Source organism: Roseibium sp., from assembly GCF_965216085.1.
Lineage (GTDB): Bacteria > Pseudomonadota > Alphaproteobacteria > Rhizobiales > Stappiaceae > Roseibium.
Map to the genome: position 1 here is coordinate 1,722,712 of NZ_OZ244138.1, position 57,486 is coordinate 1,780,197.

Genomic DNA, 57,486 nt, shown 5'->3' on the forward strand with positions numbered 1-57,486 from the left:
TTCGCCGCCGCGCACGGAAATGGTCTCCGTAAGCGAGCCAGCGGTCTCGTCCAATTTGGAGGCGATTTCGCCGCCGCGCAGGGACAGATCAACCACGATGCTTTCACCGGTGCCGCGCAGGATCTCTGCGACTTCGGTGGAGCGGCTGGACAGGGTTTCGACGATTTCGGCACCGCGGATCGAAATGGTGTCGGTAACGGCCTGACCTTTTTCGGAAATACTCTCGACAACCTTGCTGCCAGTTTCCGCCAGAGCCTCGTCCAGATGGGTCACCCGTGTGTCGACAGTTGTGACCAGTTCCTCGGTCCGAGATGTGATCGTGTCAATCAAACGGCCAGAGGTGAGGGACAGGTTCGCGTTGATCTCTTCGCCGCGCGCCGTAATGACGTCACCGACCTGTGTGCCGGTGGTCTCCAGAGCGTTGCGGAACTCTTCGGCCTTACCGCTCAGGGTTTCCACGACCTCAGAGCTGGAGGATGCAAGCGTTTCGTTGATCTCCAGGCCTTGTTTGGACAGGGTCTCAACAAACGTGTTCGCAGTTTCGGAGAAGCGTTCGTTCACTTCGTTGCCGCGATAGGAGAGGGTCTCCCACATGGTCGTACCAGTCTGCGACAGGTTTTCGACCAACTCGGTGCCGGTGGTGGACAGACGGGCAACATAATCTTCGGCACGAACCGTCAAAGATTCCACCATCTCATTGCCGGAGGCATTGAGTGTCGCGCCCAGAGAGTCAATGCGGGCATCAACTGTGCTGGTCAGTTCTTCAACGCGCTCGTTGACCGCGTCGATCATGCGTTGGGTTGCCTGGTCGACGTTGGACCCCAATTCACCAGACGTATCAGACAGTTGCGACGCGAAGTTCTCATGGGCGCCCGCAATGGTTTCGCGCACGCGCTCGGCGTTCATGACAATGGCTTCGCGCTGAGTGACCAGCTCTTCGATCAGCGACCGGATCTTCAGTTCGTTGTCATTGTAAGAGCGTTCCAGCGAGGAGACCTCGTTGTGCACAAGGACTTCCAGCTCGCTGGCACGGGCAATCGCCCGCTCGATGCCGTCGCCCATGGCTGCGACTTCTCTGCGGATGGCCTGACCGACGCTCAAAATGGATTCCTTGGCCATGTCTTCCGGTTCGGCAAGGCGCAAGGCGACTTCCGTCATGCCGCGGGCGACAATACGCATTTCCTGCGCGCGCCAAATCATCATGGCCATGACAAAGAAGAAGATAATCGGAACGACGATCCCGATGGCTGCGAGGATCATGTCCGGAGACTGGAGCAGTGATTGCGCGTCAGTGACAGCAACGAGCTTCTCGCCGAAGGTCGACATAAAGAGGCTCGTGCCGAGAGCTGCCCAAACTGCTGCCAGGGCAAAGGCCCCCCAAAATGGCGCTGTCGAGGGCCGGCGCTGAAGCGCGTAAATCAAGTTGCCGATGTTCCGGCGGTCGTCATTGGCCGCAGGCGGGCGTCCTCCGCGGCTCCGGCGCCGAGAACCGCGCTGATTGTCGCGGTCAGATTGACTTTCGTCCGACTTTTTGGAAGCACGCCGGGACGGGGCCGCTTCGGCTTGAGTATCAGGCTCCTCATCAGGGGGAGTTGCTTCCGGACCGCCGAAATCAAGTTTCAGCGCTTCTTCAACTGCAGACAGTGCTGCTTCCGCCGGATCTTTCGCCTTCGTCGGATTTGCCATGTTTGGGTCGCCTCACATCCGTACTCATTACACACCGGTGATCTCAGTCAGCCGTCGCTGCCATGAGGGTCATCCGAATGCGTTGATCCTAACCGTAATTTTTAACAGGTTTCCGGTTCGGATCTGTTGTTAGAGGAGGGCCGCCGCTGACCGGCTGCAACCAAAATGGTAAACAGCACACTCCCCATCTTGCCGCATTAGTTCCTGTAATGGCACACTCTCTCCTAACGAACAAGAAACAGCAATGGCCTGAATCACTTAGGAGAGGGGTCTGATGCCGAAAATGAAGGAAGTGAACGCTGCGGAAGGTGCCCCGAAGGGGATAAAAAGATTTGAACTTGATGCGGGCAAATTAACCCCTGCACAAAAGCGGTGGTTGAAACGTGGAGTGAGTCAGCCTGGCGGAAAATTACCTCTGTTTGATGATCAAGGGCGTCAGTTCCCGGTTCGTACAATCCGTTCCTGTATCGATGCGGGGTGGGCAGAGCCTTGGTTTTCCAACCCAATCAAGCCTGATTGGCTGGTTTGTAAGCTCACGCCTGACGCACTCGAAATATTGACCGCAAGTCAAAAAAACGAAGAACGTTAATGCGAATCATTCTATTAAAATTTTAGCGATTCAGGAAAGCTGCCGATTTGCAAGCCTTTTTTTAGTGTAATCAAGCGGCGGGAGTTAAAGCCCATTAACCAAAAAAGCAATTTTTTGGGGACATGGGCGCAAACACGGTCTGTTGGGGTCTGATTTAACCGTGCGTTTGGGTCTTCGCGTCACACTCAGGGGCAGATAAAGCTTGCGGCAGGGTGCCGTCAGGCAGGTAACGAGTATTTCGGAGCACCCTCATGGCCCCTTCTTCGATGGCGCGCGTTGCAGGCCGCGCCAGTCCCGAAGCACCGATTGATCTGGTGCAACTGGCCACAAATACGCTTGGCAACAGGGATCTGGAGGTTCAGGTCCTGCATCTGTTCAAGTCCCAGTCACGGTTGACCCTTGAAAGGCTTGAGAGCGAGACTGACACAGCTGCGCGCATGGATCTGGTGCACACTTTAAAAGGATCTGCGCGGGCAATTGGTGCGCAGCGCGTCGCCACGGCATGCGAGAGCCTGGAAGGGAACATGAAAACCGTCGCAGATGCGCCGACAGAACGTTTGGTGGCGGCTGTGGACGAAGCCAACGGATATATCTGCGATCTACTGGAAGGCTAACGGTCTTCCAAGCGGCTTACACAAGCGCAAATACGGCATGGTCCTTGACCTTTTGTCGGGAACCTTTATGTCGGGTCGACGAGAGACCTATTTCTATTCTTGGACGCGACTATGCCAAAAATCACCTTTGTCACCGCCGATGGGGCCCGCACCGATGTGGACGCTGCGGAAGGTTCCACGGTTATGGAAAATGCCATCAAGAACATGGTGCAAGGCATTGAGGCCGAATGCGGCGGTGCCTGTGCCTGTGCTACCTGCCATGTTTATGTCGACGACGCCTGGTCGGGCAAAACCGGTTCTGCCGAACCGATGGAAGAAGACATGCTCGACTTCGCCTATGAAGTGAAGCCGACGTCGCGGCTGTCTTGTCAGATCAAGGTGACGGCCGAAATGGACGGTCTGGTTGTTCATGTTCCTGAGCGTCAGGCCTAAGACGGTCAACCTATTGAGATAAAAAGCCCGCCGGGATGCTCCGGCGGGCTTTTTTTGTCAGGCTATTCTGCCGGTTGGGCAACAGGCCGCTTGAACCACCAGTCGACTTCTCGCCCATCATCCGGATTTGATGGGATCAAAGTTGCGAGGAACAAGCTGACGGCTGCCATAGCCGCACCAGCCAGGAAGACTGCTGCCGGGGATATCAGCCAGATCAAGCCGAACAGAACCGGGATGAACACTGCGGCTATGTGGTTGATTGTAAAGGCAACACCAGCTGTCGGCGCAATGTCTGCTGGATCGGCGATCTTCTGGAAGTAGGTCTTGATTGCGATCGCGATCGCAAAAAACGCGTGATCGATGACGTAGAGCGTCGCTGCCAGCGTGGCATTGGTGACAAATGCATATGTGACAAAGACACCGATCAAGCCGACATATTCCAGGATCAAAGCCTTGCGTTCACCGAAATGCACGATCAGCTTACCGATTTTCGGCGCCAGCAGCATGTTGAAGACGCCGTTGATCAGGAAAAGCCCGGCAACCTCGTGCACATCGTACCCAAAGCGTTCGACCATCAGAAAACCAGCGAAGACCGTGAAAATCTGACGCCGCGCTCCGGCCATGAAGGTGAGGGCGTAATAAAGCCAGTAGCGCTTCTTCAGGATGATTTTCTTGTGCTGGGGCACGCCTTCCTTGAAATGCGGATACGCCATGATCAGGAAAGCCAGAACGACCAGCGTCAGTCCGCCCGCAATCGCAAAGACAACTGTGAAAGACAGGTCGAACATCTTCCAGGCGATGAAAATCAGGCCGTAGGCAATCAGCTGGGCAAAGGAACCGACCGCAAGGATCTTGCCCATACTGGCTGCAGCCGTTGCCTTTGGTAGCCATTGCAACGACAAAGATTGAGCCATGGTTTCATAATAATGGAACCCGATCGACATGATCAGCGTGGTAATGTAGAAGCCGAGCGCTGTTGGAAAGTAGCCTGTAATGGCAACGCCGATGCCGAGCAAAAGCAGCGACAGGTAGGCCAGTGTCTGCTCCCGCATGACAAGCAGGAGATAGACAGCCAAAAAACTCAAGAACCCCGGAATCTCTCGGATCGATTGCTGGATGCCGATTTCGCGTCCGGTAAAATCCAGTTCCTGGACGGCAAAATTGTTCATCAGGTTCCACCACGCAGCAAAAGACAGCTGCATGGCGCCGGCCATGATCATCAAGAGGACAGCGGGGGATCGCCAGCCGGTCTGGCCGTCCGTGTTTATGCTTTGTGTAAAGTAGGTCATTCCATTCAGCCAAAGAGTGAATACTGGCAGCGCTGCGGATTGTGTCTACAGCGATAAAGCTCTTGCGTGTTAGCGCTGTTTTGTCATGATATGTTTCCGTTTCGCCAAATCCATGTAGCAGTTCAAGAGGCAAGGCATGTCAATCCATCCGGAGCTTTCCGCGTTTCCTGATCATGAGGTGAAGGCGAAAATCATCGGTTATGCCAACAGCCAAAGAGCAGGACCGGGCCATAATGGCTGGCACTCTCACGATTCAGCCCAGCTCTTTCACGTCGTAAAAGGCTCAATCGCGATTGATACCGAAATTGGAACGTTTTTCGCCCCGCCGGAGCGGGCGGTCTGGCTGCCTCCCCGGATTGCGCATGAAACCCGGTATCTGACTGATACGGACATCCGGTTCGTCTATGTCAATTACGACTACGCCCAGGATTTGCCGAAGACTGCGCAGGTCATTCAAGTGACAACCTTGTTGCGTGCCTTGATTCTGGAGTTCATGTCCTACCCGCGCGCGGAAACCGCTGATGGACCTGCCGGGCGGATCGCGGACGTCATTTTGGATCAACTGAAAATGCTGCCGGCAGCGCCCCTTCAATTGCCAATGCCGCAAGATCCAAAACTGAGAGAGTTGTGCGATGGGTTGGTGCGCTGTCCCGCACATGTCCCGGCGCTCGCTGAGGCAGCCGCTAAGAGCGCCATGTCCGTGAGATCCTTTGAGCGGCGGATAAAGGCAGAGACCGGCATGAACTACCGGACCTGGTGCCGGCAGGTGAAATTGTTCCGGGCCCTGGAACTGCTGGCAGCTGGGCGTAGCGTTTCTGATGTCTCGCATAAACTTGGATATGAAGGGCCGAGCGCTTTTGTCGCCACCTTCCGAAAGGCTTTTGGGGTGACACCGGGGCGGTATTTTGGACAACCAGAAGGCTAATTGACATTTCTCATGGCATAAAAACGGTCAGAACGTCATGACTCTTCTCACAATTGAATAAAGGAGGCGTGCCATGTTTCAGAAAATCCTAGTTCCGATAGATCCTGCCGAACCGAAATTCGCCGATGACGCATTGGCCAAAGCCTCGCAACTTGCCCGTGACTATGGTGCCAAAATCCATTTGCTCGCTGTTTGTCCGGAGGTTCAGAGCTTTGTTGCCAGCCAGTTACCAGAGGGCTTTCAAGAGCGCGAAATGAAGGAAACGGCTGGCATCTTGCAAGAAGTTGGCGATGCCCTGGATGTGCCGGCTGGTGCCTTGGATGTCACTGTTCGGGTTGGTTCCGTCTATCATGAAGTGATCGAGGAAGCTGAAAAAGCATCGTGTGATTTGGTTCTGATGACCTCGCACAAACCGGGTCTGTCGACCTACTTCATCGGTTCCAACGCCGCTCATATCGTTCGTCATGCGCCATGTTCGGTCATGGTGCTTCGGGGCGAATAATCCGACACAGTAACAAGCAAACCTGCGGCGGATATCCGTCGCAGGATGGTGTCTAAGGCGTTCGACTCCTTGTCCAAACTGACTATGTAACTTGTGTATTTTATTGATTATTGAAACTTTCTGTTAAGCTAGTTTTTCTTTTGTCGCCTGGCGCAAAGAGATTTTATATCTATCTGAAATTGCTGCATATTTTTTCGATAAATAAGTGTTTTTGCTGAACACGACCGTGTCCTGGTTCGCCGTATTCAAGTTGTAGGAAAGATATCCTCACTTCCCTAAGGTCGTATTTACTTTCCTTGCGGAAACTTGGGCTGTGACCAAGGAGTTTCGAATGCGATCGTCTTTTAATTTCAGATCATCCGTGATGGCGAAAATTCTTACGATCGTCTCTTTTTGCATATTTTTTGTGGTGGCCGCGTCAGGTGTCGGGATCTACCAGATCAGGCAGATTGGTCAGGAAATCCAGTTTGTGGCCGAAGCCGAAGTGCCACTGACCGAAGCCCTTGGTCATGTGACAACACACAGACTGGAACAGTCGCTTCTTATGGAGCGCATGATGCGCTTGCGGGCGAATGGCAGTTACAGCACCAAAAAAACCATCGCCGAGGCAGAGGCCCGCTTTTCAGTCCTATCAGTGGAAATCAACGAAGAGTTCGGCGAGGCCATGGAAATTGCGCGTGGAGCTCTGCTCCTGGCAAAAACGGATGTACAGGTCACCGAATTCACTAAAGTGATCAATATATTGAGCAAGATTGCGGAGGAAAACATCCGCTACGGGGTGACATCCCAGGAAGCGCTTGACCATGCACGGCTTGGGCAAATCGAAAAAGCTGAAGCTGTTCTTGCCAATGTCGAAGAGGCTCATACTGCGTTCGACCGGGAATTGGAAAGTCTTCTTTTCCGGGTTCAGGCCCTTGCCAAAGAGGCCGCCGATGCGGCGCTTGCGCATGAAAGGCAGGCTCTTCAGTTGACCATTTCCATTTCCCTAGGATCCGCTGTTTTGTCCTTCTTGTTTGCCATGGTAATCGGCCGGCGGACGATTGCGGCACCGCTGTTGGAAGTCGTCAATGCGCTCTACAGCCTGTCCCGGGGGGATTATGAGGCAAATCTATCCAGCAAACGGCGAGACGAGATTGGTGATATTGGCCGGGCTTTCAATGCCTTCAAGGAGCAGATGCTGCAGATGCAGAAGCAGGAGCAGCAGGAGATACAGCGCCAGCAGGCATTGAACCAGGAAATCAAACTGCTTTCCGAACTGAATGAATGGTTACAATCGTCGAACTCGCTTGACGAACTTTTTCATATGGTCAGCAAATTCATGACCAAACTGCTCCCAGACTGCCGCGGCTCTATCTACGTCTATTCCAATTCAAGGGATGTGCTGGACGGTGCGTGCTCATGGAATGGCGCGAAATTGGAAGATCACATCCGGCCGGACACATGCTGGGGTCTTCGGCGCGGCCGGACCTATGTTCACGGCGACAACGTCATCAATTTCACTTGTGATCACGTCGATCCGCAGGAAAAAGGGGCTTATGTGTGCCTGCCAATCCTGGCGCATGGTGAAACTGTTGGGTTAATGCATCTAACACCTGCTGAAGAACTTGAAAGCACCACCTTCGCCAAGAGGCGGAAACTGGCCCAAATGGCTGCCGAGCAAATCAGTCTTGCGATTGCCAACACAAGAATGCGCGATGAGCTGCACAATCAGTCTATCCGGGATTCGCTCACTGGTCTTTATAACCGCCGCCACTTCACAGACAGCCTGCGCAAGCATCTGGAAGCGTCCAAGTACAAAGGCCACCCGGTTTCACTGGTGTCAGTCGACGTGGATCATTTCAAAAAGTTCAATGACAATCATGGTCATGACGCCGGTGATATGGTGTTGCGGGCTGTTGGATCGGCTCTTGAAGAGGCGTGTGATGGCGATCAGCTGCCGTGCCGTTTGGGTGGCGAAGAATTCATGATCTTGCTGCCGGAGGCTTCAGAAGAATTTGCGGCCGATTTTGCTGAAACCCTTCGGTCAAAAGTCGAAGCTATTACAGTACGCTATGGCGAAAGGAATCTTCCACGGATCACGATTTCGCTTGGGGTTGCCGCACATCCTAAACATGGAACTATGCCGCAGGAGCTGATCAAGTCTGCGGACGATGCTCTCTATGCATCAAAAGCCGGGGGAAGAAATCGAGTGACCCTTGCCAGCATCTCAGACGAGGAGGAGGCCGATACCGAAGCTGATTTGAGCGCCTATATTGCCGATGCCGCAGCCGATACAACTTCGTATGATACTGACTCCGACCAAGACACACCAACCGGTCGCAGAAAACTGGCGGCCAATTCTTAAGTCTTTGCCGATAAAGGGCGGCCTGATGAAGGGATGCCTGCCAGGAAGAAATAAAGTCTGTCGACATGTCAATCAGCCGTGCGAGTTAAGAGCACTGCAACAGCGATATACCGGAAGGGGTAGAGTTGCGGATCTTTCTTTAGAAGTTCCTCAGCTTTGGCGAAGATCCGCTCGACCAAGAGATCCTTTCCACCGTCATCTGGAAGTGCTGACCTCAACACAGCTTCCGTGAAGGCGCGGAAGAAATTCACGTAACCCTTGGCGTAGCGGTCGATATCCTGATCCGCCTCAAATTGCGTGTTGAATGACACCGGGATTTCGTAGGACGTCGCTTTGTTCAATTCAAAAAGCCCGGCAGCGCCCAAAACCGGATCGGTGACCGGACCTGTCAGCTCATCCAGCGAGCGCAAATAGACCGGTTGGTAATAAGCTTCATAGACGTCTCGCGAGATTGTCCCATCTTCGACGAACGCCAGCACCGCATCATTTAGGAGGTCGTAGATCCCATCGCAGGTTCGGGCCGTTTCGTTGCCGCCGAACACTTGAAGCAGCAGTTTTCCGCCGGGTACGAGCTCTTTTGCCCGCGCTTTTAAAAAAGTGGCGATATCTGCTCTTGCAAGATTAGAGAAAGCAGTCCGGTCCTCCTCTGAGACAAAACCGCTGGCGCGGACAGCGCTGGGTCCGTTTGGGAGAATGTATCCTGGGAGTTGCGCCACCGGTTTTCGAGACAGGAATCCGATGGCATTGAAACTCGTCGCTAGATGAAGGCTTTGTGCCGGAAACAGCTGATCAAACATAGAGCCGCCGGCAATGGACGAATAAACGTCCGGACTTCCAAATACGGATTGTCCGTCTGGCCGAAGGGTGCGCAGCAGACTGGAGAAATCGTTGGTCGGCAGGTCCGAGTGAATGGTTTGGATCGGCCGGTTTGTCAACGGGCGTAGCGCAGCGATGGCTGTTGCGAGGGCAGCAATGGAGTTGCGGCCCTCAGAACACCCAAAATCCACCAACGTAACCGGACCTGACCCGTCCAACGGAAGACTAGCCGCAGCTTCCTCCAATAGAGGAAGCACTGCAGCGATCGCATCCCATTGGGGTGTCGAGTTTTCATTATAAAACCCGCCACCAGTCATGCCGGTCGTCGTTGCGTGAGCGACGGGTGTTTGGGAAGGGGGCGACCTGTTTTCAGACGTGCTCATTTTCGCCTTCCCTTGACTATTAGCGGGCCAGTTCCTTCATGGCGTCGCTCAAGCCTTCCACCGTCATCGGGAACATGCGGTTTTCCATCAGTTCCTGCATCATCTGGATGGACGGCGTGTAACGCCAATGTTCTTGGCGCACCGGATTGAGCCAGACCGCACTGTTGTAAAGCCCAGTGATCCTTTGCATCCACGCAGAACCAGCCTCTTCGTTCCAGTGTTCCACAGAGCCACCCGGATAGGCGATTTCATAGGGGCTCATGGAGGCATCACCGACGAAGATGATCTTATAATCGGACGGGTATTTGTGCAGCACATCCATGGTCGGCAGGCGCTCGGTGTGGCGGCGCTTGTTTTCCTTCCAGACCGTCTCATAGAGGCAGTTGTGGAAGTAAAAATGCTCCATTACCTTGAATTCCGAACGGGCGGCGGAGAAGAGCTCCTCGCAGACGCGGATGTGGTCATCCATCGAACCGCCGATGTCGAAGAACAGCAGCACCTTGACCGCATTGTGCCGTTCCGGGCGCATCTTGATGTCCAAGAGACCTTTGTGGGCGGTTGCCTTGATGGTGTGATCAAGATCGAGTTCTTCAGCCGCGCCCGTGCGGGCGAAATTCCGCAACCGCTTCAGGGCGACCTGAATATTACGGGTACCCAGCAGCTGGGTGTCATCAAGGTCTTTGAATTCGCGCTTGTCCCAGACCTTGACCGCCCGCCGGTGCCGGCTTTCCTTTTGGCCAATCCGCACGCCTTCCGGATTGTAGCCATAGGCACCGAACGGGGAGGTGCCGGCGGTACCAATCCAGCGGTTGCCACCCTGGTGCCGCTTTTCCTGTTCTTTCAGGCGCTCCTTGAGCGTCTCCATCAGCTTTTCAAAGCCGCCAAGGGCCTCGATCTGCGCCTTTTCCTCTTCACTCAGATGTTTTTCAGCGAGTTTCCTGAGCCATTCTTCCGGCAAGTCGGTGACCGGCACATCGCTCATCAGCTCCAGGCCCTTGAAGACGGTGCCGAAGACCCGGTCGAACTTGTCGAGATTGCTCTCGTCTTTCACCAGGGAGAGCCGGGCGAGATAATAGAAATCTTCGACGCTGCGCTCCGCCAAGTCCTTATCCAGCGCCTCCATCAGCGTCAGATATTCGCGCAAGGACACCGGAATGCCGGCCGATTTCAATTCGGAAAAAAAGGTGATGAACATCGCGGCAGATTAGCGGCGGGAAAAGCGAGTGTCGAGAGCAAGTCTGTTTTGAAGATGAAACAAAAACGGACCGGGCAGGGCCGATCCGTTTTCTGTCATTTTGACGCCCTTTGTAGCTTGCTTAGCTGCCGTTGCAGGAGCGGCCGCCTTTGATGTCGGGATGCAGGGTTTTTCCTAGGATATGGTTGTCACGGCCGATGACGTGATGGCCCATGCCGACGATCAGCGGGTCGGGGTGGCCAACGACATGTTTGTCTTTGCCCGGATAGGGCAGAGACGACAGAAAATGTTCCATGCAGTTTAGGCGGGCGCGTTTTTTATCGTCCGACTTGATGATGGTCCAAGGCGCATCGGCGGTGTCGGTGTAAAAGAACATCGCTTCCTTCGCTTCGGTGTAGTCGTCCCATTTGTTGAGAGACGCCTTATCGATCGGCGACAGCTTCCATTGTTTCAAAGGATCAGTTTCGCGCTGCTTGAAGCGGCGCCGTTGTTCTTCTTGGGTCACGGAGAACCAGTATTTGAACATCAAAACACCGTCACGCACGAGCATGCGTTCAACATCCGGGCATTGGCGCATGAATTCCAGATATTGATTGGGTGAACAAAACCCCATGACCCGCTCAACGCCGGCGCGGTTGTACCAGGAGCGGTCGAAGAACACCATTTCACCGCCAGACGGCAGGTTCTCGATGTACCGCTGGAAATACCATTGCTTGCTTTCGCGCTCGGTCGGTTTTTGCAAGGCCACAATACGAGATGCGCGCGGGTTCAAATGCTCGTTGAAGCGTTTGATGGTGCCACCTTTGCCGGCTGCGTCGCGGCCTTCAAAGATCAAGATGATGCGTTGATCGGTGTCCTGAACCCATTGTTGGGCTTTTAGGAGTTCAGCTTGCAGCGCGGCTTTCCGCTTTTCATAAGGCGCGCGCTTCATCTTGTTGGCGTAGGGGTACTCGCCGGTTTCAAAAAACTGATTGATCGCAGCCGGGTCGTGGCGCATTTGGCCAAGCTCATGAAGACGGTTTGCGCCGGACGCTTCTTTAACCGCTTGAGGTTTTGCCGCTGCCGGTTTTCGGGAGCGTTTGACAGCTGTCTTTTTGACCCGGTCGGTGTTGGCATTCTTCGTTTGGGCGGGGGAAATAAGTGTCTCTGCTGCCATGATCTGTCCTCTCGTCGTTGAGAAAAGGACTAAGCCAGCAAAGGAAATATAGTGTTTATTTGCTTCGATATTTAAGTTCTTGGATTATTGTTTTATTTATTTGGTTAAGTGAATATTTCGTATAATCAATACTACTTACGGGGTTTCCTGTAATTATCGATTGAGGCGGCAATTTAACCGTGAGGGGAGGCTAGGTTACTCGTTTTCCGTTCTTCTGATTGCTGTCGATTTCCTCAGAAGAAATCAGCTCTCCCATGAATTCAGAAACGGTCGGGCCTTTGGTGGCAACAAACGGCGCTGGGCGGCAGACCGCAATGGCCGCAATGCCGATGCGGGCGGTCAATAACCCGTTGATCACACCTTCGCCGAGCCGGGCTGAGAGACGTGCGGCCACGCCGTGCCCCAGCACTTGCGAGGCTAGGCTGTCGCCTGCGGCCATGCCGCCAGTCACGGCTAGGTGCGTGACCACATGCCGGGCGAGCCGGATAAAGCCGAGTGTGCCGGGCCGGCCACCGTAGAGTGCCGACAGGCGGCGGATCGTGCGCATGTTCTCAAACAGGACCATCAGAAGATCTACGACAGCTCGTGGGCTGACAGCGGTGACAAGAGAGACACGCTTGGCGCTGTTCATGACAATCTTACGGGCTTCCTGGTCTAGTGGACTTAGAAGATCCCGCTCCGCCAGTTTCACCAAATCCCGGCCGTCGATCACTTCACGCATGTGCCCCGCGAGTGTCTTGCGCCCAAGCGCGGTTTCCGGACGGTCCTGATAAAGTGATAGGAGATCCTTCACTCCTGCCTGGGCCGCCCGGGCGTCATCATCATCTGCGGCGGACTGCAGCCGGTCGCGCAAGTCGTCTATGCGCTTGAGCCGGAAGACACCGGCAAGTTCGCGCGCAATCAAACCGACTAGCCCAAGGACCGCCAGGGCCGTGAGTGCCACACCCAGCCAGCCGAGCCAGTCGGTGCGCGCAAACAAATCACGGATCAGGCTGTCGATGGCAAGGCCAATACTGAGCGAGATCAGGCCACCAAGGCCAATGAAAAACCACTTGGCAAAACCTTGGCCCGATTTTGGCGTGCTCGCCGAGCGGGGCAAACGCGGATCGTCTTCATCCAGTGTGTCCTGAGATATCAGGATGCCGTCCACCGGTGGAAGATCGGTATGCGCATCCTTGAGGTGGACCGTATCGTCGTCCAGGCGAAAGGCGGTCGGTTTCCGGGATGGCTTGGAAGTGGCATCAGTCACGCTAAACGGTCTCCAAGCAAGAACTCTAGGGCCCGGTCCAGGCGGATGTGGGGCAGGGACAAGGTCAGGCCTTCTGCTGTTGTGTCCAGTTCCGGAGGGCGGAATCGGAGAAACTGAAGCTCTGAAAATGTGTTTTGAAGCGGTGCTTGAGTGTCTTCAAACCCTGATTCAAGTTCTTTGAAAAGTGAGTCCGGGTTTTCCGGTAAGTCTCCGGGAAACATCGCAATTTCCGTGTCACCATCGTAAGCCTCGCCGTTAACGGCCTCACCCGGGAGCGGTTTGCCGAGAATGGCCGGCAGATCTTGCCCTTGATGGCGCACCGTCGCTTCGCGGGTTGCCCTGACGGCGGCCATTGCCAGCACATCCACGTCTGCGCCCCTAAATCGCGCTCGGTCCGCTGCCCGGGCAACCAGCCTTTTTGTGATCTTTTCCAACCGGTCGTGGTCGCTTCGGTGCAGATGGTCGGCCTTCGTGGCAGCGAAGAGGATCCGGTCGATCTTGCGGGACAGGATTGAGGAGAGCCAACTGCGCCGGCCGGGCCGGAAGGCGGAGAGCACTTCGCTCAACGCGATTTCCAGGTCCTGGATCGCATGTGGACCGGCATTCAGCGCTTGAAGGACATCCACCAGAACAATCTGCCGGTCAAGCCGTGCAAAATGATTGCGGAAGAAAGGCCGGACCACATGGGTCTTATAAGCCTCATAGCGCCGTTCCATCATCGCCCGTAGGGTGCCAGCGCGAGTCGGGCCTGCATCGGCTGGAATATCAAGTGGGGCGAATGTGAGGGCAGGGGATCCATCGAGATCTCCCGGCATGAGGAACCGGCCAGGGGGCAGCATGGAGAGCGCATGAGTATCTGCCCGGCAAGCGCTCAGGTAGCTTTTGAAGGCAGAAGACAGCCGCTGCGCGGTCTGTTCACTTTCGTCCGATTTCGGGTCCGCTTGGGCAAGTTCTTCCAGATAACTCCCGGCGATGCTTGAGCGATACTCCTTGCGCGCACGCGCGACAGCTTCAGCGGAAAAAGCAGCGTAATCCTTGTCGAGCAGGGGTAAGTCCAGAAGCCATTCGCCAGGATAGTCGATCAGGTCCAGATGAAGGCGGCCAGGGCCAAGTTTCCGATGGATGTAGGAGGCACTTTCGAATTCGATCGTCAGGCGGAGCTCGGACACCTGGCGGGTCGATTGCGGCCAGATCCGTTCTCCAACCAGTGCCTCAACATGGTTCTCATAGTCGAACCGCGGCACTGCATCGTCGGGTTGTGGTTGAAGGCGTGCGCCGGTCATGCGCTGACCTGCTGCTGCGCTGAACACCGGCAGCCTGCCGCCGTGGACGAGGTTGTGAACCAGGGCAGTCAAAAAGACGGTTTTTCCGGCCCGAGCCAGGCCGGTCACTCCAAGACGCAGACTTGGAACGGTTAGATCACTGGCAGCACCGGTAAGGTTGGCAAGGGTCAGCCGGGCTTCTTCGGCAAGGGTCGTGAGCGGGGTCAAGTAGGGGCCTCCATGACTTTCATGTAGGCGTCAGGCCTGGGACATGCAAATCTTGCCGTGCCGCCTGCGATCATTCGTCCAGTTTGCTTGAAAGATCACGGGGTTTGATGAACCGGTCAAGATGCCCCGTCCCGGTTTGCAAGTCCGCCCAGTCCGCGATGTCGAAGTCGAAGACGGCAAGAGCCCCGGTGGGATATTTGATCCTGAAGTCGGCCATCGCTTTGGGGGCGCCGGTGCCTGCCAGCTCAATAGCTGTTTGCTCAGTTGCCGGATTGTGGCCAATGATCATCAGTTGCTGTGCCCGCCCTCCATGGCGGCGGATCACGCTCGTATAACTGAGGTCGCCCTGATCATATATATCGGACAGCAGGTGGATCTGCGCTTCCTGTGGCTGATAGGGCAAGATGCGGGTCAGCGTTTCGCGGGTCCGCTGGGATGTCGAACACAGGATTCGGTTTGGAAAGAGGCTGTTGTCCTGCAAGTACCGGCCCATCAGGCGGGCAGCTGATTTACCGCGTGTATTTAAGGGGCGGTCGAAATCGCGGAGGCTTTCCTCGCCCCAATCCGATTTTGCGTGTCTCAAGAGATAGAGCCGCATGAGTAAGCCCCTGTGTCTGATGCTGGTCGAAGCCGCGCTTTGGTTTGGGATTAGTTTTGACGGGCGAGCGCATCGGTAAAGGATGCGATCGCCGGCCCGATATCAACTTCCTGAGTCGGTAATGTGTAGGCCATCCAAAGGGTGAAATCCGATTTTGCTCCAGCAAAATGCCAGAGTGTTTCGCACTGAGTTGCCGGCCCGCGTGTCCCGGTTTTAAAGGAAATGCCAGACGCGGCGGCGCCGCTCAATTGAATGGCCTCAAAACTGGCTGCTTTGTAGCTGCGGGAGAAATTGACCGCTTCGCGGCGTCCGGTGCCTTGTAGATGCATCCGCAGGACTGCGGTGATGCCGTCCCGGCCGGTATAGATGCAGCCAGCCAGGCTAGAGCCATCACCTTCCATGACCTTGATGCGGTAGAAGGCGCCAATCACATCCGGGCATCTGAGGCCGGTGAAATGCCGAAGGCCCTCAACATCACTTTGCCAGCCTGCTTCTGCTTCTGGTGACACCTGGGCGTATGCTGCAGGTCGTCCGGCGCTGAATAAGCCCAAACCGAGGCTTAGCAGAAAGATCAGGAACAGGTATGGCATCGTGTATGTATCCCGAAAGACAACTAACCCCGCTCGCGGCGTGCCATGAAGGCAAGGCGTTCAAACAAATGTACGTCCTGCTCATTTTTCAGAAGCGCGCCGTGCAAGGGCGGAATCAATTTGCCACTATCCTGTTGGCGGAGCGTTTCGGGGTCAATGTCTTCGTTCAACAGCAGTTTGATCCAGTCGATCAATTCGGATGTTGAAGGCTTTTTCTTCAAACCCGGCACTTCACGAACTTCGAAAAACAATCGCAGGGCTTCTTTTAAAAGGCGTTGTTTGATGCCCGGGAAGTGAACTTCAACGATCTCCGTCATGGTCTCCGCATCCGGAAACTTGATGAAGTGGAAGAAACAGCGGCGCAAAAACGCATCCGGCAGATCTTTTTCATTGTTGGATGTGATGATCACGACCGGGCGCTGTTTTGCACGGACAGTTTCACCGGTCTCATAGACATGGAATTCCATCCGGTCGAGTTCCAAAAGAAGATCGTTCGGGAATTCGATGTCTGCCTTGTCGATCTCATCGATCAAGAGGACCGGTTTTTCCGGCGCTGTGAAGGAATCCCAAAGTTTGCCCCGGCGGATGTAGTTGTTGATGTCCTTGACGCGCTCATCGCCTAGCTGGCTGTCCCGCAGACGGGAAACGGCGTCATATTCGTATAGTCCTTGCTGAGCCTTGGTTGTCGATTTGACATGCCATTCGATCAGCGGGGCATTCAGCGCCTGTGCCACCTGTTCGGCAAGAACGGTTTTTCCGGTGCCTGGCTCACCCTTTACCAAGAGCGGTCGCTCCAGAGCGACGGCGGCATTGACCGCAACTCTCAAATCCTCAGTAGCGATATAATCTTCGGTGCCTTCAAAGCGCATATGGCTGTCCCTGTAATTGTCGTTGCCGAAAAGTGGCAGGCAGAAGCCTGTTCTGCAAGTCAGCTTTTGCTCAATGACGGTTTCTGCCGTTTCAAACAGGAGACTCTTGCCGGTCGGGCGGGAAGATTTTGCCCCTCTGTTTCAGATGTTGCCTGCCTGGGAGATGTGCGGGGTAATGCTGGTGTCTCGCGTAAAATTTTGAAAATAAAGGAATATTTTTTGATTCTTTCGTTTGGCACGGCAATTGCTTTTTAAGGCCGAGACCGGGCATGCCTTAGCAAAGGGGTGTGCTCCATGCAGATCAAGAGGACGAAACATGGGTATCTACGGGGCGATTAACTCGGCCGTTTCTGGATTGGCAGCGCAAGCTCAAGCGCTTGAAAACATTTCGGGCAACGTGGCGAACTCGCAGACGATTGGTTTCAAGCGTCTCGATACGACGTTCTCAGATCTTGTGTCGGGCGGAGGGTCTACCCAGGCAAGTCAAGTATCTGGGACAACATATGCAACCTCCCGGGCAACCAACACGGTGTCCGGTGATATCTCGTCAAACGACATTGATACCTATATGGCGATCAACGGTGAGGGGTACTTTGTTGTAACCCAAGCCGCGGATTTTGTTGATGGATCGACAACCTTTGCAGATGATACCTATTACACCCGCGCCGGTGATTTTGAGGTCAACAAAGAAGGATATTTTGTCAACCAGGCCGGCTATTACCTGAAAGGGTTTCCGCTGGATGCTACAACAGGCAACCCAGTCGGTGATACTCCATCCGTAATTCAGATAAACAGCCAGCCATTACCTGCCAGTGCGACAACGACTGTAAACTATCAGGCCAGCTTGCCGCGGGTTCCTGCGACGACCAACTACGATTCGACCGTTGCTAACTCTGAACTGTTGAACGACGGTGCCAATGGTGCACCTGGTCCGAACCTTGGAGCAACCGAGATCGGCGATACCGGTACACTTGAAGCTGATTTTCTGAATTCCTCGATTTCCGGCGGTTCGGTTACGACCTACAATTCAAACGGTTCTGAAGTTCCTTTGAATATCCGTTGGGCTAAAGTTGATAACACTGCCGGCGCTGAAGTTTGGAGTATGTATATTGATACCGGCGGTGAAACTGGTACGTCGTACTACAAAGTTGGGAATGTTACGTTCGATGGCACTGGCCAAGTCACAGCGCTGGCGAATACAGGCGCAACTGCTGGATTGGGTGTGACCACCACGGGCACGACAAGCTTCACGATTGACACTATAACGGTTGGTGGCGTGACTGCTGGTACAGCAGCCAGTGCAGCCGATAGCATTACGATTTCCTTTGCGAATGGATCTCTGACCCAGTTCGCCGATCCTGATGGCATCGCGACGTCGGTCAACTTGAGTCAAAACGGTTATGCCGCTGGTGAGCTCAGCAATATTGCGATTGATGAATCTGGCCGTGTTATTGCCAGTTACTCAAACAATCAGACGCGGGCTCTTTATGAAGTCCCATTGGCGACTTTCCAAGCTGAGCAGAACCTGCGCCGGGTCGATGGCGCTGCATTTGCTGCAACCTCGGATTCCGGCAACGCTGACCTGTCCGGCGGCGGCGCGGTCATTTCAAATGCCGTGGAATTGTCCAATGCGGATATCGCGGACGAATTTTCCAAATTGATCATCACTCAGCAGGCCTATTCAGCAAACTCCAAGATCGTCACATCGGCAGATGAGATGCTGGACAGCGCCCTGAACATGGTCCGCTAATGACCTGCCGGCCGGCGGGAGACCCGCCGGCCACCGCAATAACTTAAGTAAATCTGAGGAGTAGCCGCTATGGGTCTTTCAAGCGCCCTGAATACCGCGGTTTTTGGCATAAGTTTCAATCAGCGTCAGATCGATGTCACCGCTGCAAACATCGCTAATGCCGATACTGCCGGCTATTCCAAAAAAACAGTTTCCGCAAATGCCTATTTTGATGGCGAAGGCAATGTTGCCGGCATTGTGAGCAATGAAATCAGCCGGGTCATCAACGAAGAGATCCAAGCTGACTATTTTGCATCACTTGCTGATACCAACTATGGCAAGCAGATTGCTGCCTTTACCGACCGGCTTGATGATATTTTCGGAACAATCGGTGACCAGACCAGTCTGTCCGCCCTGGCCAGCGAACTCACATCATCTTTATCGGCACTGGTCAATCAGCCCGGCAATTACGCAGCCCAACAAGAAGTTGTTGCAGCCGCGGATGCGATTGCCCGGGAGTTGAATTCTTCTTATCAGCAGATTGCTGATTTAAGGAAGGAAGCCGATGTTGCTCTTGCCCGTCAGACTGAGACGGTCAACAATCTTCTGTCCAGCATAGAAGCTGTTGATGCATCCGTCCGTGATGCGACCCAGGCAGGTGTCTCCAGTGCGGAGATGGAAGACGAACGGGATCGCCTCGTAGAGCAGCTTTCTGGCTATCTTGATATCAATGTCAGCAAGACCAGCGAAAACACGCTGTTCATTCAAAGCAAAAACGGCCAGCCGTTGTTCTCTGATGGCAACGCGGCAACTCTTGCATTTCAGCCGACCAATCAATTGGGTGCTAATCAGCAAGGAAATGCAGTGGTTGCAACGACTGCAGGCGGTGCTACATTTGATATCATTCCGGCCGGGTCAACGGGATCGGATAGGACGATCGGTACCGGCCTCATGGTTGCGACCATGGAGTTGCGCGATGACGTTCTGATTGAGGCACAAAGACAACTCGATACGATTGCAGCGGAGTTGTCGCTGGCTTTTTCGACAGTAACCACGAACGCCACAGCGGTCAGTACAACAGCGACAGTCACGCAAACTTTGGATGTTTCGAACCTGCAGGCTGGTGATACGCTGGAGTTGACCTACACGGACGGCGCCGGCGCCCAAAGCTCAATCACCATCGTTGCTGTTACCGACGCATCCTTGTTGCCCTTAGCCAACACCGCGACAGACAACCCGAATGATACTGTCTTTGGCGTCGATATTTCGACCGGGCTGGCCACATACATTGATGATATTGTAACGGCGCTGGGCGGCTTGCCTGCCGGGTTGGCCGTGTCAAAAACCGGTGGAGATGAGCTTCAAATTGTTGATAGCAACAAGGCCGCATTGCCGTCTCTGGATAGCCTATCGAAGAACGTGACCCCAACGGCCAACAGCGACCAGGGGCTAGGACTTTCGATCTTCGTTGATCAGCGGAATGGTACGGAGATTTTCACTGACTCTCTTGAAAATGGCGGGCAACGTGTCGGCTTTGCCCGTGGTATCGGCGTAAATCCGGCGCTGCTTGCTGACGGCTCATTGCTGGTCAATTACCAGACAACCCCCACGCCCAACACTGAGAACGATCCGGCGCGGGCGCAGTACCTATTGAACGCTTTAACTAGCGATACCGCCTACTTCGATCCGAATGCCGGGATCGGCAGTGCCTCTAGCCCGTATCAGGGCACCGTTCTGGATTACATCAATCAGACGGTTGCTTATCAGGGCAACCAGGCGGCTGACGCCAAAACTTATTCGGATTCCAAAGAAGCGCTGACCCTAAACCTCGCGATACGCTATGAAGAAAGTTATTCGGTCGATCTGAATGCTGAAATGGCGTTCTTGGTCCAACTTGAAAATGCTTATTCAGCAAATGCCCGGGTTATGCAGACCATCAATGACTTGATGCAAGAACTTCTGAACGTTGTGAGGTAGATTATGCCTGTTTCATCCATCTCCACGTCCCGGAACTACCTAACGCATCAGCTGCTTGACCTGCAAAACCAGCTGACAGAAAAAACGACCCAGCTGGCAAGTGGGAAAGTCGGCACGACTTATGGCGAAGTTGGAGACCGGCGCCTTTTAGACATACAGCTGACCCAAAAAGTCAGCCTGATCGCATCGTATCAGGACACAATCACCATTTCGAACCTGCACCTCGAGACGATGACTGTGTCGCTCGACCGCCTGGAAGATATCCGCCAGGATGCCAAATCCGCAATGGATACCAATGACTTTGTGATCCAAAGCGATGGTCAAACACAGACTCAGTCGCGTGCTGAATTGCTGCTTAATGAAGCGCTGAACATTTTGAACACCGAAGTTGCCGGTTATTTTCCCTTTGGAGGGACTGATGCGGTCTCGGACCCGGTTCAGGCGCTTAATGCGATCATGGATGGAGCCAACGGCTTGTCCGGCCTGAAGGACTACATGAGTGAGTTTTCGCAGGCAAACCTTGGCGCATTGAACAACGGTCGTATGACTGTCTCAGCGCTGACAACAACTCCGGGCCCAATCGATTCTACATTTACCATTGCCGAAGATGGAGCTCATGATTTCGGGTTTGACATCTCCGCAGTCACATCCACGCTGACGAATGTTGCGATAACGGGTCCTCTAGCAGCAGACCCGGACAGTTTCGATGTCCAATTTACCGGTCAGCCGACCTTGGGCGAAGAGATTGAGATCACGTTGACATTGCCGCCAACGCACACGCAAACAACAAAAATCAAGTTGACCGCTGCGACAAACAATGAGGTCGAAGGAACCTTTGCGATTGGTGCCGATTTGGCGGTTACAGCGCAAAACTTACGCGATGCGATCGAAACTGAGCTGCAGGACGCGGCGCGGACGACGCTGAAAGCGGCATCGGATATCTGGGCATCGGATGAGTTTTTTAGCACTTATAATGGCGAAGTGCCGCAGCGCATTGATGGGCCGCCGCATACGACAGCGACCGCACTTACCTCTGGTGCGACGGATACTCTCGGGTGGTATACAGGCCGCAATACGACGACGACTGATCCAAGAACCGATAAAAACGCAATTGTCGATACGAATCTAACCGTTGAATACGGAGTCCGGGCGAACGAAAAGCCATTGAAGGAGCTCATACAGAGCCTGGCAACATTTGCAGCAGCCGATTTTTCAGGCGGGGCGCAGATCGATGAAGAGTATTACAATGCTCTATCGGCAGATCTGCGGACAATTCTTCAACCCGCAGGCATCGACCAATCTGGAATTGTAGATATTGCGACAGACATTGCAATTGCTCATCGGACAACCGCATTAACCGATGAACGTCATGTCCAGATGAAGAACACTTATGAGGCGACCATCGGTGAGATCGAAGGAATTGATCAGAACCGGCTGGCAGCCGAGATACTGCACCTGCAGACCAATATTGAGGTCTCCTACAACGCATCTGCCATCGTGTTTAATTTGAACCTGGCTGATTATCTAAGGTAACCGTTCTATACGTGGCATAGGGCCTCATATAAATTCTCACTGTTGTTGCAGCTGAGGGAAACTTAATCTGTCCGGCTAGAGCATGTTACCAATAATCGTATTCCTATGATGTCGATTTGAGTTCAGTTCGCTCGGTACCGTGCAAAGCGGTGCGATGCCCCTTTCAATCAGCGGGATATAGCCGATGCACCCAGCTCTCACGTTTTGAAAAGGCTGGACGAGTTTTTGTCATTGGCCCTGTTTTGCTTTTGTTGACCTGCGCCGCGCCACCAAACCCGCCAAGGCAGAAAAAACATAACGGTCCAATGTTTCCCGGTTAACGTGGCCCGCTCCATGTCCAGACTGCGTTTGAACATGCGGCATTGGATGTGACTGGAAAACGTCTTCAGTACAAAAAAAGCCGGTCGCATCAGCAACCGGCCTTTAACATGTTTACGGCGTAAAAGCTTATTCCGGCTGAGCGCGCAATCCTTCTGCGATCGTCCGGTTTATGCTGATTAAGGTCGTCAGCTTCTCAGGGTCCTGCGTGGTGATTACTGTCATTGTCTGCTTGAAGACAAAGACACCAAGTGACCCGATGTTGTTCTTGATATCTTGTGGCAACGCGCTGTCATCACTGGTCGCAGACGTGACGAGGACAGTCCACAATTTCCGATTGTAAATCAGGGCGTCGTCGACTTCGGCCAGGGAAAGGTCGTCCCATTCATCCTTAATCAGCTGAAGCCGGGCGGCGGCTTTCATCAGCAGATTCGCTTCCAGCTCCCGCGGTGACACCGCTGCCACTTGTGCTGTTTTCTGGTAGGCCTGAGCTGCCTGTTTGTACATGACTGATCAGCGTCCCTTCATACTCGATGAGCTTACGAGCTTCTTTCAGTGCCTTATAGAAGGATCCGGATAATATTGAGTTACTAATCCTTGTCACATAAGGAATGGTACTCGGCGCGGCCTTCACAATGTCATTGACCAGGGTGAAGTAATCTTCCTTAATCTTCTCCAGGTCGGTGGATAGATACATCAGCTGAACGGCGAGATAGACCCGTTTGGCCGGTGTATCCGCAGTGGCTGGTGTGAGAATATCCTTTTCTCTCAGAATTGGTGCCTGGCCCTCGATAAACAGGCGGGTGCGCTGGTTGTCATTGGTAATGACACTGTCGCCAATGATGATGCGTTCGCCTGGCTTAAGCTCGACCTTGAGCGCCATTTCTTGACCTCCACTTTCGAGTATCGGTTTCAAACGTTAACAAATAGGTTAACACTTTTACCCGGTACCGGACGGATTAGGCTTTGCCCACTAGCCGAATAGGCTCAGAACGCTTTGCTCCGCCTGGTTCGCTAGGGATAGGGCCGTTGACGAAAGCTGCTGACGTGTTTGAAGGGCCAGCATGTTTGCGCCTTCTTCGTTCATATCAGCAATTGTTAAGTCTCCAGCGCCGACTTCAAGCGTATTGATGATATTCTGGGTAAAGTCGGTCCTAATCTCAACAGTGGATAACGATGTTCCAAGTGTTCGCGCGGAATTTCGCAGCTCATCCAGCGACGCATTGATCGCTTGGAGTACGCGTTCAATGTCTGTATCGGTCTTGAATTCCGATGCTGTCGCGCTCAAGGCGACTGTTCCTGATGCGGAAGCTAGTCGCATGCGATTGTAATCGGCATTGTCGCTGGTGATGTTGAAGGAAACGTCGCCGATCAAGCTGACACTACCGCCGGAAAATGTTGCGCTCAGGCCCTTCACATTGTTGATCAGATTCACCAGATCACTAACAGTGGTCTCAGCATCAATCTCAAGTGATGCCGGCTCAAAACCGTTGCCGTCTGTGATGGTTATGGTGTCGCCTGCTTGGAAGCCGCCCGAGGTGATAAGGGTATTTGTGGCTGATAATGCAGTCGCTGTCAGTGTCGTCGCGCCCGCGGTGATACCGCCGTCGGACGTTGAACCGCCACCGTTGGCGTCTTTGGTGATTGTTACGTTGCTGTTGAGGCCGGTGACGAGAGTGATGGAATCTGTCGTTTCATCAAATGATGCATGAACGCCGGAAAGGCCGTCAAGCGCATCTACATAGTCTTGAACTGTGACGATATCCACGCCGACGGTCAAAGTAGTTGTCGTCGAACCGTCAGTGACCATGACGTGATTGTTGTCAGCAAAAGCGGCCAAATCTGTTAAGTTCGAAGAGGCTTGAAGCCCCGTTAAAGTCAGCTGTGCAGTGCCACCATACATGTTGAACGACGACGTGCCGGTACCACCAGTCGCCAGATCGTCTAGGTTGAGGCCTTGATCAAGCGTCGTGTCCGTGTAGTCGACCGGATTAACCGTCAGGTTGGAGGTGCTGTCTTCGTTGAAGATGACCTCCAGCTCATTGCCAGCGCCAGCCAGAAGGTTCTTGCCCTTATAGCTGGAGTCTTTTGCCATGTCTTCGATCTGCTCGAGAATGGCATTGTATTGGATGGCAAATTGGCGTCTGTCGTACTCACTGGATGTCTGCAGCGCCTGGTTGGCAATCGCTTTTGCCGATTCCACCAGTTTGGTGATCGAGGTGATGCCGTCATCCGCGGCCCGCAGCGTTTGAACTGCCTGACCCATATTGTCCAAAAGATTGGAAAGGTCACCGGCCCGGTCGTTGAGTGTTTGCGCTGTGAAGTAGGAATTTGGATTGTCGAGCGCCGAATTCACCTTCAAACCCGTCGCGAGACGGTTCTGGGTGGTTTCCTGGAAACCTGCAGTTTTCTTCAGCGACAAAAGGTTGTCGCGGACCGCGCTGGAAAGAACAATATCAGGCATCTGATTTCACCGCATATCCTGTTCAGTACTCGGCAAGGCCATCCCGGACATCTCATGAGCAAGACTGGTCCTTTGCCGTAAATCTAAACGGAAAGTTAATCGGTGATGCACTGTTTAACGTTATGTAAATGAAAGTTACCAAAAGCTTTCTTTTAAGGCATTGAATTTTAAGGATAAAAAAAATACGCCTTCATAAGTAATATGCTGAGAAATACGAAAACGGCGGGCAAAAGGCCCGCCGTTTCTGTTTTTGTAGATGCCGCAGTCTGTGCGACTGATTCTTCTTTTAGAACAAGGACAGTACCGTCTGATCCGCCTGCGAGGCGAAGGAGAGGGATGTCGATGCCAACTGCTGCCTTGTCTGCAAAGCCAGAAGGTTTGCGCCTTCTTCGTTGGTATCTGCCAAGGTCAGCTTACCGGCACCTTCTTGGAGCGTGTTAACCAGCGCCCGGGTATAATCCTGACGGTTTTCCACGATGGACAGGTTGGTACCGAATTCGGAAGCCTGAGTTCTCAGGTTGCCGAGTGCATTGTTCAACCGGGTGACGACGCGATTGATGTCAGAGTCTGTCGCAAAACCGGAGTCGGTCAATGCCGAAAGGCTAAGTTGGCCGTTGGTCGTGGCGGCGTAATCCTCACTTGCGAAGTCGGTGTTATTGGCGCCGTCGCGTTTACTGCCAATCGTTAGGTCGGTTTCCGATGTGATGCTGACGCGGCCGGTCGAGTTGTTGAACGCGCCAGTTACACCGTTGAAGTCATTGATGAAGTTAACAAGATCATCAACAGTTGTATCTGCTTCGATCTCCAGGGAGCCAAGCTCGTAGTTGTTGCCGTCCGTCAGGGCGATCACGTCACCTGCTTTGAACGAGCCGCTGTCGGTGAGTGTCGATGCGGAGGTCAACGCGGAGGCATTAACACTACCCGCAGCGCCGATGGTCAAAGCAACAGAAACAGACGCAGCCGCAGTGTCGTTGATCAAGAGATCTTCGTTGCTGTAGATGGTCAGTTGGCCATTGCTTTCATCAAATTCTGCACGCACACCTTCAACCGCGTTGAAGGAGTTGACGAGGTCCTGAACGGTTGCACCAGCTGTTACTTGGGAACCCGCGATTACAGTCGGGGTGCCGGAGGCTGCATTGTCGATGAATTGCAGCGTTGTCGTTGTCGAAATCGCTGTGGATTCGCTCAATGTCGAGCTGGAGTTCAGAGACCCATCTGCACCGGTCAGGGTGATGGTTGTTTTGCCACCAGAAAGGTTGAACGCAGTTGCGCCGCCTTGACCTTCGACAATGTCTGAGAGGTTGAGGCCGTTAGACAGAGACGTGTCTGTGTAATCGATGGCGGAGATATCCAAGCGGGAGGTGGCATCCTCATTGAAGATGGTCCGCAGATCGTTACCGGTACCAGCGAGCAGGTTCTTGCCTTTGTAGGAGCTGTCTTTCGCGACATCTTCCACCTGGCTGAGCAACTCGTTGTATTGCTTGGCAAATTGTTTGCGTTCGTACTGGCTTTGGGTCTGCAGAGCCTGGTTGGCTTTCGCCTTTGCCGATTCCACCAGCTTGGTGATGCTCTGAATACCGTCATCAGCGGCCTTGATGGTGTTCACGGACTGACCCATGTCATCCAGAAGGTTGCTCAGGTCGCTGGCACGGGCGTTCAGACCCGACGCTGTAAAGAAGGAATTCGGGTTGTCTAGAGCTGAATTCACCTTCAATCCAGTCGCCAGTTTGTTCTGGACGCCGGACATCAAGTCTGCAGTGGATTGAAGAGTGAGAAGGTTCTGCCGCACGGCAGCCGACAGGGTAATGTCTGCCATAGTTTATCCCTTTCCTGGGTCACATGTACAGCCGCTCTTCCTGAGCAGGTTGAGTAGAGAATTCCCTGTTAACCTTAATCAATGGTAAATTCGTTGAAAAACGAGGTTAATGGCTAGTAAATCGAAAAATGAATTCTGCAAAAAATAACAATATATATACAAGATTAGTGTCATTTATATTGTTAAAAATAACAATGATTTAAGTGCCTGGATGTGCAAAGGTTAACGCGCGTGGAGGTCGCATGGCGCAGAATTCTGCCGATTATGGCCGTGAGAAGCAGCGCGGATTAAGAGTTTAAAAAAAAATGCAAAAAAAACGGGCCCGGAGGCCCGCTTTGATTGATTTGTACACCAGCCAGTGGTGATATGGTTAAGGCTAACCTCTTTAGAACAGTGACAAAACCGTCTGATCTGCCTGAGAGGCGAAGGAGAGGGAGGTTGAGGCGAGTTGCTGCCTGGTTTGCAGCGCCAGCAGATTCGCCCCTTCCATATTGGTGTCCGCCAGCGTCAATTCACCGGCACCTTCTTGAAGCGTGTTGACCATTGCTGTTGTGTAGTCTTGGCGGTGCTCAATAGTCGATAGGTTGGTGCCGAACTCCGATGCCTGGAATCTCAAGGTTGAGAGTGCATTGTTCAGCCGGTCAACAACTCTGTCGATTGCATTGTCCGTGGCAAAACTGGAATCTGCCAGTGCCTGTAGCTGAACTCCGGTTGTGTTAGCGGTAAAGTCAGTGGCATTGAAGTCGGTGTTCGTACTGCCGTTGCGTTCACTTCCCAATGTAAGGTCCGTCTCAGACAAAATGCTAAACCTTCCAGTTGCGTTGTTGAAGGACGCATCGACACCCTGGAAGTCATTCACAAAATTGACGAGGTCGCCAACTGTCGTGTTTTCATCGACTTCCAGTGACCCCAATTCATAGTTGTTACCATCGGTAAGGGTCAGGGTGTCTCCAGCGGCAAAGGATGCGCTATCTACTAGCTTGGCCGTAGTTGAAGCATAATCGGTGGCATTTACTGATGCCGCGACACCACCTAGCGTTACTGCAGCTGAAAGAGCGCCGCCATCTTCTGTCAAGACAATATCTTCATTGCTATAGATGGTGAGTTTTCCGGTTTTATCATCAAACTCGGCGCGAACACCATCCTGCTTGTTCAGTTGGTCTACGAGTTCTTGTACGGTCGCGCTAGCTGTGACGACGGAGGTCAGCGCCGTGGCTGCGGTGGCGCTTGTATCGACCAGTTGCAAGCCATCTGTGGCGGCAATATCGGCTGATTCATGTAGTTTGGAGCTGGTATTCAGCGTTCCATCTGCGCCGGTCAACGTTACGGTGATTTTCCCGCCGGTCAGATTGAATGCAGTCGCGCCACCTTCGCCCTCGGTTAGGTCCGAGAGATTCAATCCGTTGGACAGTGAGGTTTCGGTGTAGTCGACCGCTTCCATGGTCAGTTTTGAAGTCGAATCCTCGTTAAAAATGGTTGTCAGGTCGTTGCCTGCACCAGCGAGGAGATTCTTGCCCTTATAGGAGCTGTCTTTTGCTACGTCTTCGATCTGCGTCAGCAGGTCGTTGTATTGGGCGGCAAATTGTTTGCGCTCATACTGGCTTTGGGTCTGCAGAGCCTGGTTGGCTTTTGCTTTTGCAGATTCGACCAGATTGGTGATGGTCTGAATTCCTTCGTCTGCTGCCTTGATCGTCTGAAGCGATTGGCCCATGTCATCGAGCAGGGTGCTGAGATCGCCAGCGCGTGCGTTGAGGCTGGACGCTGTGAAGAAGGAGTTTGGATTGTCGAGAGCCGAGTTCACTTTTTGCCCCGTCGCCAGTTTGTTCTGGACATCGGACATGAGGTCGGCTGTGGACTGGAGGGTGAGGAGGTTCTGCCGGACGGCGGCGGAGATCGTGATGGACGACATAGGAAATCCTTTCCTGGGGCCATGACATCTCTTCCTGAGATGACAAAAATAACATTGTTAAAAATAACAATTACTATTTGTCTCGCATTCTATGGTTAACAGGGTGTTAATCGGCTTTCAGATAGCGAAACACCACCCACGTTTCGGCGCGCTTTTCACGTTGGAAATCTTGGGGTTGGGCCGGGGGAGGCTGCGGAGCTTTTTTGATTAAAAAAGCGGAGGAGGCGGGGTTTGAGGAAGGCCCGCTTGGACGAAAATTAAAATGAAGACTGAGTTTGAAAACAAAAAAGAAAAAGGCGGGCCTGGGCCCGCCTTTTCCTGATCGTGTAAGACTTTCTGTCTTAGAAGAGACGCAGAACGTTCTGGTCTGCCTGAGATGCGAAGGACAGGGACGTCGAGGCCAGGCTCTGACGAGTCTGCAATGCCAGGAGGTTTGCACCTTCTTCGTTGGTATCGGCCAGTGTCAGCTTGCCAGCACCTTCTTCCAGCGTGTTGATCAGGTTCTTGGTGAAGTCCTGACGGTTTTCCACGATGGACAGGTTGGTACCAAACGAGGAAGCCTGGGTTCTCAGGTTTCCAAGAGCATTGTTCAGCTTGCCGATGGTCCGGTTGATGTCGTTGTCCGTGGCAAAACCGGAGTCGGCCAATGCAGCAATGCTGAATGAGCCGTTGGTTGTCGCCGCGAAGTCCTCACTCGCAAAGTCGGTGTTGTTGGACCCATCACGTTTACTGTTGATGGTCAGGTCAGTGTCAGAGGTGACGCTGATCCGGCCGGACGAGAACGAGGAGGAGACACCATTGAAATCGTTGATGAAGTTGTTGAGATCATCAACTGTGGATGTCGCTTCAATCTCAAAGGAGCCCAGCTCGTAGTTGTTGCCGTCCGTCAAGGTGATGGTATCGCCAACTTTAAACGAGCCACTGTCTGTGAGTGTTGAACCCGATGTCAGTGCGGAGGCATTGACACTACCCGCAGCGCCGATGGTCAAAGCAACAGAAACAGACGCAGCCGCAGTGTCGTTGATCAAGAGATCTTCGTTGCTGTAGATGGTCAGCTCGCCATTGCTTTCATCAAACTCCGCACGCACACCTTCAACCGCGTTGAAAGAGTTGACGAGGTCCTGAACGGTCGCGCCAGCTGTCACTTGGGTACCCGTGATTACCGTCGGGGTGCCGGAGGCTGCATTGTCGACGAATTGCAGCGTTGTCGTTGTCGAAATCGCTGTCGATTCGCTCAATGTAGAGCTGGAGTTCAGAGAACCATCTGCACCGGTGAGGGTGATGGTTGTTTTGCCACCGGAAAGGTTGAACGCAGTTGCGCCGCCTTTGCCTTCGGTCAGATCCGACAGGTTCAGGCCGGTGGACAGGGTGGTGTCGGTGTAGTCAACAGCGGAGACATCCAGTTTGGACGTGGAATCTTCGTTGAAGACAGCCCGCAGATCGTTACCGGTACCAGCCAACAGGTTTTTACCTTTGTAGCTGGAGTCTTTCGCAACGTCCTCGATCTGGGTCAGCAGTTCATTATACTGAGCCGCAAATTCTTTCCGCTCATACTGGCTCTGCGATTGCAAAGCCTGATTGGCTTTCGCTTTTGCAGATTCAACCAGCTTGGTGATGGCTGTGATACCTTCATCAGCTGCTTTAATGGTCTGAACCGACTGGCCCATATCATCAAGCAGGGTGCCCAGATCGTTTGCACGGGACTGGAGACCGGAAGCGGTGAAGAAGTTGCTTGGATTGTCCAGAGCTGAATTCACCTTCTTACCGGTGGCCAGTTTGTTCTGGACATCGGACATAAAGGAAGCAGTCTGCTGGAGAGTGTTGAGGTTATTACGAACCGCGCTTGACAGAGTAATGTCAGCCATTTTGTTTCCTTTCTAGGAACACGAGATACACAGTCCCTTCCTGGGACAGGGCACCATCAAAGGCTGAATCTGGAAATGGAATCTAAAGAAACATGGTTAATGGCTGTTATGGATAACGTAAGGTAAACACGTGTGGACGCCGGAGTTACACCCCGTCGCTTGAAATATATATAGTTTCAATATTCTAGATCATCGGGCGTTTAATCGACGCTGATTGAACGCCCGATGAGGTATTGTTAAAATTACTTAGAACAGCCGGAGCACGTTCTGAGAGGCCTGCGAGGCCATGGACAGGGAAGTCGACGCCAGCTGCTGCTGGGTCTGCAACGCCAGAAGGTTCGCACCCTCCACATTGGTGTCCGCCAGGGTCAATTCACCGGCACCTTCCTGAAGCGTGTTGATCAGGGAGGTGGTGAAATCCTGCCGGTTTTCCACGATGGACAGGTTTGTGCCGAAAGTTGACGCTTGCGCCCGGAGACTGTCTTGAGCGCCTTTCAAAGAAGACAATGCAGCCTCGATTTTGGCGTCAGTGTCAAAGTCACTGATTGACCCTGCCATTGCAGTATCAGTGCCGTTCTTAGCTATCTGAAGGCCTTCGCCAGCAATCGTGACTTTACCGCCGGAGTATGCGGAAGTTACGCCAGTCAGACCGTTGATGTCTGATGCAAGCGAGGTCAGAGTATGTGAGCCGGTAATCGTGACCGATCCCACCGCGTCTCCGTTTTTATCCGTGATACTTAGCGTATCACCGGCAGCGTAAAGACCAGCTGAAACCAGGTTAACGCCCCCCGTCGCGCCAGCTGTCGCAACCGACAAAGATGCGGTGCCTGTGGTTGCGGTGGTGTCAACATCGCTCAATCCGAGACCTGCGGAAGTGTCTGTGTAGTCGACCGCTTTGATAGACAATGACGACGAACCGTCTTCGTTAAAGGTGACTGACAGATCATTGCCGGTACCAGCCAAAAGGTTCTTGCCCTTGTAGCTGGAGTCCTTTGCCAAGTCTTCCATCTGGCCGAGGAGATCGTTGTATTCTTTGGCGTATTGGGCACGCTGAGCTTTATCCGAGGTCTGCAACGCCTGATTGGCCTTTGCCTTTGCGGCGTCGACCAGATCCGAGATCGCCGAAATACCTTTGTCTGCTGCTTTCAGCGTCTGGACGCCCTGACCCATGTCGTCAAGCAAGGTACCGAGGTCGCTTGCCCGGTTTTCCAGGCCTTTTGCCGTGAAAAACGAGTTCGGATTGTCGAGGGCGGAGTTCACCTTCTTGCCGGTCGCCAGCTTGTTCTGAACCTGGGACATCATGTCCGCAGTCGCGGTCAAAGTGTTGAGGTTGGCGCGGACGGCGTTGGTGAGGGTGATGTCGGACATTTCTTTTCCTTCCTTGGAAAAACGCAAAACAAGATTCCCGTCCTGGGGATCACCGACCAAGAAAGACTATAGGTATTAATGACAATGTAAAAAATACGGTTAGCGAAAATTAACCTTAACAAGATGTTACGATCACTTTGCGGCAAAAGTGGCCGATGTTCAGCTGTTTTTGCTGGATGCTGACCCAAAGCCGGCAGATATCGAGGGAAGGAGCCGCGGCAATTTATCGGGCGCCGCATAAAGGGTACCGCGCCGAGGGGCCACTCTTTCTGTTCGATTGGTTGAAGCGGAGAGGGGCTTCAACAACTAGGGGAACCGCCAATCCATTTGGAGTGCGGGAGACGTTATGACTGCCGGGTAAGAGGGGATCTTTGCCCCAATGAAACAGAGGCAAGGCAGGCGCTGATTTGGTAGGCTTTGCTGGATGGCTGGCACACATCTACTGAGTTTAGGACCAGGGATAGAGCCCGCCCGGACTTATTTCTGCGCGGATCGGCAATTGGCGGAGTTGGTTTAGCGATAAACGAGGCCGCAATGTTATCTAATCACCTACTCCCGTAGAGAGAGGCACGGGTAGGGATTCTAGTATCCGCGCTAAATAGCGGTAGGTTTGATCTCAATTGATGTACGTTGGTCGGGCCTGGCCTTCGCTGAGGCGGCAGTTGCAAGTGCCAGAGACATATCTTGCGCAACTGATCTATTGGGCCTGGTTTGTCCAGTACGAGACTTGAGGGAAGGGGGCGCGAAAGTCGTTTTTTTGTGTGGCCGATTTGCGGGAGCCGCACTTGCTAAACCTCTCAGGTCGAGGTCCATCACAATCGAAAATCTTGATAAACCGCGGCGGCGGCCAGCGGAGGCTGGGAAAATAAAGTTCGATTGTACCGGTGCCGGCCTACGCTACCTAGGCGGTGCGTTGGACGGCGTCCGGATTTTCTCCTGTGCGCAGAGCATCGATCTGATTGCGGTGAGCCTGGACCGTTTCGCTGTAGGCGCGCAGCCGTAGCAAGGTTTCGCTCGGAATCTGCCGGACAACTTCGCCTGTTTCCGTGTCGGTTGCCACGTAAATCAGGCTTTCGCTTTCCGGATCGATCACGTTCTGCCGGGTAATGGCAGGCGTATACCGCTCTAGCGCGGATTGATTGGGTTCATCATCCGGCTTGCGGTTTTGCTCGTAGTTTGCGGACCTTTGTGTTCCGGTTGAGTCTCCTGTTGGTCTAACAGTTTCCTCGGCCGGCAAATCTGTCGATGTTGCCGGTTTATCTTTGTCCGGGGCCCGTGTAACCGGCGTAATCGCCGTATATGTCGGCGATGGAGGCCGGACTAATGCGGTATCCATTTTTGCCCTCCGGGTTACTTCGTACATTGACCCGATCTTGGCAAAATAACGTAAGGGAATGAATTTTCCGTTAACCGAATGGTTAGGAATTTAAGGGTGTGAATTTATCTTTTTGTAGTTGTTCCTGATTCGTATTCGGTTGCATTGCACCAACGAATGTCGGCAGGAAAACAAGCCCTCCGCAAGTCTGCCAATAGGACCGGTAGCGGTCTTACAAGGACTGATTGACAGCAATGCCCTGCGCAGATTTTGGGCCATTTGGGGCGGTGCCGGTCCGGCCGTAAGTGGTTGGTGCGTTGGCGTTTTGGGCGCCAACTGCCTTTGCGACCGACGAGACAATGTTATTGGTTACTTCCCGGGCCGTTGCTAAAACCGCCAGATTGATACGCAAGACCGGCTGAAATTCGCCATGCTGGCGCCGTAAAGACTGAGTGGCCGCCGGCGCGAGGTTGCCAAGAGCTATTGCATGGTCCTTCGCGGTCATCATGCCGCGGGTGTATTCATGTATGAGCCTGGCTTTGTCTGCCTGCAATTCTCCGGCGTCTTTCAGTTTGCCGGCGCGCACCAGATCCGTTTCCATCTCAATGACAGACAGAAGCGCTTCCATAGTGCTGGAAAGGGCCGAGCAAAAAGTTTCCGCATCCTGTTTGCTTGCCGGGCGCTCCAGGGAAAAGGGAAGCGTGTTGGAATTTGGTTGTGCGGTCATTGGGCGCCTTCCTGCAAAGCAAGCAATTCACGTTCTACACTATCTGCGATTCCAACGCCGCCGGCAGCTGAAATCGTACGGGCATATTCATCGACCAACATGCTTTGCCAGGCATCGGAGCCGGTTCCGCCATCCCAGGCGCCGCCGTTCTCAAGGCCTGTAAACATATTCTGAAGCATGTTGTTCAAAAAGACCGCTTCAAATTCCTCCGCCGCGGCACGGGCTGCAGTTTTGCTGGTCCGGTCGACGCCTTGAAGGACATCAAGAGGATTGGCTCTTGGTTGCGAGGGGGCAAGTGGCAAATCCATCACAGCACCTCGATTTCAGCTTGCAGCGCGCCAGACGCTTTGATCGCTTGAAGAATTGAGATCATGTCGCGCGGTCCGATGCCCAATGCGTTCAATCCATCCACCAATTGTTTCAAAGTTACTGTTCCTGGAACGATTGCCAGTTTGGCATCCGGATCGGTGTTGACGTTTAATTCTGTGCGCGGCACCACGGCGGTTTCGCCATTGGCAAAGGGTAGGGGCTGCACGACTTCCGGGGTTTCTGCGATCGTGACCGTTAGGTTGCCCTGGGCGACGGCCACCCTAGAGACCTTCACATCTTGCCCCATGACAATGATGCCGGAGGCTTCATTGATAACAACTTTTGCTGCCAGATCGGGTTCAATGATCAATTGCTCGATGTCGGTTAGAAGGTCGACGATATTGCCATCATATTGGCGCGGTAGTTCCAATTGGACTGTCGCCGGATCAACCGGCTCGGCGGTTGGCATGCCGATGAGTTCGTTGATCGACAGAGCGACCCGGCGGGCCGTTGTTAGGTCCGGATTACGCAGCGCGAGTCGCACGTTGGTTAAGGAGGCCAGTTTGAATTCCAGTTCCCGTTCAACGAGACCACCATTTGCGATCCGTCCGGCTGTGGGGACGCCCTGAGTGATTGACGCTGCATCACCTTGCGCAGTGAAGCCGGCAATGGCGACAGACCCCTGCGCGATTGCATAAACCTCACCATCGGCGCCAACGAGGGGGGTGACGAGCAGAGTGCCGCCCTGAAGGGATGAAGAATCCCCAAGAGCACTTACATTGACGTCGATCCGTGTTCCTTGGGTCGAGAAGGGCGGCAGGTTAGCCGTCACCATCACGGCAGCCACGGTGTTGGTGTTCAGAGCGCTGTTCCGCGTGTTGACGCCGAGACGTTCCAGCATGGCCTGCAAGCTTTGCTGCGTAAACGGGGTGTTGTTCAAAGAGTCGCCGGTTCCGTTCAGACCAACCACGAGACCGTACCCGATGAGCTGATTTTCACGAATGCCTTCGAAGTCCGCGATGTCTTTGATCCGCGATGAGGCGTCTGCTGCGATAGTCATCAAAAGCTGCGTGCACAAAAGCGCTGCGGCGAATAGGGCAAACCGGACGGTTGGGCCTGGGAAATATGTGCTCAGGTGACGCATTCTTGACGCTGATCCATGTGATTGGCCGGGTTTAGTGGCCGATGGTCGGTTGGGTTCCAAATGCATTATGCGAGAGCCGTGCCAAGTTTCTGGTTCAAACCGGCTGCGACTTAAGAGTGGCTGGATTCTGCGGGGTTTGCGGAAAATAGGCGAGCATATCCACGCAAATTCGCTAAATAGAGTTAATCATTAAGAATAGATGCCCGGCAAATATTGCCTTGCTGACCCGGACTCATTTACCCTTTCAGGCAGAATCTGACAGGAGCTGGAGCAACTTGGTGTCGGCCAGCTATCAGAAAGATTGGATAAACAAGATGCGCATTACCGGGAACAAACCTCTCAGCGGTGTTCAGGGGCGTGGAGCCAAAAAGCGCAGCGCCTCCGGTGGAGAATTTACACCGGATATGGGTGGAGCAACGGATCTCCCCCAAACCAATGAAACAGCCGGCGGTGCCGGAATCCAGGGCATTGATGCTTTGCTGGCACTTCAGGAAGTGGATGAACGCTCCGACCGCCGCAAAAAAGCAGCGCGCCACGGGCATTCGCTTCTTGATAGTTTGGAAATGATCCGCGCAGATCTGTTAGCAGGCCTGGTCTCAGAAGATCGGCTGGAGCATCTTGCGGCGACTGTATCCAATCGCCAGACCAGTGGTGATCCAAAGGTCGACGCTGTGCTGGAAGAAATTGAACTGCGCGTAAAAGTCGAGCTTGCAAAGCTTGGCCGATTTCCAGATGCCCCTGCGTAAGGGTTTTGGGGATTAACCACAAATTTGACTAAAATTTACGCAACAGCTTGAAACATATGCTTTTTTCTACAGGCTATTTTTCACAAATGAACCGTTGTCCCCGCGGGGAAGCGTCTATATATATAGCCCGTCATAACGGTAAACCGGAGCGATAGATGACGGTTGATATTGAGTCTGAGTACCGACCCTCGCAAGACGAGCCGTTCATGAATGACCGGCAGCGCGAATACTTTCGAAACAAGCTGCTAGCCTGGAAAGATGAAATCCTGAAAGAAAGCGCGGAAACGCTCGCGAACCTTCAGGAAGAAAGTCAAAATCATCCCGATCTGGCCGATCGTGCGTCTTCAGAGACTGACCGGTCTATTGAACTGCGGGCCCGTGACCGTCAGCGCAAATTGATCTCCAAGATCGACGACGCGTTGGAGCGAATCGCGGATGGCAGCTACGGCTATTGTGAAGAAACTGGCGAACCGATTTCTTTGCGCAGACTTGAAGCACGGCCAATTGCGACTTTGTCGATCGAAGCTCAGGAAGCGCATGAGCGCCGCGAGAAGGTGTATCGCGACGACTGATTTCCAGTAACGGCCGGTTTGACGAGGCATGCAAACCAACTGACTTTTCAAGCCTTCCCGTTTTCGGGAAGGTTTTTTTATGCGTTTGGCTACCAGGCCTAACTCAAGCTCAGGCTATCTGTTCCCAAAAAAGAAATCGGGCACGGCACTCGGGGAGCGAGATGCCGTGCCCGGTTCAGCAGCTTAAGGCAGACCACGTCTGACCAGCCAAAAGCTGCCGGGGGAGCTATGCTGCCTTTCGGATTAGAAGGGCAGGAGGATATCCAGGACCTGGTTGCCGTAGCGTGGTTGCTGGACGTCGGTGATTTGGCCGCGGCCGCCATATCCAATCCGCGCTTCGGCGATCTGCTGACTCTGGATGGTGTTGTTTGATGTGATGTCTTCCGGACGGACAATACCGGCAACGATCAGCTCACGTACTTCGAAGTTGACCCGGATTTCCTGGCGGCCTTCGATGACCATGTTGCCGTTGGGTAGTACCTGCGTGACCACGGCAGCGACAGTGGTGTTTAACTCTTCCTCACGGTCAACCTTGCCGGAGCCCGCAAAGCTTGAGTTGCTGTTGACTGCGCCAAGATTGCTGGCGGTTGTACCTGCGGGCAAGAATATGGTGTCTATGGCCGTGCCGAGGGCGCCGGTCACGCCCGAGCCGTTCGTCTCAGTCCGGCTCCTATCTGTGTCGTTTTCGATCTCGGCTTTTTCATCAATGGACACAATCACAGTCAAAAGATCGCCGACTTGGCTGGCCCGTTGGTCCTTGAAGAAGGCACGGCTGCCGGATTGCCATAGAGAATTCGGGTTATAGTGGGCCTGAACTGGTTCTGGCATTGGCATTTGGACCGGCCGGTATCCCGGCGTTGTGGTCGGATCTTGGATGGCATTGAGTGCCGGTTGCTTGCCGACGTTTGCCAGCCGGTCGGCGCTGCCGCAGCCGGCAACCAGGGCGGCAAGCGCGATACCTGCCAAGAGTGAATTACAGCGGTAAATAGACATTAGTTGGCCTCATTGTTCAGGCTAGCAACAACTGCATGGGCGGCATGAACAATTACTTGGCCGCGAGAGGATACCGTCGCAGGGACAATGCGCCGGGATTGAAGGTTCATCACATCAATAACGTCGCCTTTGGCACCGTTGGTCAGGGCCTTTGCCCGGGATGTGAGTTTCATGGCCCCAAGATTGAAGGTGACTGTCACCTTGTCACCGCGGGAAATCAGAATGGGGTGTTGAAAGTCTTTACGGGAAAGCGGCTGGTTGGAGCGCATATTAACCCGGGCGGCTTTGCCGATGATGTCTTTGCCGTCATGAAGGGCAGCTGACATGACTTTGGATTTGGGAAGTCGGACGGTTGTCAGGTCGGCTTCTTGAACGATATCGCCGCGTTTTAAAGGCTGGCTCAGGGCTAGAACTTCGATCATCTCCACTGCAGATCCCGTGATCGTCAGTGGTTTAGCGCCGTGTTCAACGGCTACAGTTGCATGTGCTGTGAAATAGCCAGTTTCCTGTGACCAATCTATCCGATTAATCCGGACAGGATCCTGAACTTTTGGGTCTGCCAGAACCTGCATTGGTGCCTGGATCAGTTTGATGTCTAAGGAGGTTCCATCCAGGCTGGCATTACGTTTGGAGAAATCCAGGCGGATCAAGTTCTCCAGCTGATGTCGGTTGAGTTTGGTTGCGCCCCGGTGAACCACGACTGTCCGCAGTCCATCTGTTCCTGCAGTTTCAAGTCCGGCGTCACGGGCCCGTTTTGCCACTGTGCTAGCCGGAACATTGCCGGATGTTCCCATATCCGGCGAGCGGAACAGCGGGACCATGGCCAAGCTTCCTGCGTTCGAATAGAAATCGCCGACTGTGACAATTTCCGAAAGTGTCATGACCTGCGATCGCAAGACCGGGCGCTCGTTTGCTTCTGCCGATACGTTGGCAAGTGCAGCCATGGTCAGGCTAAGAGCGGCCATTAGTAAGGTCTTCATTGACTTAAGCCTTTCTCACTAGCGGATTTGGGTCGTGGTTGAGTACATCTGGTCCGCGGCCTGAATGACTTTGGAATTCATTTCATATGCGCGCTGAGCCGATATGAGGTCGGCGATTTCATTGACAGCATCAACATTGGCCATCTCGAGGAAGAATTGCTGGGTGCTGCCAAATCCGTCTTCATTCGGGTTTCCGGTTTGTGGTGCACCACTGGCGTCGGTCTCTAGAAACAGATTGTCGCCGATTGCTTCCAGGCCGGCTTTGTTAACGAACCGGGCAAGTTGGATTTGTCCGAGGTCAACGGTGGCGCCTCCCTCATCGATGCCTTGAATCTTTCCGCTCGGAGCAATGGTTAAGTCTCGCGTATTGTCCGGAATGGTGATGTTCGGGTCGAGCTTATAACCGTCAACGGTCACCAGTTGCCCGTTTTGATCCCGTTCAAAAGAGCCGTCTCTTGAGTAACCGGTCGTCCCATCGGGAAGCTGGATCTGAAAAAAGCCTTCTCCCCGAACAGCGATATCCAGCTCCTTGCCGGTCTGTTCCAGCGAACCCTGCGACATAACGCGGCCGGTCGAGGCCAGTTTTACGCCGGTACCGATCTGGATCCCTGTCGGAACGATCGTCCCGGCATCAGACGTTTCGGTGCCCATGCGTCTAAGGTTCTGGTAAAGCAGATCCTGAAAGTCGGCTCGTTGCTTTTTGTAGCCGGTGGTCCGCATGTTGGCGACATTGTTCGAAATGACTTCGACGTTGTACTCTTGCGCCTTCATACCGGTGGCTGCGGTGTAGAGAGCTCTCATTTTGCTAACTCCTTAAGGCGCTCAAGCTTCAAGTTTGCCGAGCGTCTGGATCGCTTGCTGACGCAAGTCGTTGACGTTCTTCAGCATCTTCGATACGGATTCGTAAGCGCGGGTGATTTCGATCAGCTGGGTGACTTCATAGACCCCTTGGACGTTTGAACGTTCCAATGCACCTTGCATTATGCCAACCTTTTGCGGGATGCCGGGGTTTTCACCGCGAAAGAGATTGTCGCCGTTTTTCTGCAGCGCTTGCGGATCTTCAAAGGTCACAACACGGATTTTTCCGCGGATGCCTTGCTCGGTCGAAATCGTGCCGTCTTTGGCGATCTCAACAGCGCCGTCTTCCCGGGAAATCGTCAATGGGCCGCCAGTGGTCAGAACCGGCCGTCCGTCCGCAGTAACAAGTTGCCCGGTCGCATCCAGAGAAAAAGCCCCGTCGCGCGTATAAGCTTCCGATCCGTCGCCCATCTGAACCACGAAAAACCCGTCACCCTCGATTGCAAGGTCCAGGTCATTCCCAGTTGATTTAAAGGCGCCGGTGTCGAAATCCGTTATTGACTGATAGTCCAGCACATAAGACAGCGAATGATCCGGCGTTTGAAATTCTGTCGCCTCGGCAACCGGCATCAAATACTCTTCAAAGAGCAACCGCTGCGACTTGTATCCTGTCGTGTTTATGTTCGCCATATTGTTGGCGACCACATCCAGCTGGTTCCGCAAGGCGGTTTGCCGGGACAGGCCTATTAACTGTGCGTTCTCCATATCGAACGGCTCCTTTGCTCCCCGATGAGCGCGTCTGCCTCCCCAGACATCGGCGCCCGTTAAGGTTAATGCAGGACCCGTGCCAGTTTTTAAATCCTTGGGAAAACTGGGCAAAACCTTCAGGGGGAGGATGCAAGCGGCAAGAGATTCCGGCAGAAGTTAACCACTTGGCAATTTTTGCCCGGTGACTCGCTGAGGTGGAGTGGTAACCAATCGTTAACCATTAACACTTTAGTAATATTTAAACGCGCGCGAGCGCTCGCATAGAGCGGAGAGCATAATGGCCGACGAGAACGCCGCAGCCGAAGAAGAAGGCGAGGAAGAAGCCGCCGCCGGTGGTGGTAAGAAAAAACTCATTCTCTTTGGAGCAATTGGGCTTGTCGTTCTGCTTGCCGCTGGAGGTGGGGCCTATTTCTTCCTGATGGGAGAAGATGCGCCTACGCCTGCGCCCGGGGAAGGTCCGGTGCCGCAAGAGGTTCAGAAGCCGGTGGTCTTTTATGATCTGCCGGAAATGACTGTGAATTTGGCGACTGAGGGCCGTACGACCTATCTCAAGGTCCGCATAGCCCTTGAAGTTGAAAACCGCGCAATGATCGAGCAGATCCAGCCGTTTTTGCCACGGATTCTGGATGCGTTTCAGATTTACTTGCGTGAACTCCGCCCTGCGGACCTGGAGGGGTCTGCTGGTCTGTTCCGTCTGAAGGAAGAATTGCTCAGGCGGATCAATTTGTCGGTTTATCCGGCAAAAGTCGAAGGGGTACTGTTCAAGGAAATCCTTGTACAGTGAGGATCTAGATGGCTGACGCCGACGAAGACGATCTGTCCGAAGAGGATATGGCCGACGCATGGGGTGCTGCTCTGGCTGAGCAGGGCGCCGGCGGCGATGAAGATGATGATCTGGCCGCGGCCTGGGGCGCTGCTCTAGAAGAGCAGGGTGCCGGAAGCTCGGACGATATGGCTGCGCAATGGGCCGCCATGATCGACGACAGCGAGCCGGACCTGGAAAACGCGACCCGTGGTGCGGACCGTGTTCTCAACCAGGAAGAGATCGATAACCTTCTCGGCTTCAATATTGAAGACACCATTGCCGGTGATCAGAGCGGTATCCGCGCGCTCATTAACTCCGCTATGGTTTCTTACGAGCGTTTGCCAATGCTCGAAATCGTGTTCGACCGTCTTGTGCGGTTGACCACGACGTCTCTGCGCAACTTCACGTCCGACAACGTTGAGGTGTCTCTTGATGCCATCAGTTCCGTTCGGTTTGGCGATTATCTGAATTCCATCCCTCTGCCGGCGATCCTTGGTATTTTCAAGGCCGAAGAGTGGGACGGCTTTGGGATGATCACGGTCGAATCCAGCCTTATTTATTCGATTATCGATGTTCTGCTTGGCGGAGGCCGTGGAACTACGGCTGCCAGGGTCGAAGGACGGCCCTACACGACGATTGAAACGAACCTCGTCCAGCAAATGGTTCAGCTGATTCTGCAGGATGCGGAACAGGCTTTTGCGCCGCTGTCTCCGGTCCATTTCAATCTGGAACGTCTAGAGACCAATCCGCGCTTTGCTGCGATTTCCCGTCCAGCGAACGCTGCGATCCTCGTCGAACTTCGTATCGATATGGAAGACCGGGGCGGGACGGTCGAAATCATGATGCCTTACGCAACTTTGGAGCCGATCCGTGATCTGCTGCTCCAAATGTTCATGGGTGAAAAATTCGGCCGGGATCCGATCTGGGAAGGCCATTTGGCGACAGAAATTCATGCTGCAGAAGTTGAGGTCGATGCGGTGCTTTACGAAACGTATTTGCCGCTTGGCCGGGTGCTCAGCTTGGATGTCGGGCAAACGCTGGTTTTCGACGTCTCTCCTACGGATCCAGTACTCGTAAAGTGTGGAAACATCCCTTTGACAGAGGGGACGCTTGGCAAAACGGAAGATTCCATTGCCATCCGTGTCGCAAAGAATTTGCGCAAACCGAAAATGACTCTGGCAGCTTTCGAGCGCGCCATGCAGAGCGAAATGGAGCAACCATGACGTCCTTGCCCATCGGACTGATTATTGAAGGCCTTGTCGCTGTCCTTCTTGTAATCACCATCGCCTATTGCTGGATTTTGAACCGCCGTCTCCAGCGGCTTCGGGCAGACGAACAAACGCTCCGGGCGACCATTTCGGAATTGATGACGGCCACGGAAATCGCCGAGCGGGCGATCCTGGGTTTGAAGACCACCGCAGCGGAAGCGGATAAATCTCTCGGGCGCCGTCTTAAGGAAGCAGAAACCATGTCCCACACCTTAGCCGACCAGATCGGCGAAGGTGACAAAGTCTTTACGCGGATCTCGCAAATTGCTGGAGCGGCCCGGTCTGCCGCGCAGCAACGGGAATTGCCGCCTGCGAGCGATCTTTATGCCGCGCAGCCGCAAGCCGCACCACCGCCGCATACCAACGGGCATGTGGCGGCCGAGCCATCGATACTGCAACAGGCGCCAGCCGTGGAGCCTGAACGTAAACGGAGCAGTCGCGCATCCGATATCCGGAGTGCGGCGGCGGAAGCTACAGCAAGGCTGGAAGAGTTCCGCAACAAGCGTAAAGGCGCTGCTGCATGAGTGTAAGATTGTTGCCATTGTTGGGCGTTGCCGCGAGCGCGCTGTTCGGGTTGAAACTTCTAGGCCTCGTTATGGGTCCGGACAGCACCAGCCTGCCAATCAATGGCGCAATCGCTCAAGAAAACGCCGAAATGGAAGCAGACGGTGCCGAGACTGCCCCAATGCCTGAAGAGGGCGCCGCGGCTCCCGGTGTGGCACCGCCGGCTCAACCGGTCTTGCCGGACAGCCTCGAAATTGGCGGATCTGCCGCGGAACGTGCAGTTCTAGAGAGCCTCGGCAAACGCCGCCAAAACCTGCAGAAACAGGAAGGCCAGCTGGACCTTCGCGAAAAACTGCTTCAGGCCACTGAGGAACGCATAGAGCAACGGGTTGAGGAATTGAAGCAGCTCGAAGCACGGATCAACTCAGCAGTTGAGCAGAAGAAGAAGCAGGAAGAAAACGAAATTGCCGGTCTCGTGACCATGTACGAAAACATGAAGCCGAAAGATGCGGCGCGTATTTTCGATAGGCTGAGCCTGCCGATCCTGATGAAAGTGGTCCGGCAAATGAAGCCCCGAAAAATGTCGGCTATTTTGGCGAAAATGTCGCCGGATGCTGCCGAGCGGCTAACCGTTGCGATCGCCAGTCAGTCCTCCGAACGGCCAGAACCGGTCCAGGAACAGGCGCAGGCGCCTGCAAGTGCGGTCCTTCCAAAAATTCCGTCCAACTGAGCGAATAAAGTCCGCTCTCTTCACTCAGCGTAAGAGCGCGTTAAGGGGACTTGTATAAAACTAGAGTGTTGGCAGAAACCGAGGTCGAAACAACTTGCCAAGGCAGATCCTGACATCATGGGCAACCGGGACATTCGCAGATTTCCGCGAATGCAGGGCCTTTGTGTGTTTACGGATGGGTCTGCTACTCGTAGCAATGTTTTTTGGAACCCTGCCGCTGGTCTCTGCTTATGCCCAATCCCTCGAACCAGTTGACTTGGACGTCTCTCAGGAAAAAGGTTTTGGCCGGATTGTCCTGACCTTCAAGGACCGGACCCTGCTGCCGACCTATGATGCGGTCATTACCGGCGGTGTACTTCGGATTTCATTCCAAGAACCGATCGATGTGAATGTCGATGATGTGCCGTTGGATCTTGCGCAATATGTCACGATTGCACGCCGGGATCCCGATGGGGCGGCCATTCGGTTTGCGTTGAAAAGCCAATATCAGATCAACACATTGGAAGCCGGTGAGAAGCTGTTCATCGACATTTTGCCGATGACTTGGTCGGGCTTGCCGCCTGGACTTCCGGATGACGTGGTTCGCGAGCTCGCCAAACGGGCCGAGGCAGCTATGCGGAAGGTCCGTGCTCTTGAACAAGCGCGGCTTAAAGCTCAGGAAGGTCCGCAAGTGACGTTGCATGTTGGCGAACATCCAACGTTTACACGGCTTGTGTTCGACTGGTCGATCAAGTTCGATACTGCCTTTGTCCGCGAGAACGACATTATCAAGGTGACCTTCAATCACCCGGCACAATTGGATATTTCTCACTTACGGGCGCATCTGCCGCCTGGCGTTATCGACGCGACATCGTTCCTCGATAAAGGCAAGTTGAAATTTCTTATGCGCGTCGATCCTGCTGTCGATATTCGGGCTTTCCGTGAAGAGCAGACCTATGTCATCGACGTTACTCCAGAGAACATGGAACCGAATGATCCGGCGAATGCTCTAATAAACAAGGAGCTTTCGGTCGCGGATAACGAAAACCGGAAGAACATGATTACCGCACCTGGTTTGCGGGACACGCGTGAGGTCAGCAATCCGCGTGGTCTGCCGCCTTCAGGCTCCGCGTCATATGGCGGAGGTGGCCGGTTGAAGGAATCGCGGGCGGATGAATCTGCGGGCTTCACGGCCGTTCCACTTGGAGGCGCAGCAGAAGGTGGCGCGCCGCAGCCTATGCGCAATAGCAGTGAACCAGCGCCTGCTCGCGACAGATCAGCAAATTTGTTACCCAGCCCCGGTGATATTGATGGGACGTCTTCAGAATTAGTTCTGGCCGAAAACGTGCCCAAACATAAACCGGGCAAGGTGCCAGAACTCGGGTTTGCCCAGAACCAGGATCAAATGCAGCAACCGATTAGGACCGGGCAAGCCCCGGTTCAAGTCGTTTCTGCACAGCCCGATTCTGAGGTGGGAGACCGGATAGCGGAAACGGTCCCCGTAACTGTACTTGCTGAACCGCAAGATCCATCAGAAACTGCGCTTGAAGATGGCGAGGAAACGACCGCTTCGATTCCAGGTTCTGCCGAGCAGGGAGCTGCGGGGATAAACGGAGCACCCGGCGCGAACAGCGCTCCTCAGCTGATCCAGTTGGCTCAGGCGAGCCAGCGCGCGATGCCTTTGAGCGAGATAACTCCTTCGGAAGAAGAAATTGCCCGTCCAGCGCCGATGCTGGATTTGTCCAAACAGAAGATAGGCGACCCGGTGCCAGAGGCGCCGCAACGTGAAAACGCTATTCCGACTTTAAAACAGGCGGGCACAGGCTCCGATGCCCAGCAGCCCGAAGTCCCCGTTGCTCCGGCACCGGTGCAAATTCGCCAAAATAAAAGCTTTGGCAGCAGTGAAGTGCCTGCAGGTATTCAGTTGCCACGCAAACCAGAACGGGCGCCTGAAGTTTGGCGCGCCACAGGGGGGCGGGATCCTGCCGGATCAAAAGTATCACCGGAGAGCCCTCCGGAGAATTTTGGCGAAGCAGCCCGCAATTTTGTGTCTGCGGAAGCCCGTCGTATTGGCAATACGGTCCGCGTGGTATTTCCATTTTCTGAACCGGTTTCGAGTGCGGTGTTCCGGCGGAACGATAGCATTTGGCTGGTTTTTGATACCGATGCGACAATTGATACTCGCGGGATGGTCTCGGCGTTGGCCGAAACTGCGGAAACCATCGATGTTGAGCAACACGGCGACTATCAGATCCTGCGCCTTGACATGAATGATCCGGTATTGGCGACAGTTGGTGCGGACGGAAACGCCTGGTCGCTGGTCATTGGCGATTTAATTCTGGAGCCGTCTATCCCGCTCAAAATGGAACGGACAATCCGCGGGGATGGCGGGTCCATCCTGCGGGTCCTTTATCAAGATCCGCAGAATATCCGAAGCATTACCGATCCGTTCGTTGGCGATACTATTTCCCTTGTCACCGGATTTGGACCGCCGCGCGGGCTTCTGAAACCTCAGAAATTTGTCGATCTTGAAGCTTTGAGTTCGGCGCAAGGTATCGCTTTGGCGACACGCTCTGATGGCGTGAAGATCAAAATCCTAGGCGATGATGTCATCATCGAAAAAGATGGCGGCCTGGCCTTGTCCAACCGGCACTTGCGAGGCGGTACCGGAACATTGGGCCGAATTGTTGATCCCGAAGACACCGGATCCGTCGAATTTGTTTCCTTGAGCACTGAAGGCCCAGGGGCATACCGGTCGCGGCTTCAAGAACTCCAATCCCAATTGACCAAATCGCCCGAAGGCAAACGCCGTAAGCCGCTGATGGCGTTGGCGAAGTTTTATCTCGCGCACCAATTCCCGCAAGAGGCGATGGGTTTGATGAACCTCGCGCTCGAAGAAGATCCTGCTCTGGCTGAGAACAGTTCCTTTAATCTTGTGAAAGGAGCTGCTTTGACAATGGCAGGGCGGCCGGATGAGGCTTATGGGCATCTTCATCGGCCGGATCTGAAAAACAGTCCGGATGCTGCGGTCTGGCAAACCATTGTCGATGTTCAGCTGGGCAATTGGACACAGGCTCGCATAGCGATGCCGCGTGGCCGGGCAGTCGTTGGCAACTATCCAACATCGATCCAGACCGAGTTTAAACTGGCTGCGGCTCAGTCAATGGTCGAGGCCAACGATTTCGGCATTGCCAACGGAATTTTGGCCGAGATTGAACCAGCCGAAGTTACCCGTGCACAGGCTGCCCGCTACGATATCCTGCGGGGCCGGGTCGCAGATGCATCTGGCCGTTCGCAAGAAGCGCTCACCGTGTTTGACCTTGTAACCCGCTCAGATGACCGGCCTCGGGCGGCAGAAGCAGAATATCGGGCGCTGAGGATCCGTTACCGTGACGGCGAGATGACGATCGATGAGGCCATAGATCAGTTGGCTGGCCTGTCGACATCTTGGCGCGGTGATGAAATCGAGCTCAAAACCTTGCGCTTCTTGGCGCAGCTTTATGCGGAACGCGGACAGTATCGCGAAGCTTTTGAGGCGATGAAGTCAGCGGTGCAGGCCGAGCCTGATTCCGACACAACCCGCTTGCTCCAAGAAGAGATGAACGCCCTGTTCAATTCTCTGTTCCTGGATGGTAAAGCCGATGAAATGCAGCCGATTAAGGCGTTGGCGCTGTATTACGATTTTCGGGAATTGACACCGATTGGCCGCCGCGGGGATGAAATGGTCCGGCTTTTGGCCAAACGCCTTGTTGAAGTGGACCTTTTGGATCAGGCAACAGAACTTCTACGGCATCAGGTCGACAATCGGCTGAAGGGGGCAGCACGGGCTCAAATAGCGGCAGATCTTGGTGCGATCTATCTGATGGACCGTAGACCGGAAGAAGCGCTCCGGGTTTTGAACCGGACCCGTCAAGCGAGCCTACCTTCGACACTGAAGCGCCAACGCAACATCGTAGAAGCGCGGGCGTTAACTGAAAGTGGCCGCCCGGACCTTGCTCTTGAGCTTGTCCGAAATATGCGGGGCACCGATGTGGACCGGCTGCGGGCCGACACGTTTTGGGCTGCCGAAAGCTGGCGGGATGCTGGTGAGCAACTGGAAGCCATGCATGGATCCCGCTGGTCGGACCAGATTCCGCTAGATGACCAGGAACGGCGCGACATTCTGCGGGCGGGTATCGCCTATTCGTTGGCCGGCGATCAGCTCAGCCTGGAACGCTTGCAGACTAAATACATGGCTAAAATGGCGGACAGCCAAGAGGCTCTGGCTTTCGAAGTGGTTACTCGGCCCATCCGGGCGCAAGGAGTGGAGTTCCTGGAGGTTGCCAATCAGCTTGCTGACATCGACTCTCTGGAAACTTTCTTGGAAGAATACCGGCGCCAATACATGTCTCCTGACCGCAGTTCCAACCGTGCGGAAGCACCTGCGGAAACCGATCCAGCCGGATAACAACTCCAAAAACTTATTATTTGAGGTTCGGTTTAGAGCCTGTCGCACCTAATTGGACCCATTTGATACAGAAAAATGGCTCCTTCGGCTCGGCTCGGCGCGGCCGCGACACGCGATCTGGTTGATCGTGCGTGCGGCGCAACGCTTACGATGGGCCGCTTTTTGCACCCTTCAATATCAAAAGGCGTAAGAAAAAGGGCCGGACACATTTGGTCACTGGCGTCGTTATTTTGCGCTTATGGTGATCACACCATCGCAGGCAGACCACCTTAGCCAGTGATCAGATATGTCATGGTCAAATGAAACTAACGAGATGCGACAGGCTCTAATGTGCGGTGGCCGTGGCGCGAGGCTTCTTCAGTTCTGCCTTATACCGCATCACAAGATCTGGAATACCGCGGGTGCTGCGGTCCAGCCATTCACTGCGTGCTTTCAGGAAGTCCCGGTAAGTTTTCTCATGGATACCGGTTTGCAGCATCAGCCGCATGATGGCGCCATCGGCGTCAGATTTCAGCGTATCAGAGACGACATCGTCGGCCAGATTGATCTTACGGCTGATCAGCCAGATTGCAGCGTCGAGTCGCTGCTCTTCAAATAGGGTTCTCAAAATCGCGTCGAAAGACAGTTCACCATTTGCAATATGCACACTTGCTTCATGGCGGGAATAGAGAATGCCGTCAATCTCGATGTTATCCTGACCGCGTTTGATGTCACCGATCTGAGCTGCCAGCTTCTCCAGCGTCTCTTCAGCAATGGCACGCTTTAGCGGTGCAGGGAAAATTGGGCAGTTGGTCTCAAGGATCTGTATCTGGGTCTCTAAAAATCCGTTGTCCCGTAAGGCACGTTTGGCCAATCCGCAAAGAACTTCAACTTCCGTATTGGCGAAGATGAGCAGGGCGAGGACACCGCGTACAGAAAACGGCGCGTCCAAGTTTTCCAACAGCGCATGCACAACAGGCCTTGCGCTTCTGGCAATCAGCTTGTCTGTCAGCTCTTCACTCAAATCGCTCCGGTGTGCCATGACCAACCGCTTGTCATTTCCACCGCTCGTGGCGATGGCCATCATGGCTTCCTGGCTGATGACCGGGGAGGATTCAATCACAGGTTCTGACAACTCAAAATCTTCCTGCGCAAGGCGATCGGCCAAATCCGCAATGATCCGGTCGGTCTTGGCTAGGCGAACGACGAGTTCGTACCGGGCGCTGCGGTCGAGTTGATCAAAAACAGACAGAACGATCCGGGAAAACAGCTCGCGCTCGTTTTCAGTCGGCTCATGATCTTCCGAACGGGCATACTCTCCAACGAGTGTCCGGATCAATTTGGAGCGCGCTTCAGGTTCTTTGATCCGCGCCAGTTGTTCAAGTTGTTCTATGAGCACCTATAAACCAAACTTCTTTTGGAGTGGGCGTTCTGCAATGCTCCGTATTATTTCAAATACTATATTAATTTTTCTCTACTTTTCGCCATCGGGTATCCAGATTTTAGGGTGCACTGAACAAAGTCCGAAGCGAAGGCAATTAAGATTACCGTGGCCTGTACTGCCTAATTTACCTGATAGACAGTCTGGCTGGGATGTTGCGAATTGCCGTAAGGTAATGTTTGGCAGGGGGAATTTGGTGCGTTTCAGCCGCCACCGAAACTCTTGACGAGGGAGCCAGCTACCAAATTCCAACCGTCAACAAGCACAAAGAAAATCAGCTTGAACGGTAGCGAGATGACAACAGGTGGTAGCATCATCATACCCATCGACATCAGTACTGAAGCGATCACGAGATCAATGATCAAAAACGGCAAATAGAGCAGGAAGCCGATTTCAAAAGCACGTCGCAGTTCCGAAATCATGAAAGCCGGAATGAGGACTGGCATTGCAAGGTCTTCTTCTGCTTCTGGTGCTTCGCGGCCTGAAAGCTCTTGAAACAGCATCAAGTCTTTTTCCCGGACCTGTGACAGCATGAACGTCCGGAACGGATCTGAGGCCCTCTCATAGGCTTGATTGATTTCAATGTCGCCATCCACCAGCGGCTGGACACCTTCGTCATAGGCAGTTTGAAGGGTCGGCATCATGATGAAGGCCGACAAGAACAGCGCAAGGCTGACCATGACCATATTCGGCGGCGCAGTCTGCAGTCCGATAGCAGAGCGCAGCAGGGATAGAACAACGACAATACGGGTGAAGCTGGTGACCATCACCAGAATGGAGGGCGCCAGCGACAGAACCGTTAGCAGGATGACGAGCTGAACAGCGCGTTCCGTCAAACTGGCATCGTCGCCAAAACCAACTGAGATTTCTTGAGCATTTGCAGGGGACACGAAAAAAACGGCCATGCCGGCAAGTGCAATGACGGCTCCGAAAAAACTACGCAAACTGATATGACAAACGCGACACGTCATTGTTTCGGCTGTCCGCCCAACTCATCCAGAATTTTCGCCATCTCTGCTTCGATTGGATTTCGGTCGCCAATGCCCTTTTCCGAGTCAGGATCTGAGCTGGCAGTGTTACCAACCGGCTTTTGGTCATCTCCGGATTTTGCCGTGTTTTCTGCGGGCGCCTCCGGTTCTGCCTTTTCTTGGCTATCAATCTGATCGGCCGCCGGTGCTGCTGCAACTGGATCGGCAGGCTTTTCCTCAGATGCTTCTCCGGAATTTGGCGCGGAGGCATCGGCCGCAGGTTTCGGTTCCGAGAATAGCTCCTTCTCAATTCCTTCCGCTACGGCGTCGGTCAAATCGGCCTTATCCTTGTTTGCACTGTTCTCTTCGGAGAGCGCGGGGGGCGTCGAAGCGCTGGGCTCCTCAGCTTTGGCCGGCGTTTTGCTTTCCGCTGAAATTTTATCCGTGAAAGAAACGGAACCGGACAGGCCTGCTCCACCGAGTTTTGGTTCCACACGGCCCGGCTGAGTGTCGGTGTCAGACGGGTTTACCAAGGCAGTCTTGACCCGGGCCGCAGGTCCGGAGGCGGGCGGAGAGATCTTTCCAGAACCGTAAGAGGGCCGGTCTTTGGGCGAAAAAGGCCGGGTCAGTGCGCGCAAGGGGCTGGCTTTCTTTGTGGTTTGGTCGCTTTCTTTGTTGGCTTTTGGTGCCGGTGCTGGAATGTCTGATTTAGCTGTTTCTGGCGTTGCCGGTGTTGTGCTTTCGGCTGGTCCAGGTGCATGAGCTCGCGGCTCAGCAGGGGGGGCTTTTTCCCTGCGCGGCTGGGAGAAGCTGGAAGCTGGCAGGGGCTTTTCCTTCGCGGAAGAGGTGCTGATGCCGGTCGCAGACATAGCTCCCATTGATGTCCGGCTACTGCCGCCAAATGCCGGTGACTTTTGTGCCGGTGGAGGGCTTGCCTGCGGAGCTGACGGTGGTGTTGAAGGCCTGACGGCTGGGCTGCTTGGCTGGGCGGGTGGCGCTGATTGGACCGGTGCTTCATCTGGCGCGGAAGGGGCGGGGGGCGGAGCAGCGGCGCTGTCCTCCGGTGTTATTGGGATGTCTGGTCCGGGTGCCATTGGTGCCTTGATAGAGCCAGCCTGTTGAGGTGTTTGATAGGCACCAGATCGAGGCTGCCCGGCGGCGAGCGGAGCATTGCGAATGATGTTTTGTTCCACCACAACATCACTTGGTCCGCCGACCAGAATGAGATGTTCAATATTGTCCCTGCGGACCAGCAAGAGCCGGCGGCGGCTGTCGATCGCGGCACTGTCCATCAGAGCGATTCGTGGTTGGCGCCCGCGAGACTGTGGTGCTCTAGATCCCATCAGTCTTTTGATGATGAAAATGAACAATCCAAACAGGGCCAGGACGACGGCCAGTGAAATGACCAGCTGCAGCCCCTGCGCCAAGCCTTCGCTAACCTGAAAATTGGTTTGAATCCAGTTGTACATCTTATCCTCTCGCCATCCTTAACGCCGTAAGCCGTAGGGAGGTCTTATTGCGGAATTTGTGCGTGATGACGGCGTTTGTCCGTTATCCCCAGTAATTCCGATTTTCATCCAGCTACCTGCCAATCGCCAAAAGCGTCTGTGTTTGCTTGCCGTTTTGCCGCCGGTTGGTCCGCTGAATTGAGCTTGAATGGCAATTTCTGCCGCTTGATGCCCTGTTCCGAATCTCTTCAAGGCTTAAAGTTAACAGAGCTAGGCAGAATTTGCCTGTTGATGGTCGCGGTAAATCGCGAAATGCACGGAAAACGCAATCGCCCCTGCTGAGTTGTTAAGCTTTTGAGGGTGTTTGTTAAGAATAGTTAACCAGTCGTTAACCATTTGCTCGGCAAGCTTTGCCTGTGAGGTTAACAAAAGGTGAATCGGATGACCTTTACAGACTTGCCCCTGTTTCAGGCTCTGAAGTCAAAGATGCAGTGGCATCAGACACGGCAGGGCGTGCTGGCAGAAAATATCGCCAATTCGGACACGCCGGGCTATGGCGCGCGCGATGTGAAATCCTATTCCTTTGAAGATCACATCGGCCGGGAAGCTTTCGGCCTGACAACCGACCGAACCTCTAAGCAGCATATCTCCGGGATGATGGGAGGCGATATTGGGGGCAAGACCGAGAACCGCGACAGTTTTGAAGTCACCCCAAGCGGTAATGCGGTCAATCTGGAAGAGCAGATGATGAAAATCACGCAGAACCAAATGGACTATCAGGCAGCCACAACGCTCTACACAAAGGGACTGGGCCTGATCCGGACAGCCCTGTCCAAGAGTGCTTAAGCGGATTAGGAGAGACCTGACATGGATCTGATGAAATCGCTCTTTATCTCCGCATCTGGCTTGAAAGCGCAGAACGGGCGGATGCGCGTGATTGCAGAAAACATTGCCAACGCAAATTCAACAGCCCGGACCCCGGATGAAGAGCCGTACAGGCGGAAAATACCAACGTTTCAAGCGGAGTTCGACAAGCAACTGGGAGCTGACAAGGTCGAGCTCGGCCGGATTGTGGAAGATACGTCAGACTTCAAGTCGACTTACATGCCCGGGCATCCTGCTGCGGACAAGGACGGCTATGTGCTTCAGCCGAACGTCAACACACTGATTGAGACCACGGATATGCGTGAGGCGCAGCGGTCTTATGAAGCCAATCTCAATGTGATCGAAACGACGCGCAAAATGCTACAGCGGACGATCGATATCTTGCGTGCTTAGGCCGCGTTTTCGCCTTTTGAAGCTGATAAGGAAGTAAGCCCATGTCGACGATGTCAGTTGCAAACAACGCCTATCAGATGGCGGCCCGACTGCAGCAGCAGGCAAAGGCCATTGAGGATCCGGCGCCCGTCCGCGAGCAAGTGGATTTTGGCCAGATGGTTCAAAGCGCTGTCGAAAATGTCGTCGATCAGGGGCGCGTGGCGGACAACAAAGCGGTTGGTCTGATTGAAGGCAAAGCGGATGTCGTAGACGTCGTAACCGCAGTTGCTGAAACCGAAGTTGCCTTGGAAACCATGGTTGCCGTCCGCGATCGGGTGATCTCGGCTTACGAAGAAATCATGCGGATGCCGATCTGATCGGGTTGGGCCTCGCAGAAACCAGAAATTGGGACACGGGAAAGGACAGTCATGACTGGGGCTGAAGTACTTGATCTTGCCCGGGCTGCTGTTTGGGCCATGATCCTGGTTGCCGGGCCGACGATGGTCGTTGGTTTGCTGGTCGGTGTTGTCATTGCACTGTTCCAGGCCTTGACCCAGATTCAGGAAATGACCCTGGTCTTTGTTCCAAAGATTTTGGCGATTTTTGTCACGCTTTTGATTTCATTGCCCTTCATGAGCCAAGTACTTCAAGGGTTTATGTCACGTGTTGCGGAAATGATCCTGACCACCGGGCCGGTCTAGGGGTGGTGTTAGATGAACATCCAGCTTGATTTTCTGCCTGATGTGGCCGCAGCGTTTATGCTCATGTTTGCGCGGCTGGGCACGATGATCATGCTGTTGCCGGCACTCGGTGAAAGCTCCATTCCGACACGTTTCCGCCTGACGATTGCACTGGCTTTGACGCTGGTTCTTTATCCGATGGGCTCTCAGCAATATCCGGCCGATCTGGTGGCCTCTCCAGAACGTTTGGCTGTTCTTCTTTTCAGCGAGATCGCCATTGGAATAGCCATCGGACTGTGTGCCAAACTGATTACCTCCGCCGTTCAGATTGCCGGCGTGATTATCGCCAACCAAACCGGTTTGGCATTTGCGCTTGGAACAGACATTTCCAACGAGGGCCAGCAAGGGGCACTTTACGGGAACTTTCTTGCCATTATCGGCATAACTCTGATTTTTGTCACCGATACGCATTATTTGGTGATTGCAGCGCTGCATGACAGTTTTTCGCTGTTTCCACCTGGATCAATGCCGCCGGTCGGTGATTTTTCGCAAAACGTGACTGAGACGGTCGCGCATGTATTTTCAGTTGCGACGCGCATGAGCGCGCCGTTTCTGGTTGTTGGTCTGGTGTTCTATTTCGGCCTCGGTTTGCTCAACAAACTGATGCCGCAGATGCAGATCTTCTTTATCGCCATGCCCGTGAATATCGCCATCGGGTTCTTTCTTCTCATGGTACTTCTGACGACGCTGATGATGTTCTATCTCGATCATGTTCAGCAGTCGCTCGGCAAGTTTATCGCGGGGTAACGGTGCGTTATGGCTGACGATACCGACGACTCAGAAAAGACAGAGGACCCCACGCAGAAGCGTCTGAAAGACGCTCATGACAAGGGGGACGTTCCCAAATCGCAGGAAGTCAGCACTTGGTTCGCTTTGGCAGGGGCGACTTTGATGATTGCCTTGCTGGCGCCAGGGGCAGCAGAGTCGCTAGGCAAACTGATGAAGGGCTATCTGGAGCATGCGCATCAGATGCCTGTCGACGGATATGCGATCAAGGCTTTGTGGCGGGATACCGGCCAGTCCGTTGCCATGATCGTCGGGTTTCCGTTGATTGCCTTGGTCGTTATGGCGGTGGCCGGAAATCTGGTTCAACACCAGCCCTTGCTGACTGCCGAAACGATCAAACCCAAACTATCGAAGGTTTCCCCGCTGTCCGGCTTCAAGCGGCTCTTCTCCGTCGACAGTCTGGTCAACTTCGCAAAAGGCATGATCAAGATTTCCGTGGTTGGAGCACTGATGGTGGCCGTGCTGTGGCCGCATAAGGACGAAGCGGACATCATGATTTTCGCCGATGAGGTGATTATCCTGGAACGGGCCCGCATACTGATCCTGCAGTTGCTTGCTGCGATCCTGGCCGTGATGACCATTGTTGCTGGTGCGGATTTTATCTACCAGAAGAACAAATGGTTCAACAAACAGAAGATGAGCCTCAAAGAGGTCAAGGAAGAATTCAAACAGACCGAAGGTGACCCTCAGGTTAAAGGCAAAATCCGTCAGTTGCGCATGGAACGCTCGCGCAAGCGGATGATGTCGGCCGTTCCGCAGGCAACTGTGGTCGTTACCAACCCGACGCACTATGCTGTGGCCCTAAAATATGAAGAAGGCATGGGTGCGCCGCTTTGTTTGGCCAAGGGAACGGATGCGCTGGCGTTGAAAATCAGAGAAGTTGCCAAGGACAGTGAGGTTCCGGTTATTGAAAACCCGCCGCTTGCCCGGGCACTTTATGCAACAGTAGAGATTGATCAGGAAGTTCCGGAGGAGCACTTTAAGGCAGTGGCCGAGGTTATTGGCTTCGTCTTCAGAATGCGCAAGCGGGCAGCTTGGAAAGCCAACTGAAATACCGGCTAAAGTAACAATATTGTAGAGAAGACGCCTTTGCTGGCGAATTTCAACAGGACTGAGCCTTAGATCAGTTGAAATTATAGGCCAACAACAGAATGCTGAAGATCGGCCCCAACTAATCGAATCGGGCCGAGGAGACGGAATGTATGAGTGACCTTGACGGAGCGCCAGGTGGGCCGATGATCAATCGGCCGGAGCGATCCGGAAACATAGGGTTGTTAATTGGTTTGGCGCTAGTGCTTGCAGGTGCTGCGGCTGCCTTTGCGGTAATGGACCGTGCTGTCGCGCAACCCTTCATTCTGGCACTTTTGGGGATCCTGGCAGTCGTCGGTGTTTTCTGCCTGTTTGCCGGTGCCATTGGGTTTCTGCGTTTGTCCGCAAGGCCAGGCGAAGCCAACCCGCTTGCATCCGCATTCGTCGACACGCTGGAAGATGGCGCGCTCATTACAGACATAGACGGCCGGCTGGTTTATGCAAACAAAGCCTATGCGGATCTCACAGGCGCCGATACGGCTGCCGATGTTCGTGTGGTTGAACGGGTGTTTTCTTCCGATCCAGACGCAACAGATGCCATTTTCCGTCTGTCGCAAGCCACACGGGATGGCCGCAAGGCGCAAGAAGAAATCCGCATGCCGTTCCCGCTTGGCCGCGCGGACGGCGCAGCGCGCTGGTATAGGGTTTCTGTCAGGCCGTTGCAGGTGTCCGGCGACGGATCATCGGGCAAGGTCATGGCCGTCTGGCAAATCGCGGACATCACCCGCGACCGCGCGGAGCAGGAGAACTCCTTCCAGGAACTCCAGCGCGTCATCAATTTTCTGGATCATGCGCCAGCTGGGTTCTTTTCGTCCGATTCTCAAGGGCGGATCGTCTATCTCAATGCAACCTTGGCCGACTGGCTCGGTTATGATCTGGCGCAGTTTGATGCTGGTGATCTGGATCTGTCGGATATCGTACGCGGCGATGGAACGGAGTTGATCCGGTCTGTCAAAGGTCAGGCCGGAGAGGTCAAAAGCGAGACTTTCGATCTTGATTTTGTGACGCGCAATGGCCTTGGTTTGCCAGTACGTCTCTTGCACCGTGTTCCCTTCGGTGAAAATGGCATCCAAGGGGATAGCCGTACCCTTGTGCTCAACAGGTCGAGAGGCGAAGAAGCCTCAGAAGCGTTGCGGGCAGCCGAAGTCCGCTTTGCGCGCTTTTTCAACAATACGCCAATGGCGATTGCCTCCCTCGACAAAGAAGGCCGGGTGTTGCGCACCAATGCACCGTTCCTGAAGTTGTTTGGGGCCGTTGATAACGACGATCAAGCACCGGAACTGGAAGCCTATGTCGCGGACAACGGCCGCGAAAATCTTCGAAAAGCGTTGAGTGCAGCAGCGAACGGCATCAGTGAAATTGCGCCGGTCGACATTCCGCTTGTGGAGGGCAACGATCCGCGCTCCGCAACGTTCTACGTTTCCGCCGTTCAAGAAGGCGAGGGCGACGGTGAAGCTGCGATCGTCTACGCGTTGGAAACCACACAGCAGCGCGCGCTGGAAGCCCAATTTGCTCAGAGCCAGAAGATGCAGGCCATCGGTCAGCTGGCGGGCGGTGTGGCGCATGACTTCAACAATGTCCTGACGGCAATCATCGGTTTTTCCGATTTGCTCTTGGCAAGCCACCGGCCAACCGATCCGTCCTTCCAGGACATTATGAACATCAAGCAGAATGCCAACCGGGCCGCTGGTCTTGTGCGTCAGCTGCTGGCGTTCTCGCGCCGCCAAACCTTGCGGCCGCAGCAACTAGAGTTGAACGATGTTCTGGCTGACCTCTCGATCCTGCTTGACCGCTTGCTGGGCGAGAAAGTTGACCTGAAGGTCATTCACGGCCGCGATTTGTGGCCGGTGATGGCCGACCTCAATCAGCTGGAGCAGGTGATTGTCAATCTGGCGGTGAACGCCGGCGATGCCATGCCAGATGGCGGCAATCTGACGATTTCGACTCGCAATGTTTCGGAAACAGAATCCACGCAGTTCGAGAACAC

52 protein-coding genes (2 of these 52 cut by a window edge) are annotated in these 57,486 nt (G+C 54.0%); 24 read left to right on the forward strand and 28 right to left on the reverse strand.

The window, feature by feature from the left end; genetic code table 11:
* A protein-coding gene (locus ACOOFE_RS07850; protein ID WP_420414443.1) for an antitoxin crosses the window boundary here: on the reverse strand, positions 1-1,686 show its 5' end (the start). 4,080 nt of this gene lie to the left of the window's left edge; the window shows 1,686 of its 5,766 coding nt (coding positions 1-1,686); the start codon lies at positions 1,684-1,686; its stop codon lies off the left edge, out of view.
* A gap of 274 nt (positions 1,687-1,960) precedes the next feature.
* On the opposite strand from ACOOFE_RS07850, the gene ACOOFE_RS07855 reads away from it, so the two are divergent.
* The 3 genes from ACOOFE_RS07855 to ACOOFE_RS07865 all read left to right on the forward strand — a co-directional run bounded on the left by ACOOFE_RS07855 (position 1,961) and on the right by ACOOFE_RS07865 (position 3,321).
* Entirely contained in the window at positions 1,961-2,275 is a 315-nt protein-coding gene (locus tag ACOOFE_RS07855; protein ID WP_420414444.1) for a hypothetical protein, read from the forward strand.
* A gap of 251 nt (positions 2,276-2,526) precedes the next feature.
* Positions 2,527-2,889 (forward strand): Hpt domain-containing protein, encoded by a 363-nt coding sequence (locus ACOOFE_RS07860; protein ID WP_420414445.1) that lies wholly within the window; start codon positions 2,527-2,529, stop codon positions 2,887-2,889.
* Between the two features lie 111 nt (positions 2,890-3,000).
* Positions 3,001-3,321: a 2Fe-2S iron-sulfur cluster-binding protein gene (locus tag ACOOFE_RS07865; protein WP_420414446.1), complete on the forward strand. Its 321-nt coding sequence runs from the start codon at positions 3,001-3,003 to the stop codon at positions 3,319-3,321.
* Between the two features lie 62 nt (positions 3,322-3,383).
* Here the strand turns inward: ACOOFE_RS07865 and ACOOFE_RS07870 are convergent, their stop codons facing one another.
* Positions 3,384-4,610 (reverse strand): MFS transporter, encoded by a 1,227-nt coding sequence (locus tag ACOOFE_RS07870; RefSeq protein ID WP_420414447.1) that lies wholly within the window; start codon positions 4,608-4,610, stop codon positions 3,384-3,386.
* 136 nt (positions 4,611-4,746) lie between these two features.
* On the opposite strand from ACOOFE_RS07870, the gene ACOOFE_RS07875 reads away from it, so the two are divergent.
* From ACOOFE_RS07875 to ACOOFE_RS07885, 3 genes are all read left to right on the forward strand, one after another.
* On the forward strand, positions 4,747-5,535 hold the full coding sequence (locus tag ACOOFE_RS07875; protein ID WP_141185920.1) for an AraC family transcriptional regulator: 789 nt from the start codon (positions 4,747-4,749) through the stop codon (positions 5,533-5,535).
* A 73-nt stretch (positions 5,536-5,608) separates the two neighbouring features.
* Positions 5,609-6,037 carry a universal stress protein gene (locus tag ACOOFE_RS07880; RefSeq protein WP_141185921.1) on the forward strand — a complete coding sequence of 143 codons (429 nt, stop codon included), beginning with the start codon at positions 5,609-5,611 and terminating at the stop codon, positions 6,035-6,037.
* 364 nt (positions 6,038-6,401) lie between these two features.
* Entirely contained in the window at positions 6,402-8,381 is a 1,980-nt protein-coding gene (locus tag ACOOFE_RS07885; protein WP_420414448.1) for a diguanylate cyclase, read from the forward strand.
* 68 nt (positions 8,382-8,449) lie between these two features.
* On the opposite strand, the gene ACOOFE_RS07890 is transcribed toward ACOOFE_RS07885, so the two are convergent.
* The 8 genes from ACOOFE_RS07890 to ACOOFE_RS07925 form a co-directional block, all read right to left on the reverse strand.
* Positions 8,450-9,580, reverse strand: coding sequence for a hypothetical protein (locus ACOOFE_RS07890; RefSeq protein WP_420414449.1), 1,131 nt, complete (start codon positions 9,578-9,580; stop codon positions 8,450-8,452).
* A gap of 19 nt (positions 9,581-9,599) precedes the next feature.
* The gene (locus tag ACOOFE_RS07895; RefSeq protein ID WP_420414450.1) at positions 9,600-10,775 is read right to left on the reverse strand and encodes a vWA domain-containing protein; all 1,176 of its coding nucleotides are present in this window, start codon (positions 10,773-10,775) and stop codon (positions 9,600-9,602) included.
* A gap of 121 nt (positions 10,776-10,896) precedes the next feature.
* Entirely contained in the window at positions 10,897-11,931 is a 1,035-nt protein-coding gene (gene ppk2, locus ACOOFE_RS07900) for a polyphosphate kinase 2 (protein ID WP_420414451.1), read from the reverse strand.
* A 190-nt stretch (positions 11,932-12,121) separates the two neighbouring features.
* Positions 12,122-13,180: a YcjF family protein gene (locus ACOOFE_RS07905; protein ID WP_420414452.1), complete on the reverse strand. Its 1,059-nt coding sequence runs from the start codon at positions 13,178-13,180 to the stop codon at positions 12,122-12,124.
* Entirely contained in the window at positions 13,177-14,670 is a 1,494-nt protein-coding gene (locus ACOOFE_RS07910) for a YcjX family protein (RefSeq protein ID WP_420414453.1), read from the reverse strand. The genes ACOOFE_RS07905 and ACOOFE_RS07910 overlap by 4 nt, the downstream gene beginning before the upstream one ends.
* Before the next feature lie 70 nt (positions 14,671-14,740).
* Positions 14,741-15,268: a SixA phosphatase family protein gene (locus tag ACOOFE_RS07915; protein ID WP_420414454.1), complete on the reverse strand. Its 528-nt coding sequence runs from the start codon at positions 15,266-15,268 to the stop codon at positions 14,741-14,743.
* Between the two features lie 50 nt (positions 15,269-15,318).
* Positions 15,319-15,858: a hypothetical protein gene (locus tag ACOOFE_RS07920; RefSeq protein ID WP_420414455.1), complete on the reverse strand. Its 540-nt coding sequence runs from the start codon at positions 15,856-15,858 to the stop codon at positions 15,319-15,321.
* Between the two features lie 23 nt (positions 15,859-15,881).
* Positions 15,882-16,727, reverse strand: coding sequence for an AAA family ATPase (locus ACOOFE_RS07925; protein WP_141185929.1), 846 nt, complete (start codon positions 16,725-16,727; stop codon positions 15,882-15,884).
* Between ACOOFE_RS07925 and ACOOFE_RS07930 the strand changes: the two genes are divergently transcribed.
* The 4 genes from ACOOFE_RS07930 to ACOOFE_RS07945 all read left to right on the forward strand — a co-directional run bounded on the left by ACOOFE_RS07930 (position 16,728) and on the right by ACOOFE_RS07945 (position 21,966).
* The gene (locus ACOOFE_RS07930) at positions 16,728-16,982 is read left to right on the forward strand and encodes a hypothetical protein (protein WP_420414456.1); all 255 of its coding nucleotides are present in this window, start codon (positions 16,728-16,730) and stop codon (positions 16,980-16,982) included.
* Between the two features lie 61 nt (positions 16,983-17,043).
* On the forward strand, positions 17,044-18,477 hold the full coding sequence (locus ACOOFE_RS07935) for a flagellar hook protein FlgE (protein ID WP_420414457.1): 1,434 nt from the start codon (positions 17,044-17,046) through the stop codon (positions 18,475-18,477).
* Positions 18,478-18,546: 69 nt separating this feature from the next.
* Positions 18,547-20,433, forward strand: coding sequence for a flagellar hook-associated protein FlgK (locus ACOOFE_RS07940; protein WP_420414458.1), 1,887 nt, complete (start codon positions 18,547-18,549; stop codon positions 20,431-20,433).
* 3 nt (positions 20,434-20,436) lie between these two features.
* On the forward strand, positions 20,437-21,966 hold the full coding sequence (locus ACOOFE_RS07945; protein WP_420414459.1) for a flagellar protein: 1,530 nt from the start codon (positions 20,437-20,439) through the stop codon (positions 21,964-21,966).
* A gap of 447 nt (positions 21,967-22,413) precedes the next feature.
* On the opposite strand, the gene flaF is transcribed toward ACOOFE_RS07945, so the two are convergent.
* From flaF to ACOOFE_RS08000, 11 genes are all read right to left on the reverse strand, one after another.
* Positions 22,414-22,791, reverse strand: a complete 378-nt coding sequence (flaF, locus tag ACOOFE_RS07950) for a flagellar biosynthesis regulator FlaF (RefSeq protein ID WP_420414460.1) — start codon at positions 22,789-22,791, stop codon at positions 22,414-22,416.
* Positions 22,676-23,167 carry a flagellar biosynthesis repressor FlbT gene (gene flbT / locus ACOOFE_RS07955; protein ID WP_420414461.1) on the reverse strand — a complete coding sequence of 164 codons (492 nt, stop codon included), beginning with the start codon at positions 23,165-23,167 and terminating at the stop codon, positions 22,676-22,678. Before flbT ends, flaF begins: the two co-directional genes overlap by 116 nt.
* Positions 23,168-23,257: 90 nt before the next feature.
* Positions 23,258-24,748, reverse strand: coding sequence for a flagellin (locus ACOOFE_RS07960; protein WP_420414462.1), 1,491 nt, complete (start codon positions 24,746-24,748; stop codon positions 23,258-23,260).
* 286 nt (positions 24,749-25,034) lie between these two features.
* Positions 25,035-26,564, reverse strand: coding sequence for a flagellin (locus tag ACOOFE_RS07965; RefSeq protein WP_420414463.1), 1,530 nt, complete (start codon positions 26,562-26,564; stop codon positions 25,035-25,037).
* Positions 26,565-26,949: 385 nt separating this feature from the next.
* The gene (locus tag ACOOFE_RS07970; protein ID WP_420414464.1) at positions 26,950-28,473 is read right to left on the reverse strand and encodes a flagellin; all 1,524 of its coding nucleotides are present in this window, start codon (positions 28,471-28,473) and stop codon (positions 26,950-26,952) included.
* A 341-nt stretch (positions 28,474-28,814) separates the two neighbouring features.
* Entirely contained in the window at positions 28,815-30,338 is a 1,524-nt protein-coding gene (locus ACOOFE_RS07975; protein WP_420414465.1) for a flagellin, read from the reverse strand.
* Positions 30,339-30,584: 246 nt separating this feature from the next.
* Complete coding sequence (locus tag ACOOFE_RS07980) at positions 30,585-31,706, reverse strand: flagellin (protein ID WP_420414466.1); 1,122 nt, start codon at positions 31,704-31,706, stop codon at positions 30,585-30,587.
* A gap of 901 nt (positions 31,707-32,607) precedes the next feature.
* On the reverse strand, positions 32,608-33,042 hold the full coding sequence (locus ACOOFE_RS07985) for a flagellar protein FlaG (RefSeq protein WP_420414467.1): 435 nt from the start codon (positions 33,040-33,042) through the stop codon (positions 32,608-32,610).
* Positions 33,043-33,253: 211 nt separating this feature from the next.
* Positions 33,254-33,748 carry a flagellar protein FlgN gene (locus ACOOFE_RS07990; protein WP_420414468.1) on the reverse strand — a complete coding sequence of 165 codons (495 nt, stop codon included), beginning with the start codon at positions 33,746-33,748 and terminating at the stop codon, positions 33,254-33,256.
* Positions 33,745-34,056, reverse strand: a complete 312-nt coding sequence (locus ACOOFE_RS07995; RefSeq protein ID WP_420414469.1) for a rod-binding protein — start codon at positions 34,054-34,056, stop codon at positions 33,745-33,747. The genes ACOOFE_RS07990 and ACOOFE_RS07995 overlap by 4 nt, the downstream gene beginning before the upstream one ends.
* A complete protein-coding gene (locus ACOOFE_RS08000) occupies positions 34,056-35,201 on the reverse strand; it encodes a flagellar basal body P-ring protein FlgI (protein WP_420414470.1) in 1,146 nt (381 codons plus the stop codon). The genes ACOOFE_RS07995 and ACOOFE_RS08000 overlap by 1 nt, the downstream gene beginning before the upstream one ends.
* A 278-nt stretch (positions 35,202-35,479) precedes the next feature.
* Between ACOOFE_RS08000 and ACOOFE_RS08005 the strand changes: the two genes are divergently transcribed.
* Together ACOOFE_RS08005 and dksA are read left to right on the forward strand one after the other, a co-directional pair.
* On the forward strand, positions 35,480-35,947 hold the full coding sequence (locus tag ACOOFE_RS08005; protein ID WP_420414471.1) for a flagellar assembly protein FliX: 468 nt from the start codon (positions 35,480-35,482) through the stop codon (positions 35,945-35,947).
* Positions 35,948-36,102: 155 nt separating this feature from the next.
* A complete protein-coding gene (gene dksA / locus ACOOFE_RS08010) occupies positions 36,103-36,519 on the forward strand; it encodes an RNA polymerase-binding protein DksA (protein ID WP_141185944.1) in 417 nt (138 codons plus the stop codon).
* A 243-nt stretch (positions 36,520-36,762) separates the two neighbouring features.
* On the opposite strand, the gene flgH is transcribed toward dksA, so the two are convergent.
* The 4 genes from flgH to flgF are packed head-to-tail and all read right to left on the reverse strand — an operon-like array spanning position 36,763 to position 40,055.
* Positions 36,763-37,512: a flagellar basal body L-ring protein FlgH gene (gene flgH, locus ACOOFE_RS08015; RefSeq protein ID WP_420414472.1), complete on the reverse strand. Its 750-nt coding sequence runs from the start codon at positions 37,510-37,512 to the stop codon at positions 36,763-36,765.
* Positions 37,512-38,492, reverse strand: coding sequence for a flagellar basal body P-ring formation chaperone FlgA (gene flgA / locus ACOOFE_RS08020; protein ID WP_420414473.1), 981 nt, complete (start codon positions 38,490-38,492; stop codon positions 37,512-37,514). The genes flgH and flgA overlap by 1 nt, the downstream gene beginning before the upstream one ends.
* 18 nt (positions 38,493-38,510) lie before the next feature.
* Positions 38,511-39,293: a flagellar basal-body rod protein FlgG gene (gene flgG / locus ACOOFE_RS08025; RefSeq protein ID WP_420414474.1), complete on the reverse strand. Its 783-nt coding sequence runs from the start codon at positions 39,291-39,293 to the stop codon at positions 38,511-38,513.
* A 21-nt stretch (positions 39,294-39,314) separates the two neighbouring features.
* Positions 39,315-40,055, reverse strand: a complete 741-nt coding sequence (gene flgF / locus ACOOFE_RS08030) for a flagellar basal-body rod protein FlgF (RefSeq protein ID WP_420414475.1) — start codon at positions 40,053-40,055, stop codon at positions 39,315-39,317.
* Between the two features lie 280 nt (positions 40,056-40,335).
* Here flgF and ACOOFE_RS08035 point away from each other — a divergent pair, with 280 nt between their 5' ends.
* The 5 genes from ACOOFE_RS08035 (at position 40,336) to ACOOFE_RS08055 (ending at position 47,791) form a co-directional block, all read left to right on the forward strand.
* Complete coding sequence (locus tag ACOOFE_RS08035; protein WP_420414476.1) at positions 40,336-40,842, forward strand: flagellar basal body-associated FliL family protein; 507 nt, start codon at positions 40,336-40,338, stop codon at positions 40,840-40,842.
* A gap of 8 nt (positions 40,843-40,850) precedes the next feature.
* A complete protein-coding gene (fliM, locus tag ACOOFE_RS08040) occupies positions 40,851-42,086 on the forward strand; it encodes a flagellar motor switch protein FliM (protein ID WP_420414477.1) in 1,236 nt (411 codons plus the stop codon).
* Positions 42,083-42,655, forward strand: a complete 573-nt coding sequence (locus tag ACOOFE_RS08045) for a DUF6468 domain-containing protein (protein WP_420414478.1) — start codon at positions 42,083-42,085, stop codon at positions 42,653-42,655. The genes fliM and ACOOFE_RS08045 overlap by 4 nt, the downstream gene beginning before the upstream one ends.
* The gene (locus tag ACOOFE_RS08050) at positions 42,652-43,365 is read left to right on the forward strand and encodes a MotE family protein (RefSeq protein WP_420414479.1); all 714 of its coding nucleotides are present in this window, start codon (positions 42,652-42,654) and stop codon (positions 43,363-43,365) included. The genes ACOOFE_RS08045 and ACOOFE_RS08050 overlap by 4 nt, the downstream gene beginning before the upstream one ends.
* A 196-nt stretch (positions 43,366-43,561) precedes the next feature.
* Entirely contained in the window at positions 43,562-47,791 is a 4,230-nt protein-coding gene (locus tag ACOOFE_RS08055) for a hypothetical protein (RefSeq protein WP_420414480.1), read from the forward strand.
* Between the two features lie 325 nt (positions 47,792-48,116).
* Here the strand turns inward: ACOOFE_RS08055 and ACOOFE_RS08060 are convergent, their stop codons facing one another.
* From ACOOFE_RS08060 to ACOOFE_RS08070, 3 genes are all read right to left on the reverse strand, one after another.
* Positions 48,117-49,169 (reverse strand): DUF2336 domain-containing protein, encoded by a 1,053-nt coding sequence (locus ACOOFE_RS08060; RefSeq protein WP_420414481.1) that lies wholly within the window; start codon positions 49,167-49,169, stop codon positions 48,117-48,119.
* 245 nt (positions 49,170-49,414) lie between these two features.
* Positions 49,415-50,116 (reverse strand): flagellar type III secretion system pore protein FliP, encoded by a 702-nt coding sequence (gene fliP / locus ACOOFE_RS08065; RefSeq protein WP_420414482.1) that lies wholly within the window; start codon positions 50,114-50,116, stop codon positions 49,415-49,417.
* Between the two features lie 62 nt (positions 50,117-50,178).
* On the reverse strand, positions 50,179-51,648 hold the full coding sequence (locus ACOOFE_RS08070) for a hypothetical protein (protein ID WP_420414483.1): 1,470 nt from the start codon (positions 51,646-51,648) through the stop codon (positions 50,179-50,181).
* 420 nt (positions 51,649-52,068) lie between these two features.
* Between ACOOFE_RS08070 and flgB the strand changes: the two genes are divergently transcribed.
* The 7 genes from flgB to cckA form a co-directional block, all read left to right on the forward strand.
* Positions 52,069-52,473, forward strand: coding sequence for a flagellar basal body rod protein FlgB (gene flgB, locus ACOOFE_RS08075; protein WP_420414484.1), 405 nt, complete (start codon positions 52,069-52,071; stop codon positions 52,471-52,473).
* A gap of 21 nt (positions 52,474-52,494) precedes the next feature.
* The gene (gene flgC, locus ACOOFE_RS08080) at positions 52,495-52,905 is read left to right on the forward strand and encodes a flagellar basal body rod protein FlgC (RefSeq protein WP_420414485.1); all 411 of its coding nucleotides are present in this window, start codon (positions 52,495-52,497) and stop codon (positions 52,903-52,905) included.
* 41 nt (positions 52,906-52,946) lie between these two features.
* Positions 52,947-53,261, forward strand: a complete 315-nt coding sequence (locus ACOOFE_RS08085; protein WP_420414486.1) for a flagellar hook-basal body complex protein FliE — start codon at positions 52,947-52,949, stop codon at positions 53,259-53,261.
* Between the two features lie 51 nt (positions 53,262-53,312).
* Entirely contained in the window at positions 53,313-53,585 is a 273-nt protein-coding gene (fliQ, locus tag ACOOFE_RS08090; protein ID WP_141185961.1) for a flagellar biosynthesis protein FliQ, read from the forward strand.
* A gap of 12 nt (positions 53,586-53,597) precedes the next feature.
* A complete protein-coding gene (fliR, locus tag ACOOFE_RS08095) occupies positions 53,598-54,371 on the forward strand; it encodes a flagellar biosynthetic protein FliR (RefSeq protein ID WP_420414487.1) in 774 nt (257 codons plus the stop codon).
* 9 nt (positions 54,372-54,380) lie between these two features.
* Positions 54,381-55,460, forward strand: coding sequence for a flagellar biosynthesis protein FlhB (flhB, locus tag ACOOFE_RS08100; protein WP_420414488.1), 1,080 nt, complete (start codon positions 54,381-54,383; stop codon positions 55,458-55,460).
* Positions 55,461-55,612: 152 nt separating this feature from the next.
* A protein-coding gene (gene cckA, locus ACOOFE_RS08105; protein ID WP_420414489.1) for a cell cycle histidine kinase CckA crosses the window boundary here: on the forward strand, positions 55,613-57,486 show its 5' portion. It continues 679 nt past the right edge of the window; only the first 1,874 of its 2,553 coding nucleotides appear in the window; its start codon is at positions 55,613-55,615; the stop codon falls past the right edge of the window.

Excerpts from the sequence above, each read along its gene's own strand:
- ACOOFE_RS07945 (WP_420414459.1), top strand. The coding sequence starts at position 20,437 with ATGCCTGTTTCATCCATCTCCACGTCCCGGAACTACCTAACGCATCAG.
- ACOOFE_RS07990 (WP_420414468.1), bottom strand. The coding sequence starts at position 33,748 with ATGACCGCACAACCAAATTCCAACACGCTTCCCTTTTCCCTGGAGCGC.
- ACOOFE_RS08000 (WP_420414470.1), bottom strand. The coding sequence starts at position 35,201 with ATGCGTCACCTGAGCACATATTTCCCAGGCCCAACCGTCCGGTTTGCC.
- flgF (WP_420414475.1), bottom strand. The coding sequence starts at position 40,055 with ATGGAGAACGCACAGTTAATAGGCCTGTCCCGGCAAACCGCCTTGCGG.
- ACOOFE_RS08070 (WP_420414483.1), bottom strand. The coding sequence starts at position 51,648 with ATGTACAACTGGATTCAAACCAATTTTCAGGTTAGCGAAGGCTTGGCG.
- ACOOFE_RS07970 (WP_420414464.1), bottom strand. The coding sequence starts at position 28,473 with ATGTCGTCCATCACGATCTCCGCCGCCGTCCGGCAGAACCTCCTCACC.
- flgA (WP_420414473.1), bottom strand. The coding sequence starts at position 38,492 with ATGAAGACCTTACTAATGGCCGCTCTTAGCCTGACCATGGCTGCACTT.
- ACOOFE_RS07925 (WP_141185929.1), bottom strand. The coding sequence starts at position 16,727 with ATGCGCTTTGAAGGCACCGAAGATTATATCGCTACTGAGGATTTGAGA.
- ACOOFE_RS07880 (WP_141185921.1), top strand. The coding sequence starts at position 5,609 with ATGTTTCAGAAAATCCTAGTTCCGATAGATCCTGCCGAACCGAAATTC.
- ACOOFE_RS07995 (WP_420414469.1), bottom strand. The coding sequence starts at position 34,056 with ATGGATTTGCCACTTGCCCCCTCGCAACCAAGAGCCAATCCTCTTGAT.
- ACOOFE_RS08055 (WP_420414480.1), top strand. The coding sequence starts at position 43,562 with ATGTTTTTTGGAACCCTGCCGCTGGTCTCTGCTTATGCCCAATCCCTC.
- ACOOFE_RS07890 (WP_420414449.1), bottom strand. The coding sequence starts at position 9,580 with ATGAGCACGTCTGAAAACAGGTCGCCCCCTTCCCAAACACCCGTCGCT.
- ACOOFE_RS07975 (WP_420414465.1), bottom strand. The coding sequence starts at position 30,338 with ATGGCTGACATTACTCTGTCAAGCGCGGTTCGTAATAACCTCAACACT.
- ACOOFE_RS07930 (WP_420414456.1), top strand. The coding sequence starts at position 16,728 with ATGGCTGTCCCTGTAATTGTCGTTGCCGAAAAGTGGCAGGCAGAAGCC.
- ACOOFE_RS07870 (WP_420414447.1), bottom strand. The coding sequence starts at position 4,610 with ATGACCTACTTTACACAAAGCATAAACACGGACGGCCAGACCGGCTGG.
- fliQ (WP_141185961.1), top strand. The coding sequence starts at position 53,313 with ATGACTGGGGCTGAAGTACTTGATCTTGCCCGGGCTGCTGTTTGGGCC.
- ACOOFE_RS07895 (WP_420414450.1), bottom strand. The coding sequence starts at position 10,775 with ATGTTCATCACCTTTTTTTCCGAATTGAAATCGGCCGGCATTCCGGTG.
- ACOOFE_RS07920 (WP_420414455.1), bottom strand. The coding sequence starts at position 15,858 with ATGCCATACCTGTTCCTGATCTTTCTGCTAAGCCTCGGTTTGGGCTTA.
- ACOOFE_RS08045 (WP_420414478.1), top strand. The coding sequence starts at position 42,083 with ATGACGTCCTTGCCCATCGGACTGATTATTGAAGGCCTTGTCGCTGTC.
- flgH (WP_420414472.1), bottom strand. The coding sequence starts at position 37,512 with ATGTCTATTTACCGCTGTAATTCACTCTTGGCAGGTATCGCGCTTGCC.
- ACOOFE_RS07865 (WP_420414446.1), top strand. The coding sequence starts at position 3,001 with ATGCCAAAAATCACCTTTGTCACCGCCGATGGGGCCCGCACCGATGTG.
- fliR (WP_420414487.1), top strand. The coding sequence starts at position 53,598 with ATGAACATCCAGCTTGATTTTCTGCCTGATGTGGCCGCAGCGTTTATG.
- ACOOFE_RS08035 (WP_420414476.1), top strand. The coding sequence starts at position 40,336 with ATGGCCGACGAGAACGCCGCAGCCGAAGAAGAAGGCGAGGAAGAAGCC.
- fliM (WP_420414477.1), top strand. The coding sequence starts at position 40,851 with ATGGCTGACGCCGACGAAGACGATCTGTCCGAAGAGGATATGGCCGAC.
- ppk2 (WP_420414451.1), bottom strand. The coding sequence starts at position 11,931 with ATGGCAGCAGAGACACTTATTTCCCCCGCCCAAACGAAGAATGCCAAC.
- ACOOFE_RS07860 (WP_420414445.1), top strand. The coding sequence starts at position 2,527 with ATGGCCCCTTCTTCGATGGCGCGCGTTGCAGGCCGCGCCAGTCCCGAA.
- flgB (WP_420414484.1), top strand. The coding sequence starts at position 52,069 with ATGACCTTTACAGACTTGCCCCTGTTTCAGGCTCTGAAGTCAAAGATG.
- dksA (WP_141185944.1), top strand. The coding sequence starts at position 36,103 with ATGACGGTTGATATTGAGTCTGAGTACCGACCCTCGCAAGACGAGCCG.
- ACOOFE_RS07915 (WP_420414454.1), bottom strand. The coding sequence starts at position 15,268 with ATGCGGCTCTATCTCTTGAGACACGCAAAATCGGATTGGGGCGAGGAA.
- ACOOFE_RS07885 (WP_420414448.1), top strand. The coding sequence starts at position 6,402 with ATGGCGAAAATTCTTACGATCGTCTCTTTTTGCATATTTTTTGTGGTG.
- ACOOFE_RS07855 (WP_420414444.1), top strand. The coding sequence starts at position 1,961 with ATGCCGAAAATGAAGGAAGTGAACGCTGCGGAAGGTGCCCCGAAGGGG.
- ACOOFE_RS07935 (WP_420414457.1), top strand. The coding sequence starts at position 17,044 with ATGGGTATCTACGGGGCGATTAACTCGGCCGTTTCTGGATTGGCAGCG.
- flhB (WP_420414488.1), top strand. The coding sequence starts at position 54,381 with ATGGCTGACGATACCGACGACTCAGAAAAGACAGAGGACCCCACGCAG.
- flaF (WP_420414460.1), bottom strand. The coding sequence starts at position 22,791 with ATGTACAAACAGGCAGCTCAGGCCTACCAGAAAACAGCACAAGTGGCA.
- ACOOFE_RS08085 (WP_420414486.1), top strand. The coding sequence starts at position 52,947 with ATGTCGACGATGTCAGTTGCAAACAACGCCTATCAGATGGCGGCCCGA.
- flgC (WP_420414485.1), top strand. The coding sequence starts at position 52,495 with ATGGATCTGATGAAATCGCTCTTTATCTCCGCATCTGGCTTGAAAGCG.
- ACOOFE_RS07875 (WP_141185920.1), top strand. The coding sequence starts at position 4,747 with ATGTCAATCCATCCGGAGCTTTCCGCGTTTCCTGATCATGAGGTGAAG.
- ACOOFE_RS07965 (WP_420414463.1), bottom strand. The coding sequence starts at position 26,564 with ATGGCAGACATTACCCTGTCGGCTGCCGTGCGGCAGAACCTTCTCACT.
- flgG (WP_420414474.1), bottom strand. The coding sequence starts at position 39,293 with ATGAGAGCTCTCTACACCGCAGCCACCGGTATGAAGGCGCAAGAGTAC.
- flbT (WP_420414461.1), bottom strand. The coding sequence starts at position 23,167 with ATGGCGCTCAAGGTCGAGCTTAAGCCAGGCGAACGCATCATCATTGGC.
- ACOOFE_RS07980 (WP_420414466.1), bottom strand. The coding sequence starts at position 31,706 with ATGTCCGACATCACCCTCACCAACGCCGTCCGCGCCAACCTCAACACT.
- ACOOFE_RS07940 (WP_420414458.1), top strand. The coding sequence starts at position 18,547 with ATGGGTCTTTCAAGCGCCCTGAATACCGCGGTTTTTGGCATAAGTTTC.
- ACOOFE_RS07960 (WP_420414462.1), bottom strand. The coding sequence starts at position 24,748 with ATGCCTGATATTGTTCTTTCCAGCGCGGTCCGCGACAACCTTTTGTCG.
- ACOOFE_RS07985 (WP_420414467.1), bottom strand. The coding sequence starts at position 33,042 with ATGGATACCGCATTAGTCCGGCCTCCATCGCCGACATATACGGCGATT.
- fliP (WP_420414482.1), bottom strand. The coding sequence starts at position 50,116 with ATGGCCGTTTTTTTCGTGTCCCCTGCAAATGCTCAAGAAATCTCAGTT.
- ACOOFE_RS08050 (WP_420414479.1), top strand. The coding sequence starts at position 42,652 with ATGAGTGTAAGATTGTTGCCATTGTTGGGCGTTGCCGCGAGCGCGCTG.